At 53.9% G+C, this 57,465-nt stretch carries 52 protein-coding genes (2 of these 52 running past the window's edge); 34 read left to right on the top strand and 18 right to left on the bottom strand.

Annotation, left to right across the window (positions count from 1 at the left end; all coding sequences use genetic code 11):
• The 12 genes from atpD to DN387_RS10490 all read left to right on the top strand — a co-directional run.
• Positions 1–885 carry the 3' portion of a F0F1 ATP synthase subunit beta gene (gene atpD, locus DN387_RS10545; RefSeq protein WP_043860663.1) on the top strand. It extends 492 nt beyond the left edge of the window, so only the last 885 of its 1,377 coding nucleotides appear in the window; the start codon falls outside the window, past its left edge; it ends in the stop codon at positions 883–885.
• A gap of 44 nt (positions 886–929) precedes the next feature.
• The gene (locus DN387_RS10540; protein ID WP_043860662.1) at positions 930–1,349 is read left to right on the top strand and encodes a F0F1 ATP synthase subunit epsilon; all 420 of its coding nucleotides are present in this window, start codon (positions 930–932) and stop codon (positions 1,347–1,349) included.
• Between the two features lie 127 nt (positions 1,350–1,476).
• Positions 1,477–2,844 carry a bifunctional UDP-N-acetylglucosamine diphosphorylase/glucosamine-1-phosphate N-acetyltransferase GlmU gene (gene glmU, locus DN387_RS10535; RefSeq protein WP_054916062.1) on the top strand — a complete coding sequence of 456 codons (1,368 nt, stop codon included), beginning with the start codon at positions 1,477–1,479 and terminating at the stop codon, positions 2,842–2,844.
• Positions 2,845–3,036: 192 nt separating this feature from the next.
• Complete coding sequence (locus DN387_RS10530) at positions 3,037–3,804, top strand: DeoR family transcriptional regulator (protein ID WP_054916063.1); 768 nt, start codon at positions 3,037–3,039, stop codon at positions 3,802–3,804.
• Between the two features lie 11 nt (positions 3,805–3,815).
• Positions 3,816–5,651 (top strand): glutamine--fructose-6-phosphate transaminase (isomerizing), encoded by a 1,836-nt coding sequence (gene glmS, locus DN387_RS10525; protein ID WP_043860659.1) that lies wholly within the window; start codon positions 3,816–3,818, stop codon positions 5,649–5,651.
• 281 nt (positions 5,652–5,932) lie between these two features.
• Positions 5,933–6,787, top strand: coding sequence for a TnsA endonuclease N-terminal domain-containing protein (locus tag DN387_RS10520; protein WP_254506057.1), 855 nt, complete (start codon positions 5,933–5,935; stop codon positions 6,785–6,787).
• Entirely contained in the window at positions 6,784–8,952 is a 2,169-nt protein-coding gene (locus DN387_RS10515) for a Mu transposase C-terminal domain-containing protein (protein ID WP_043860658.1), read from the top strand. Before DN387_RS10520 ends, DN387_RS10515 begins: the two co-directional genes overlap by 4 nt.
• The gene (locus DN387_RS10510) at positions 8,949–10,418 is read left to right on the top strand and encodes an ATP-binding protein (RefSeq protein WP_009405347.1); all 1,470 of its coding nucleotides are present in this window, start codon (positions 8,949–8,951) and stop codon (positions 10,416–10,418) included. Before DN387_RS10515 ends, DN387_RS10510 begins: the two co-directional genes overlap by 4 nt.
• A 15-nt stretch (positions 10,419–10,433) precedes the next feature.
• A complete protein-coding gene (locus DN387_RS10505; RefSeq protein ID WP_075804325.1) occupies positions 10,434–12,125 on the top strand; it encodes a TnsD family Tn7-like transposition protein in 1,692 nt (563 codons plus the stop codon).
• Positions 12,126–12,227: 102 nt separating this feature from the next.
• Entirely contained in the window at positions 12,228–12,596 is a 369-nt protein-coding gene (locus DN387_RS10500) for a histone-like nucleoid-structuring protein, MvaT/MvaU family (protein ID WP_009405343.1), read from the top strand.
• A 324-nt stretch (positions 12,597–12,920) separates the two neighbouring features.
• The gene (locus DN387_RS10495; protein ID WP_009405342.1) at positions 12,921–13,739 is read left to right on the top strand and encodes a hypothetical protein; all 819 of its coding nucleotides are present in this window, start codon (positions 12,921–12,923) and stop codon (positions 13,737–13,739) included.
• A gap of 298 nt (positions 13,740–14,037) precedes the next feature.
• Positions 14,038–15,729 carry a TnsD family Tn7-like transposition protein gene (locus tag DN387_RS10490; protein ID WP_075804296.1) on the top strand — a complete coding sequence of 564 codons (1,692 nt, stop codon included), beginning with the start codon at positions 14,038–14,040 and terminating at the stop codon, positions 15,727–15,729.
• Positions 15,730–15,780: 51 nt separating this feature from the next.
• Here the strand turns inward: DN387_RS10490 and DN387_RS10485 are convergent, their stop codons facing one another.
• A complete protein-coding gene (locus DN387_RS10485) occupies positions 15,781–15,918 on the bottom strand; it encodes a hypothetical protein (protein ID WP_009405341.1) in 138 nt (45 codons plus the stop codon).
• Between DN387_RS10485 and DN387_RS10480 the strand changes: the two genes are divergently transcribed.
• On the top strand, positions 15,917–16,513 hold the full coding sequence (locus DN387_RS10480) for a TraX family protein (protein ID WP_009405340.1): 597 nt from the start codon (positions 15,917–15,919) through the stop codon (positions 16,511–16,513). The genes DN387_RS10485 and DN387_RS10480 overlap by 2 nt on opposite strands.
• A 72-nt stretch (positions 16,514–16,585) precedes the next feature.
• Here the strand turns inward: DN387_RS10480 and DN387_RS10475 are convergent, their stop codons facing one another.
• Positions 16,586–16,717, bottom strand: coding sequence for a YHYH domain-containing protein (locus DN387_RS10475; protein ID WP_095158879.1), 132 nt, complete (start codon positions 16,715–16,717; stop codon positions 16,586–16,588).
• A 202-nt stretch (positions 16,718–16,919) separates the two neighbouring features.
• Here DN387_RS10475 and DN387_RS10470 point away from each other — a divergent pair, with 202 nt between their 5' ends.
• Together DN387_RS10470 and DN387_RS10465 are read left to right on the top strand one after the other, a co-directional pair.
• The gene (locus tag DN387_RS10470; RefSeq protein ID WP_037061891.1) at positions 16,920–17,132 is read left to right on the top strand and encodes a hypothetical protein; all 213 of its coding nucleotides are present in this window, start codon (positions 16,920–16,922) and stop codon (positions 17,130–17,132) included.
• 54 nt (positions 17,133–17,186) lie between these two features.
• Positions 17,187–18,272, top strand: a complete 1,086-nt coding sequence (locus tag DN387_RS10465) for an IS630 family transposase (RefSeq protein ID WP_043859632.1) — start codon at positions 17,187–17,189, stop codon at positions 18,270–18,272.
• 258 nt (positions 18,273–18,530) lie between these two features.
• On the opposite strand, the gene DN387_RS10460 is transcribed toward DN387_RS10465, so the two are convergent.
• On the bottom strand, positions 18,531–19,394 hold the full coding sequence (locus DN387_RS10460) for a DUF5677 domain-containing protein (protein WP_236171621.1): 864 nt from the start codon (positions 19,392–19,394) through the stop codon (positions 18,531–18,533).
• A gap of 298 nt (positions 19,395–19,692) precedes the next feature.
• On the opposite strand from DN387_RS10460, the gene DN387_RS10455 reads away from it, so the two are divergent.
• On the top strand, positions 19,693–20,127 hold the full coding sequence (locus tag DN387_RS10455) for a hypothetical protein (protein WP_037058650.1): 435 nt from the start codon (positions 19,693–19,695) through the stop codon (positions 20,125–20,127).
• A gap of 399 nt (positions 20,128–20,526) precedes the next feature.
• Here the strand turns inward: DN387_RS10455 and DN387_RS10450 are convergent, their stop codons facing one another.
• Both DN387_RS10450 and DN387_RS10445 read right to left on the bottom strand, forming a co-directional pair.
• Positions 20,527–21,201: a heavy metal response regulator transcription factor gene (locus DN387_RS10450; RefSeq protein ID WP_009395004.1), complete on the bottom strand. Its 675-nt coding sequence runs from the start codon at positions 21,199–21,201 to the stop codon at positions 20,527–20,529.
• Positions 21,202–21,687: 486 nt separating this feature from the next.
• Positions 21,688–23,031 (bottom strand): OprD family porin, encoded by a 1,344-nt coding sequence (locus tag DN387_RS10445; RefSeq protein WP_009395002.1) that lies wholly within the window; start codon positions 23,029–23,031, stop codon positions 21,688–21,690.
• Between the two features lie 405 nt (positions 23,032–23,436).
• On the opposite strand from DN387_RS10445, the gene DN387_RS10440 reads away from it, so the two are divergent.
• The 5 genes from DN387_RS10440 to DN387_RS10420 all read left to right on the top strand — a co-directional run bounded on the left by DN387_RS10440 (position 23,437) and on the right by DN387_RS10420 (position 31,887).
• Positions 23,437–24,708 carry a TolC family protein gene (locus DN387_RS10440; RefSeq protein ID WP_143502135.1) on the top strand — a complete coding sequence of 424 codons (1,272 nt, stop codon included), beginning with the start codon at positions 23,437–23,439 and terminating at the stop codon, positions 24,706–24,708.
• Between the two features lie 66 nt (positions 24,709–24,774).
• Positions 24,775–26,025 carry an efflux RND transporter periplasmic adaptor subunit gene (locus DN387_RS10435; protein ID WP_009394999.1) on the top strand — a complete coding sequence of 417 codons (1,251 nt, stop codon included), beginning with the start codon at positions 24,775–24,777 and terminating at the stop codon, positions 26,023–26,025.
• A 24-nt stretch (positions 26,026–26,049) separates the two neighbouring features.
• A complete protein-coding gene (locus DN387_RS10430) occupies positions 26,050–29,211 on the top strand; it encodes a CusA/CzcA family heavy metal efflux RND transporter (protein ID WP_009394998.1) in 3,162 nt (1,053 codons plus the stop codon).
• A 155-nt stretch (positions 29,212–29,366) separates the two neighbouring features.
• On the top strand, positions 29,367–29,690 hold the full coding sequence (locus tag DN387_RS10425; RefSeq protein ID WP_009394997.1) for a DUF2790 domain-containing protein: 324 nt from the start codon (positions 29,367–29,369) through the stop codon (positions 29,688–29,690).
• 199 nt (positions 29,691–29,889) lie between these two features.
• Positions 29,890–31,887: a heavy metal translocating P-type ATPase gene (locus DN387_RS10420; protein WP_037058648.1), complete on the top strand. Its 1,998-nt coding sequence runs from the start codon at positions 29,890–29,892 to the stop codon at positions 31,885–31,887.
• Between the two features lie 65 nt (positions 31,888–31,952).
• On the opposite strand, the gene DN387_RS10415 is transcribed toward DN387_RS10420, so the two are convergent.
• Positions 31,953–33,260 carry an OprO/OprP family phosphate-selective porin gene (locus DN387_RS10415; protein WP_009394993.1) on the bottom strand — a complete coding sequence of 436 codons (1,308 nt, stop codon included), beginning with the start codon at positions 33,258–33,260 and terminating at the stop codon, positions 31,953–31,955.
• A 210-nt stretch (positions 33,261–33,470) separates the two neighbouring features.
• On the bottom strand, positions 33,471–34,439 hold the full coding sequence (locus tag DN387_RS10410) for a LysR family transcriptional regulator (protein ID WP_037058644.1): 969 nt from the start codon (positions 34,437–34,439) through the stop codon (positions 33,471–33,473).
• Between the two features lie 259 nt (positions 34,440–34,698).
• Here DN387_RS10410 and DN387_RS10405 point away from each other — a divergent pair, with 259 nt between their 5' ends.
• Genes DN387_RS10405 through DN387_RS10395 form a run of 3 tightly spaced genes read left to right on the top strand, consistent with a single transcriptional unit; the run spans position 34,699 to position 37,515 of the window.
• Entirely contained in the window at positions 34,699–35,118 is a 420-nt protein-coding gene (locus DN387_RS10405) for a GtrA family protein (protein ID WP_009394988.1), read from the top strand.
• On the top strand, positions 35,084–36,067 hold the full coding sequence (locus tag DN387_RS10400) for a glycosyltransferase family 2 protein (RefSeq protein WP_009394987.1): 984 nt from the start codon (positions 35,084–35,086) through the stop codon (positions 36,065–36,067). Before DN387_RS10405 ends, DN387_RS10400 begins: the two co-directional genes overlap by 35 nt.
• Positions 36,061–37,515: a glycosyltransferase family 39 protein gene (locus DN387_RS10395; RefSeq protein ID WP_009394985.1), complete on the top strand. Its 1,455-nt coding sequence runs from the start codon at positions 36,061–36,063 to the stop codon at positions 37,513–37,515. The genes DN387_RS10400 and DN387_RS10395 overlap by 7 nt, the downstream gene beginning before the upstream one ends.
• A gap of 82 nt (positions 37,516–37,597) precedes the next feature.
• Here DN387_RS10395 and DN387_RS10390 read toward each other — a convergent pair whose 3' ends face one another.
• On the bottom strand, positions 37,598–37,819 hold the full coding sequence (locus DN387_RS10390) for a hypothetical protein (protein ID WP_009394983.1): 222 nt from the start codon (positions 37,817–37,819) through the stop codon (positions 37,598–37,600).
• Positions 37,820–38,086: 267 nt separating this feature from the next.
• Here DN387_RS10390 and DN387_RS10385 point away from each other — a divergent pair, with 267 nt between their 5' ends.
• Positions 38,087–38,674 carry a hypothetical protein gene (locus tag DN387_RS10385; RefSeq protein ID WP_009394982.1) on the top strand — a complete coding sequence of 196 codons (588 nt, stop codon included), beginning with the start codon at positions 38,087–38,089 and terminating at the stop codon, positions 38,672–38,674.
• A gap of 47 nt (positions 38,675–38,721) precedes the next feature.
• On the opposite strand, the gene DN387_RS10380 is transcribed toward DN387_RS10385, so the two are convergent.
• Positions 38,722–40,149: a heavy metal sensor histidine kinase gene (locus DN387_RS10380; protein WP_009394978.1), complete on the bottom strand. Its 1,428-nt coding sequence runs from the start codon at positions 40,147–40,149 to the stop codon at positions 38,722–38,724.
• The gene (locus DN387_RS10375) at positions 40,146–40,820 is read right to left on the bottom strand and encodes a heavy metal response regulator transcription factor (RefSeq protein ID WP_009394976.1); all 675 of its coding nucleotides are present in this window, start codon (positions 40,818–40,820) and stop codon (positions 40,146–40,148) included. Before DN387_RS10375 ends, DN387_RS10380 begins: the two co-directional genes overlap by 4 nt.
• Positions 40,821–41,481: 661 nt before the next feature.
• On the opposite strand from DN387_RS10375, the gene DN387_RS10370 reads away from it, so the two are divergent.
• Positions 41,482–41,808: a DUF2790 domain-containing protein gene (locus tag DN387_RS10370; RefSeq protein ID WP_009394973.1), complete on the top strand. Its 327-nt coding sequence runs from the start codon at positions 41,482–41,484 to the stop codon at positions 41,806–41,808.
• 116 nt (positions 41,809–41,924) lie between these two features.
• Here DN387_RS10370 and DN387_RS10365 read toward each other — a convergent pair whose 3' ends face one another.
• Entirely contained in the window at positions 41,925–42,830 is a 906-nt protein-coding gene (locus tag DN387_RS10365) for a cation diffusion facilitator family transporter (protein WP_037058636.1), read from the bottom strand.
• A 54-nt stretch (positions 42,831–42,884) separates the two neighbouring features.
• Entirely contained in the window at positions 42,885–43,223 is a 339-nt protein-coding gene (locus DN387_RS26135) for a zinc ribbon domain-containing protein (RefSeq protein WP_075805335.1), read from the bottom strand.
• A 484-nt stretch (positions 43,224–43,707) separates the two neighbouring features.
• Between DN387_RS26135 and DN387_RS10360 the strand changes: the two genes are divergently transcribed.
• From DN387_RS10360 to DN387_RS10340, 5 genes are all read left to right on the top strand, one after another.
• Positions 43,708–45,420, top strand: coding sequence for a phosphoethanolamine transferase (locus tag DN387_RS10360; RefSeq protein WP_043860449.1), 1,713 nt, complete (start codon positions 43,708–43,710; stop codon positions 45,418–45,420).
• A 596-nt stretch (positions 45,421–46,016) separates the two neighbouring features.
• Positions 46,017–46,868, top strand: coding sequence for a TnsA endonuclease N-terminal domain-containing protein (locus DN387_RS10355; protein WP_084710213.1), 852 nt, complete (start codon positions 46,017–46,019; stop codon positions 46,866–46,868).
• Positions 46,861–49,029, top strand: coding sequence for a Mu transposase C-terminal domain-containing protein (locus tag DN387_RS10350; RefSeq protein WP_254506055.1), 2,169 nt, complete (start codon positions 46,861–46,863; stop codon positions 49,027–49,029). Before DN387_RS10355 ends, DN387_RS10350 begins: the two co-directional genes overlap by 8 nt.
• Positions 49,026–50,474, top strand: a complete 1,449-nt coding sequence (locus tag DN387_RS10345; RefSeq protein WP_023048574.1) for an ATP-binding protein — start codon at positions 49,026–49,028, stop codon at positions 50,472–50,474. The genes DN387_RS10350 and DN387_RS10345 overlap by 4 nt, the downstream gene beginning before the upstream one ends.
• A 24-nt stretch (positions 50,475–50,498) precedes the next feature.
• Positions 50,499–51,977, top strand: a complete 1,479-nt coding sequence (locus DN387_RS10340) for a TniQ family protein (RefSeq protein ID WP_031312166.1) — start codon at positions 50,499–50,501, stop codon at positions 51,975–51,977.
• Here the strand turns inward: DN387_RS10340 and DN387_RS10335 are convergent.
• Complete coding sequence (locus tag DN387_RS10335) at positions 51,949–52,872, bottom strand: TniQ family protein (protein WP_125924300.1); 924 nt, start codon at positions 52,870–52,872, stop codon at positions 51,949–51,951. The two genes, DN387_RS10340 and DN387_RS10335, sit on opposite strands and share 29 nt — an antisense overlap.
• A gap of 137 nt (positions 52,873–53,009) precedes the next feature.
• Here DN387_RS10335 and DN387_RS10330 point away from each other — a divergent pair, with 137 nt between their 5' ends.
• From DN387_RS10330 to DN387_RS10320, 3 genes are all read left to right on the top strand, one after another.
• Entirely contained in the window at positions 53,010–53,522 is a 513-nt protein-coding gene (locus tag DN387_RS10330) for an antitoxin Xre/MbcA/ParS toxin-binding domain-containing protein (RefSeq protein WP_023048572.1), read from the top strand.
• A 145-nt stretch (positions 53,523–53,667) separates the two neighbouring features.
• Entirely contained in the window at positions 53,668–54,000 is a 333-nt protein-coding gene (locus tag DN387_RS10325) for a DUF2790 domain-containing protein (protein ID WP_012316932.1), read from the top strand.
• A 137-nt stretch (positions 54,001–54,137) separates the two neighbouring features.
• A complete protein-coding gene (locus tag DN387_RS10320; RefSeq protein ID WP_016489899.1) occupies positions 54,138–54,326 on the top strand; it encodes an AbrB/MazE/SpoVT family DNA-binding domain-containing protein in 189 nt (62 codons plus the stop codon).
• 105 nt (positions 54,327–54,431) lie between these two features.
• Here the strand turns inward: DN387_RS10320 and DN387_RS10315 are convergent, their stop codons facing one another.
• The 5 genes in view from DN387_RS10315 to DN387_RS10295 are tightly spaced (at most 14 nt apart) and all read right to left on the bottom strand, a layout consistent with a single transcriptional unit that may run on beyond the window.
• Positions 54,432–54,887 (bottom strand): DUF411 domain-containing protein, encoded by a 456-nt coding sequence (locus tag DN387_RS10315; RefSeq protein WP_023048571.1) that lies wholly within the window; start codon positions 54,885–54,887, stop codon positions 54,432–54,434.
• Positions 54,877–55,659 (bottom strand): cytochrome c, encoded by a 783-nt coding sequence (locus tag DN387_RS10310; RefSeq protein WP_012316930.1) that lies wholly within the window; start codon positions 55,657–55,659, stop codon positions 54,877–54,879. The genes DN387_RS10315 and DN387_RS10310 overlap by 11 nt, the downstream gene beginning before the upstream one ends.
• Before the next feature lie 10 nt (positions 55,660–55,669).
• Positions 55,670–56,785, bottom strand: coding sequence for a copper resistance protein B (locus DN387_RS10305; protein WP_276574336.1), 1,116 nt, complete (start codon positions 56,783–56,785; stop codon positions 55,670–55,672).
• The gene (locus tag DN387_RS10300) at positions 56,775–57,098 is read right to left on the bottom strand and encodes a hypothetical protein (protein ID WP_012316928.1); all 324 of its coding nucleotides are present in this window, start codon (positions 57,096–57,098) and stop codon (positions 56,775–56,777) included. The genes DN387_RS10305 and DN387_RS10300 overlap by 11 nt, the downstream gene beginning before the upstream one ends.
• Before the next feature lie 14 nt (positions 57,099–57,112).
• Positions 57,113–57,465, bottom strand: partial view of a copper resistance system multicopper oxidase gene (locus DN387_RS10295; RefSeq protein ID WP_012316927.1) — the end only. It continues 1,465 nt past the right edge of the window; only the last 353 of its 1,818 coding nucleotides appear in the window; its start codon lies off the right edge, out of view; it ends in the stop codon at positions 57,113–57,115.

Here is a 57,465-nt window from a genome sequence, read left to right as displayed (position 1 = left end):
ATCGCCATCGAGCACAGCGGTTATTCCGTGTTCGCCGGTGTGGGTGAGCGTACTCGTGAGGGTAACGACTTCTACCACGAGATGAAGGACTCCAACGTTCTCGACAAGGTAGCGCTGGTCTACGGTCAGATGAACGAGCCACCAGGAAACCGTCTGCGCGTAGCGCTGACCGGCCTGACCATGGCCGAGAAGTTCCGTGACGAAGGTAACGACGTTCTGCTGTTCGTCGACAACATCTATCGTTACACCCTGGCCGGTACCGAAGTATCCGCACTGCTGGGCCGTATGCCTTCGGCGGTAGGTTACCAGCCGACCCTGGCTGAAGAGATGGGCGTTCTGCAAGAACGTATCACTTCGACCAAGGAAGGTTCGATCACCTCGATCCAGGCCGTATACGTACCTGCGGACGACCTGACCGACCCGTCGCCAGCCACCACCTTCGCCCACTTGGACGCCACCGTCGTACTGTCCCGTGACATCGCCTCCCTGGGTATCTACCCAGCGGTCGATCCACTGGACTCGACTTCGCGCCAGCTGGACCCGAACGTGATCGGCAACGAGCACTACGAAACCGCTCGCGGCGTTCAGTACGTGCTGCAGCGCTACAAAGAGCTGAAGGACATCATTGCGATCCTGGGCATGGACGAGCTGTCCGAGACCGACAAGCAACTGGTTTCCCGTGCTCGTAAGATCCAGCGCTTCCTGTCCCAGCCGTTCTTCGTGGCTGAAGTCTTCACCGGTTCTCCAGGCAAATACGTTTCCCTGAAAGACACCATTGCTGGCTTCAAAGGCATCCTCAACGGTGACTACGACCACCTGCCAGAACAAGCGTTCTACATGGTCGGCGGCATCGAAGAAGCAGTCGAGAAAGCCAAGAAACTGTAATCCCGGCGCCCCGCGAGGGGCGCTAATCAGGTTGAGGCAAGCAGATGGCTATGACAGTCCATTGCGATATCGTCAGCGCGGAAGGAGAGATCTTCTCCGGCCTGGTCGAGATGGTGATTGCGCACGGCAACCTGGGTGATCTTGGTATCGCTCCAGGCCACGCCCCGCTGATCACTAATCTGAAGCCTGGTCCGATCACGCTGACCAAGCAGGGTGGCGCCCAAGAGGTGTTCTACATCTCTGGTGGTTTCCTCGAGGTCCAGCCGAACATGGTCAAGGTGCTTGCCGATACCGTGCAACGTGCTGCCGACCTGGACGAAGCTCAGGCCCAGGAAGCCCTCAAGGCTGCCGAGAACGCCCTGAACGCCAAAGGCGCGGAGTTCGACTACGGCGCCGCTGCCGCACGTCTGGCCGAAGCCGCAGCTCAGCTGCGCACCGTCCAGCAGTTGCGCAAGGGAAGGTAATTCGGCCTACAGGCTGATTGCTTTCGCCGCGATTGAGTTAAAGGGTAGCCTCGGCTACCCTTTTTCTTTTTCTGCATATCTCATTTCGGTCATTCATCGACCTCTCCCCGGATTTGGTAGCCAGTCAATGTCTCTCGATATCGTTATTCTCGCGGCAGGCCAGGGCACACGCATGCGCTCGGCCGTGCCCAAGGTACTGCACCCGGTCGCCGGCAACTCGATGCTTGGCCATGTTATCCACAGCGCCCGCCAGCTCGAGCCCCAGGGTATTCACGTGGTGATCGGACATGGTGCCGAGCTGGTTCGCGAGCGACTGGCTGCCGATGACCTGAATTTCGTGTTGCAGGACAAACAGCTGGGCACAGGCCACGCCGTGGCCCAGGCCTTGCCGGCGCTCAGTGCCGACACCGTGCTGATCCTCTACGGCGATGTACCGCTGATCGAGGTGGACACCCTGCAGCGTTTGCTGGCCAGGGTAAACCCGCAGCAACTGGGCCTGCTCACTGTGACCCTGGCCGACCCGACCGGCTACGGCCGTATCGTGCGCGACGACCAGGGCCAGGTGGCTGCCATTGTCGAGCACAAGGATGCCAGCGACGCACAGAAGGCGATCAATGAAGGCAACACCGGCATCCTTGCCGTACCGGGGGCTCGGTTGGCCGAGTGGCTGGGTCGCCTGTCGAATCACAACGCACAGGGTGAGTACTACCTGACCGACGTGATCGCCATGGCAGTGGCCGACGGCCTGGTGGTGGCCACCGAGCAGCCGCTGGACCCGATGGAAGTGCAGGGCGCCAACGACCGTCGTCAGTTGGCCGAACTGGAGCGTCATTATCAATTGCGCGAAGGTCGTCGCCTGATGGCCCAGGGCGTGACCCTGCGTGACCCGGCGCGTTTCGACGTGCGCGGCGAAGTCATCGTGGGGCGTGACGTGCTCATCGACGTCAACGTTATCCTCGAAGGCCGCGTGGTGATCGAGGATGACGTGGTCATCGGCCCGAACTGCGTGATCAAGAACAGTACCCTGCGCAAGGGCGCAGTGGTCAAGGCCAACAGCCACCTCGAAGGTGCCGTGCTGGGCGAGGGCAGCGATGCCGGTCCGTTCGCGCGGCTGCGCCCGGGCAGCGTGCTGGATGCCCGTGCGCATGTGGGTAACTTTGTCGAACTGAAGAATGCCCACCTGGGTGAAGGTGCCAAAGCAGGCCACCTGACCTACCTGGGTGATGCCGAGGTGGGGGCGCGCACCAATATCGGTGCTGGCACCATCACCTGCAACTACGACGGTGCCAACAAGTTCCGTACCGTACTGGGCGAGGATGTCTTCATCGGTTCCAACAACTCGCTGGTGGCGCCTGTGGATATCCTCGATGGGGCCACCACCGCTGCGGGGTCCACCATCACCCAGACGGTCGAGGCTGGCCAGTTGGGCGTGGCCCGCGGTCGTCAGCGCAACATCGATGGCTGGAAACGGCCAGAGAAGATCAAGAAGAGCTGAGTTGTCCACAGCTCTGAAAAAGCCGACCGCATTGTGCATAAGTCGGCTTTTTTTTTGCCTGGCATTCGAGTGTGGATAACCTGACCCCAGCAACGCCTTATCCACAGAAATAGTTTCATTGCCTGCTTGACCAAATGAAAGCTTTAGGTTTTGATTGACGTCATTATCTTTCGAATCGAAACTTAACTTCTCATGTCGAAACGAAACACACCTCAACGCCGCCACAACATCCTGGCCTTGCTGCATGAGCAGGGCGAGGTGAGTGTGGATGCACTGGCCAAGCGTTTCGAAACCTCCGAAGTCACCATTCGCAAGGACCTCGCCGCGTTGGAGGCCAACGGCCTGCTGCTGCGCCGCTACGGTGGCGCGGTGACCCTGCCTCAGGAACTGTTCGCCGACCAGGGCCAGCCCATCTCTCTCTACAAACAGGCCATCGCTCGTGCCGCCGTGGCGCGGATTCGCGAGCATGCGCGCATCATCATCGACAGCGGCAGCACCACGGCTTCGATGATCCCCGAACTGGGTCAGCAACCGGGGCTGGTGGTGATGACCAACTCGCTGAACGTGGCCCGTGCCCTGAGCGAACTGGAACACGAACCGGTACTGCTGATGACCGGCGGCACCTGGGACCCGCATTCCGAATCGTTCCAGGGCCAGGTTGCCGAGCAGGTACTACGCTCCTACGATTTCGACCAACTGTTCATTGGTGCCGATGGCATCGACCTGGTGCGCGGCACCACCACCTTCAACGAATTGCTGGGGTTGAGCCGGGTGATGGCCGAGGTGGCCCGCGAAGTGATCGTGATGGTCGAGTCGGACAAGGTCGGGCGCAAGATTCCCAACCTGGAGCTGCCCTGGGCCAGCGTGAATACCCTGATTACCGACGAACGCCTGCCCCAGGAGGCACGCGATCAAATTCAAGCCCGCGGCATCAACCTCATCTGTGCCGCTATCAGCTAGGAGCAACATCTATGTGTGGAATCGTGGGCGCCGTCGCCGAACGCAACATCACCACCATCCTGATCGAAGGCCTCAAGCGCCTGGAATACCGCGGCTATGACAGTGCCGGCCTGGCTGTCTTCACCCAGCAGGGCCACCTTGAACGCCGTCGTCGCATCGGCAAGGTCAGCGAGCTGGAAGCGGCCGTTGCCGCCGAGCCGCTGGTCGGCAACCTGGGTATCGCCCACACCCGCTGGGCGACCCATGGCGCGCCAACCGAAGGCAATGCACACCCGCATTTCTCCGGCCACGACCTGGCGGTGGTGCACAACGGCATCATCGAGAACCACGATGTGCTGCGTGAACAGCTCAAGGGCCTGGGCTACGTATTCACCTCGCAGACCGACACCGAAGTGATCGTGCACCTGCTGCACCACACCCTCAAAAGCCTGCCGGACCTGGCCGACGCCCTCAAGGCGACCGTCAAGCAACTGCATGGCGCCTATGGCCTGGCGGTGATCAGCGCCAGCCAGCCAGACCGCCTGCTGGCCGCCCGCAGCGGCAGCCCGCTGGTGATCGGCCTGGGCCACGGCGAGAACTTCCTGGCCTCCGACCAGTTGGCCCTGCGCCAGGTCACCGACCGCTTCATGTACCTGGAGGAGGGCGACATCGCCGAGATTCGCCGCGACCAGATCACCATCTGGGCCGTCGATGGCCAGCCGGTGCAGCGCGAGGCGGTGCAGTACCACGAAGGTGCGGAGGCGGCCGACAAGGGCCATTACCGCCACTTCATGCTCAAGGAAATCCACGAGCAGCCCACCGTGGTGCAGCGCACCCTGGAAGACCGCCTGGGTTCGGATCACGTGTTGGTGCAGGCTTTCGGCCCCAAGGCGGCCGAGCTGTTCCCCAAGGTGCGCAATGTACAGATCGTGGCCTGTGGCACCAGCTACCACGCGGGCATGGTTGCGCGTTACTGGCTCGAAGAGCTGGCCGGCATTCCGTGCCAGGTCGAAGTGGCCAGTGAATTCCGCTACCGCAAGGTGGTGGTGCAGCCCGACACCCTGTTCGTGTCGATTTCCCAGTCGGGCGAAACTGCCGACACCCTGGCGGCGCTGCGCAATGCCAAGGAGCTGGGCTTCCTTGCCAGCCTGGCCATCTGCAACGTCGGCATCAGCTCGCTGGTGCGTGAATCGGACCTGACACTGCTGACCCGTGCCGGCCCGGAAATCGGCGTGGCCTCGACCAAGGCGTTCACCACCCAGCTGGTGTCGCTGATGTTGCTGACCCTGTCGCTGGGACGCGTGCGTGGCACCTTGCCGGCTGGCGTCGAGGCCGAACTGGTGGAGCAACTGCGTCGTCTGCCGGTACGCCTGGGCGAAGCGCTGGCGATGGACGCCACCATCGAGAAGACGTCCGAGCTGTTCGCCGACAAGCATCACACCCTGTTCCTGGGCCGTGGCGCGCAGTTCCCGGTGGCGATGGAAGGGGCGCTCAAGCTCAAGGAAATCTCCTACATCCACGCCGAAGCCTACCCGGCTGGCGAGCTCAAGCACGGCCCGCTGGCGCTGGTGGATGCCGACATGCCGGTCGTTACCGTGGCACCGAACAACGAGCTGCTGGAGAAGCTCAAGTCCAACCTGCAGGAAGTGCGCGCCCGTGGCGGCGAGCTGATCGTGTTCGCCGACGAGAAGGCAGGCATGAGCAATGGCGAGGGCACCCATGTGATTGCCATGCCGCACATCATCGATGCGCTGGCACCGATCCTGTACACCATTCCGCTGCAATTGCTGTCGTACTACGTGGCCGTGCTCAAGGGCACCGACGTCGACCAGCCCCGCAACCTGGCCAAGTCGGTGACGGTGGAGTAAGGGGCCGGTCAGGCCCAGGCACTTGGCTTTGAATAATAAAGATTGACACAAAATAATAAAGTTTGACACAAGCTATTAAAGTTTGACACAACGCGCAAACCCCCGTATTTACGGGGGTTTCCCGTTTCTGGACCACGCCATTGGTCCGGATTAGCTGCTTCGCTTTTCAGCCGGAGTAGTCTAGGTACGACCCTCTGAGCAGCTCCTCGTGGGCGGTGTTTTCCTAGAACTATTTTTTTGAATGTGAGGTACAGCGCTTCGTTTGGTCTGAGGAGGCAGTGTTGCGCGGTCGTAGGTTTGCTTCGAAGCAGGATATTGAACGGCACATTGCCAACGGATTTGGTGCCGGAGCCGGAGCCAGTTACGTGCCCTGGTTGCGTGTACAGGACGTCCCGTCGCGGGGGCGGTCTCACAAAATCCAAGGCGTGAAAATCGATCGTATACATCACTTTTTGTCCGATCTCGAACGCGCCTTTTTCCTGGTTTGCGAATTCTCTGAAGACGTCGTGGACATCCGTGAGCAGTATCCGCTGCTCCAGGTGGAAAGCACCCAAGCAATTGCCCGGGCAATTGGTGTCCGATATCCGAGATACAAAGGAACCACCCTCCCGCTAGTCATGACGACAGACTTCCTTTTGACCGTGAAGCAGCCGAATGGGGATTTCAGGTCCGTCGCAAGGACAATCAAGTATCAGCAAGATCTCGTCGGGGAGGACTCTGTCCGGACATTGGAGAAATTGGAGATTGAGAGACGATTCTGGATGAGCCAGGACGTGGACTGGAGCATTGTCACCGAGGAGTTGTTCACACCTAATCTGATTAAGAATCTCGGGCTGTTGAGACAATATGCACGGCTACCCCGGCCTCTGATGAGTTCATCTCTGCACTCCGATTTTCTCGAAATCCTTGAGGCTAGTAAGGCTTACCCTTGGTTGACATCTGAGTCTTTGCGAAAAATCGCAACCCGTTTGTCTATACCGTATACCGAGGCGCGGGACATGTTCTTCCATCTTATCTGGAGCAAGATGATTCAGGTCGATTTGAGCAGCGCTCCGCTTCACCTCAAATCGCCGTTACCAGATCTCAAGGTAGTTTATCCCGCCGAGATGACCTCATTCATTGAGAAATTATCATGAATATTTCAGTGAATGAGGTGTTTGAACCTGTAACGGAACACTCTGTGATCTCGTCCATGGTTAGAGTTCTTCACCTCATTGAGGCTCAGGACGCCGTAATGGTGATAGCTCTGACCGAGCCGCCAGGTAAACCTTATCCTTTGGGCCTTGAGGAGCTCAGGCTGTCGTTAGAGTCTGGCGACACCAAGCCGGTAGTGACTGCCGTGCCTGAGTTTCTGCTCGTTCTGGAGGATGACCTCGATGACAGCACTAAGCGTGATCGAGATGAGAAGTGGGCAATTATCGAGCCTCTCCTAGACCCGGCTTATCCAGGACAGATTTTCGTGCAGGGCGAGATGGGCCGGCTGGTTGGGAACAGGGCCGCTGAGCTGGGTATCCAGCGAAAGACCATTTACCGCTTACTGTATCGATACTGGTTTTATGGTCAGGTAAGAAATGCGTTTCTTAAGAACTATTCGGCTGTAGGAGTGGCGAACAGAAACTACTCGCCTGGCGTACGACCAGGACGGAAACCAAAATTTCAGGGGGTACTTGTATCCCCTTGTAAATTGCTCAGTGCTATTGATAAGCGATGCATAAAAGTAGGTTATGCGCTTTATGCAAAAAATAAAACATCATCTCTTCGTATTGCTTACGACAAGATGCTTAAGAAATTTTATTCTGTAAAGGATCTTTCGAAAAACTCGGAAAATCGGGTACGACTTCTTCCGGAATCGGAAATTCCAACATTCACTCAGTTCGACTACTGGGGAAAGCAGTTTTTTGATGAAATTGAAACTGATCGTGGGCGTAAAGGGTTGACGAAGTGGCTTAAGGATTGCCGCCCAATCGCAGGCACTGTTCGCGATTGGCTTCGTGGCCCGTGCCACCAGTTTGAGATCGACGCGACGATTGCGGACATCTACCTGGTTAACAGCTACTCGCGGCGGATGACTATCGGTCGTCCGGTGGTATACGTCGTTGTGGACAGCTTCTCGGGAATGATTGTTGGTCTCTATGTCGGCCTGGAGGGGCCTAGCTGGAACGGCGCTCGGCAGGCATTGTTCAACGCCTTTACCTCCAAGGTGGAGTTCTGTGCGAAGAACGGTGTCGAGATCGCCCCCGGTGATTGGGACTGTCATCATTTGCCACATCAGATCTACGCCGACCGGGGCGAGATGCTGTCCCTTGCAGCAGAAGGGCTGGCAAGCGGCTTGGGCATCGAGATGGGTACGGCACCTCCGTACAGACCAGATTGGAAGCCCATGGTCGAAAGTCGATTCGGTATCCTCAATGATCTAACCGATATCAGGTGGCTTCCAGGCGGCGTTGCCGCACGAGATAAAGAGCGGGGCGAGCGGGACTGTCGACTCGATGCCACGCTGAACCTGAAGGAATTTACCCAGATCGTCATTGAGTCCGTTCTTCATTACAACCGTTTTCATCGGCAGCCGGATCGCCTCACACAGGCGATGATGAACGATGGCGTCGAGCCTACTCCGACGGGCATATGGACCTGGGCTTTGGAGAATGACCTGATTCACGCCAATAACCGGCCTGACGAATTGATCTATCTCCACCTGCTGCCTCGCGAACGAGCCACCGTGCAAAAGGGCGGCATGCTCTTTCGCGGAATGCACTATGTTTGCGAGCTCGCCATCAAAGAGAACTGGTTTGCCAAGGCTCGACGTAATGGTGTCTGGTCGATTGACTGTCGGTTTGATCCGAATTCCGCGGCGCATATCTGGATTCAGGGTGAGAACAAGCAGTTCGTCCGCTGTGACCTTCGAGGCTCGGACTTCAAGTACGCCGACTACCGTTCGGATGAAATCTACGATCTTTTGGAAGCGTATCGACAGTTGCCCCCATCTCATAAACGCGCGGAGCTGGAGAGCCGTGTGAGCTTGGTCGACACGGTCGAACAAATCATCAGCAATGCGCGGGCCGAGCGAAAGGATGAACCAGCTGCCAGCACCAAGGCTGAGGCGGTGGGTAATATCCGCCAAAACCGGTCCGAGGAACGGGAGCGTGAGCGCGAGAATGCGTTTGTTCCTGATGGCGTCCGTGCCGAGCCTGCAAAACCCGCTGCCGACACACCTTTAATTACGCATGATTCGTATGCGGGACCTCGCCGCGCGCAGGTGATCGATCTCCTTAAAAGAACGCGGCCGGGGAAAACTCAATGAAAGGCGCACAAATTTTTGCGAGCTATACCAAACAAGCGATCGCTGAGTACGCGGGAAACCCCTTGATCGAAGCTCTGCCGCCGATTCTTGTTGATACGGATGCTATCGATTTGATATCGAATTTCCCCGAGCCAGTTACACCCGCAGAGCTTGATCTCGACGGTGCAACACGGGTTCACTGCATCGAGCGCTTGAGGACAGTCGTTCAACCTTTCCTGCTGCATTTGGAGCTGGAGTCCATGATTTCCCTGCTGATCCGCCGGGGATACGTTGGACGCAACCCAACCTCACCTACCACGGTAAGGCATCTACATTCCCTGTCAGGGGCCCAGCGTTACCATGACTCATTCAAGTCGACCGCTGACTCGTTCAGTGTTGTAGGCTTGAGTGGAATTGGGAAGTCCACTGCTCTGCACGCCATTTTGAGCCTTTATCCACAGACGATTCGGCATGAGCGTTTTGAGGGCAAGCAGTTCGTCCAAACACAAATCACGTGGCTCAAGCTGGATTGTCCGCGAGATGGCTCGCTTGCTGGATTTTGCCGACAGTTTTTCCATGCCGTTGGTAAGGCACTGGGAGATGCGGATTATCACAAGCGACATCGGTACAGGAACATCGACGATGCGCTGCAGCAGATGGAGCAGGTCGCCAGCACGTTCTACATTGGTGCTTTGCTTATTGATGAGCTTCAGAACCTTCACTTGGCGAAGACGGGTGGGAAGGACAGCATGCTCAACTTCTTCCTCCACCTCGTAAACAATATCGGAATTCCTGTCGTGTTCATCGGTACGAATTCGATGATCAGCCTGTTCTCTGACGTTATGCGTGTTGCACGGCGCAGTTGCGGTGGCGGTATGGTCGAATTCAAGCGATTCGAGAAAGATGATGAAGAGTGGCAGTTTCTGGTTCAGAACCTCTGGAGTTATCAATGGTGCAAGCAGCAGGCTGAACTCACTCCCAAAATTTTCGACGCGCTGTACGAGCACACCCAAGGCGTAACGGACTTTTTGGTTAAGATTTTGGTACTTAGCCAGCGATATGCTATTCAGAGCGGTGTTGAGTGTCTGACTGCCGAGATAATTACCCAGGTCAGTAATGCCAAGATGCAGATTCTCAAACCGGCTATCTCGGCTTTACGCAGCCGCAACCCTGCACGTATGCGGCAGTTCGACGACTTGCTTCCTATCGAGGAGCAGCTGATAGCCATGATGGCGTTTGACGGACTCCCTCGCTCAGAGCGTATTGCATTGCTGCGTGGTGTGACGCCGCACTCTAAGCCGGAGACCCAGGCTCCCACAGCTGTAGAGAGTAAGCCTACAGCTCCTACCGCGCCCGCAGCTGTTGCTGTGGAATCATCGGAGGCAAAGGCCTTGAGTCAACAGCCTGACACCCTGGCAGCGCTGAAGTCAGCTGGTTGGATCTCTACGGACCTCTTTGAGTTTTCACCAAGCTACCGTAAATCATGATTCGAGGGTATGGAGATGGGGCTCAAATTCCATTTCTTCCCAGCAGCTTTTCTCGACGAGACACTTCACAGTGTCCTCTCTCGATACGCCCGGCTTTGTGGAGGTAGCCGTAAAGCTGCCTTCGCTGGCGAGCTCGCCGCGGCCTCGTTTACGCAGAACGTGGCGTTTCCGAGTCGGTTGGCTGATTTGGCCGAGTTACTTCCCCACGGCACTGATCTCTCCGTTGCTCGAATCATCGAGCTGCATACCGTGTTGCCTTACTACGCACCCTTCCTCACCCATGACCAAATGCAGCACGCTCAGGGCGTGATGGCGGTAGATGGTAAAGGACTGATGCTGAAATTGGGCATCAATGCCAGTCGGATCGAGGGCGCTTCGAGAGTGCGGTTTTGTCCCCTGTGTATCGACGAAGATATCGCTCGGGATGGGGCGGCCTACTGGCATCGAACCCACCAACTACCCGGTGTTTTGGTATGTCCCGACCATTGCCAGTTGCTAAAGGTAGTGGATCACGGCTGGCATAGCCGAAACTCACGACAGCTCAATCTTCCAGACGATGACGAAGTACAAGGCCATTCAGTCCAACTGGAGGTTGCCCAAGAGTACGTCCCCAGGTTGCACCAGGTCGCATTGAACTCACAGCAATTGCTCCGTTCACGTCTAGGTCCGCTAGCCGCTACTGTAGTGCAATCCTTTCTCCTGCAAGGCGCTGCAGCTCTTGATCTGGCTTGCGGTGAAGCGCATCGGTTGGATCTGTGCCGTTTGGCTGCGCATATGAACAGTTTTTTCAACGAACTCCCGGTCGCAGGGGAGTATTCGATTCTTCGTGAGGCCTCTCCAGGACTGCCTGCGACTTGGGTTACCAAGCTGCTTCGAAGGCCCAGAGGCACCCACCATCCTCTCAAGTACATCTTGCTGGCCAGCGCTTTGAAAGTTGAACTGGCAAGCATCCCACACACTGGGGAGCTGCTATTGCCCAGGGAGGGGAGAGCACTGCCAATTGAGGTCCGCTCATCACACCTGAGGGTGGCGAGTCCCAGAGTTGAAGAGCTGGATGGTCTGCCAGCGGCAGTTTGGAAGCTAGCGCTTTCCGGACACGATGCATTGAGGATCGCCGACTCGCTGAATGTGTCCGTGGTTTACGTTTATCGGGCCATCCGCGCCGTGGAAGGTGGTCCGAGCGCCTGGCGAGAAGCGAGATTTTTAAACGAGCGCCGGCAGCGGCGAACAGCCTTTGAGGAGGCTCATCGTCGGCTCCAGGCTCGCGAATGTCGTGATTATGCGTGGCTCTATCGATGCGATCGCGCATGGCTTACGGACTGCATCGCGGAGCATCGCAATGCCCACGGAGGCCGGGCGCATAGTGCCGGCGTATTCGTTGTCCTCGACGCGGAACTTGCTGAGCAGATCAGAAGTTGTGCTCAGAGGCTTCGAGCAGTATCTGGAAAACCCGTTCGAGTATCGCGTACCAGGATTGGTAGGGAGCTCAACGCACTGTCGCGGTTCGAGAAGCAACTCGCCAAACTCCCACTCTGTGCGGGAGCATTGGAGCAGGAATGCGAGTCTGCTGAGCAGTTTCATCGTCGGCGTCTGCAATGGGCTCAGGAGAAACTGTTGTCGGAGCAACGAAGCGTGACTCAATCGTCGTTGTACCGCACTGCCTGCATAAGGCCGAGGGTGTCGTCCAAGAAGGGTAAAGGCTTTTAGCCGGCAGGTACCGCGCGAGCTTCAAGCTGACGGGCTCGGCCCACCTGTCCACCTGATCCATAGTGTTACGATGTCAGCCAATCCCAAAAATGGAGTCATCAAATGTCGCGCTTGGCGGAGTTTCGTCAACTTGAACAACAGCTTGCAGCTCAGCTGGCTGAACTAGAAGCATTGAAAAACGATGAGGGCCTTAAACGCGAGATCGAGTTTGAGACAAAGCTTCGAGCCCTTCTGGCCGAACATGGCTTTGGCCTGCCGCAGGTGATTGAGTTGCTGGATCCGAAAGCCACGATCGTACGCCCTGTCAGGGAGCCCAAGATTAGAGCGGAGCGTAAGCAGCGCGCGCTGAAGGTCTACCTCAATCCTCACAGTGGTGAGGTCATCGAGACAAAAGGGGGTAACCACAAGCGCCTCCAGTACTGGAAGTCAGAACACGGCGCTGACACGGTCGAGTCGTGGCTTCAGCGATGAATGAAAGGAGACTGATCCTTGATTGGTCTCCTCCCCCCCGATTTGGGCTCTGAATCTGAACTCAAATGAACTATAAATTTTTCCTGAAAGCCACGTATTACATGGGCTAGAGAAGGAAAATCGGTATGCCTCCATCTAGATAAGGCGGCGCGAGATCTTCACAGTTGAGCCTTGATCAGTTTTCGGAGCTGCAACAGTGAAAAACCTACTTAGTTTTTTTGAGAAAGCGCTTTCCTCCAATCCAGTTAATCTTGCGTTATTTTGCTTAATGATCAGCCTTGCGCTGATGTTCTATGTTGTCTGGCTTGCATGGGGGAAGGCGTGATGGCGGCCAAGAGTGAGTGGGCGAAGCTGCCGATCAGATGGATCCACGAGGGAGCTCTTGTAGACTTCCGCGGCCGATCAACCAGGCCAAGCAGCCGATTGTTTTTGCACCTTGTGCAGCCAGAGGTCGATGCTCCTGCACTGCGCAACGAGAGCCTGGCAGCGCTCAAGCTCTTTCTGGTGCTGTGCTGCCGCGCGGACTTCTCCACAGGAATGGCCAAGGTCACCTATACGGAGTTGTGCAAGCTTGGTGTGATGTCTAGAGCGGTGGTAGCGCGGTCCCTTCTCAGACTCGAAAATGCCGGATTGATCGCTCGCGAGACGCGCGCCCTCAAGAGTGGGTCCTTGATCAAAATCGAGAAATGGAATGATGACTACGGTTGGGGGAAAATCCCGAAGCTGTGGCTATACGACGGCAACCTCGGACGTATGCTGCGTTTGAGCGAATTCAACTTTACGCAGCTGTCATTTCACGCCATGAAGATCTATCTGGCGATCTTGGCATTCCGAGATCGCCGCGGAATAGCGACCATCAGCTACGACCGTCTGGCGAGCTACACAGGGGTTCCCAGACATCACATCGCCGATACGATCACGCAGCTGTATGCCATGGAGCTGGTCTCGTTCCGCCCTGGTGAGTTTCACAACGAGCATCAATTTGACCGGACGAACCGATATTTAGTGCGAGGTTTCGATACGCGGTGGCCGGCGCTCGAAGAGGAGGACAAGCCGCCTGTCCGAAGCGCCGCTGCGCCTCAGCGCCCTTCCCAGGAGAATGTTGCCTCTGCCTTGGAATTCGTAAAGCCGAGCGAAAACTGAGTTTGTGGGTGGTGGTCAGCTCGCCATGTGATGCACACATTTTTTCAAGAAAGTGTTAAAGAATTTGAGAGTGGCACTGCCCTCAACCCCCCGAAAATCATGGCGCGCACTTGATATTTGCCGAGCAGATGCACACAGCCATATTGGCAAAAAAGTGTTGAAAGTATACTGGCTATGCGCCATCACACTTTTGTAAATTTCTAAAAGTCCTGACCCTGATACAGGGTTTGGTGTGATACAAGTGTACCGATCACGGAATGAGTGTTCTTCCCGAACCTAATTTGTAAGTCGGTAACCGATGTCTGATCTTCTATTTTTTCCCATGACTATGCCGGGCGAGATGCTGCACTCTCGTATAACTCGCTATCACTTCCTTTCAGGTAACAAAACCGTTGGGGAAACTTTTCGTGACCTTTTTGGCTCGGACGTTTTCTCCATAGGTACGCTACCCAAGCGGCTAGAGGTGCTCGCTGCCAGGCTACCTGGCGATGCAGAGGCCAACCTCGAGGAGCTGATTTCCACGAACACCACTTTCCCTTTGTACAGACCTTTTCTAGGCATCGCTCAAGAGGGGAATGATGGGGCGACAGGGCTCAGTTTTTGCCGGGTTGCGCGTGTTCCCCGTCGCGAAGGATCCGTCCACGGCAAGGCTAAACTGTGCCCCAGCTGTGTGCAGCAGGATCTACTTGAACTGGGTTATGCCTATTGGCACCGGTCCCACCATATACCGGGTGTCTCCGTCTGTTGGCGTCACGGTGACTTACTGATGCATGTTTGTCCCGAATGCACCCATCCGTTCTTCCGAAAGCTTCGGTTGCTTCCGAGTCTTACCGAGCCTTGCGCATGCGGTTGGAGTGCTCTCTCTCCAGCGGCGGCAAAGAAGGGAAGTCATCTTCAACAGAAGTTCGCGGAGTTCGCACACGAACTGCTTCAGCGAAATATACAGACGATGAGTAGTGAGGCCTTGTGTTCTTGCTATCTGCGCCAATGCAGAAAGCGCGGGTTTATACACGGTAGATTTACAGGCACTTCAAAGCTATTCGACAGTATCCAATCTAAATATGGTGATGAATCTCTATCGGAAATGGACAAAGCCTATGGAGCAGGTAAGCGTTCGCAGTGGCTTAGGTTTACTTCTCATCGAGGTCAGATGGATATGCCGCTCGCGCGTCATCTAATTATTGCGCTACATCTTTTTGGAACAGTAGATGAATTTGAGAGCGCATTGAGGCAAGAACTAATTCTTCAAAGTATTTCAGGTGCAAGATCTCGTTCGAACTTGGAAAAGCCAAAAGTCGGTAAAAAAGAACAGTGTCGGCAAAAAATCGAGACGATTCTAGCAGCACGAACAGATGTCAGTCTGGAGTATCTTTGGAGAAAGGCTTACCAAGCCACACGGTGGCTTAACGAAAACGATAACACCTGGCTGATGGCGAAGCTTAGTGGATCGAAGCCCGAATCGCTTAAGGTCGAGGACGTCAGCGATAAGCGAGACAGCGCGTTCGCCGCCATTCTGAAAGCGAAGGTTGAGGATCTTTACCTGATTTCTAAAGAACAGAAACGGGTGAACCTCGCCAATCTGCAAAAACTACTTCCTGTTCGCCTGCCTCCGAGTCCATCAGTACGTAAGAGCAGATTCCCGCTCACCGTGCAGCAGATTGAACTTCATTTGGAGTCTGTTTGGCATTTTCGACTGAGAAGGTTGATTTGTGCGATTGCGGATATGACAAGACTAAAGCTGCCACTTAACACCGGCGGTCTAAATTTGGTATCCACGGTACCTAATCCGGTCTTCTCTGTTCTTGTCAGTTTTTTTGAGTGGGATTTAGACAGCTTTTCCAGGAACGGTGTTGACCCCGAAGCACTTCTCAAATCAACCGGTGTTCTTAGGGATTGGCAGGGGCCCCCAGGATTCGACTTTTTGCTTGGGGGGAACGCGTACTATCGCAGAAAGTCATCAAGCGGGCCCTCAAGCAACGTGCTGAGCTAACAGTGGAGCAGAGTAATCGCTGCCGTCACCGCGATCATCGCGGAAGGCCAATCAAATGCCCCCACTGAAGCTCTGTGGCCAAAGCACGTGAGAGCCGAAGAACATGGCGAGGATGATGGCGTCCACCAGCACGATCAGCGGGAACGGCACGTTGAGGGCGAAGATCACCACGAACGAGGCGCCGGCCATGGCCCACAGCCAGCCATTCTTCAGGGCTCGCGAGCCGAGATTGTCTTTTCCCCAGTTCTGTCTGGCAGTCGTGATCAACGTTTTACGCAATCAGCCAGGTGAGTTATTCACTCAGAGCAATGGTCGGTACCTCGCATTTTTGGTGCTGTTCGCTGCTCTTTCTGAAGTCCCTTACCGGATGGTCAGCACCTCGGGCACCTTCAATGTCCTGGTCACGTTGGCGCTAGGGCTTCTGGTCGCTTGGAGAGTTCAGCACCGGACGCTCGAAAGCCTAGTAATGGCTGGCGGTGCAATTCTGGTGGGTTATCTGCTGAGCGAGCCGCTGATGTACTGCTTCTACGGGGTGTTCGTGCCGGCGGCTCTGGTGCTTGCCATCAAACGCCCCGAACTAATCGTCAACTCTCGTACTGGCCTATTCGAACAGGCGGCGCAGCTTGAGCCGTTCGCTGTTCTGGCGCTGCTGATCGCGGCTTTGGCTCCTTTGCTCGGTTTGGTTCTGTTCTGGGCCCGGCTGCCATTCAAGATCTTGCCAGTCACACAGTGGAGCTATTGGTTCTACCCGTCAGGGCTTCTGGGAATTCACAACCTGCTTTAGCTGCGGGCTTTGCTTTAACGCTGGCATCCCCTGGGTCAAGAACGCCAGCGCTGAAAGAGCCCACGCACTGCCTTAATGGCAGTGGCGCTCGCCCGTTTTGTGATTGGTGTGGCAACCCTTGGAGTCAGTACCACCGCTGTGTGCGAAGGCGGCTATCGAGGAGAACGAAAGGACGGCAGCAATCACGAGGGAAACGATTTTCATCAGGCTACTCCATGCTCAGCGTTGTAGTGGCAAATTGCCTTGGCGAGCATATGGCCAAGTGCCTCCCGTTAACAATCCTAATTGCCGCGAAGCCGATGAAAGGAATGACTGGTATGGGTCGTTAGCTGTCGTTCATGACGGGTATCTAACGGAGTGATCTGCTATGCGTCCTATACTCCCGTTGGCAAAACCGGAGGACGGCATGGACGATTTACGGAAAAAGATAGAGGCGGGTGAGCCACTGATGCAGCAGGCCATTGAGGCATTGCGAAGGTACCACGAAGCCAAAGCTGCGGGGCGCCCATCCGATGAGACCGAGCACCTGAGAATTCTGGCGGAGTCGTTACTTGAGGCCGTTTCGGAGTACCAACTTCAAGTATTTGGAGGCCCAACTAGTGTGGTGTTTCACAAGTAACACTCATATTTTGGTCTAGGCTTTTCAGCATCAGAAATGCCTCGGAGCAACGATATGAAAACCGGCCGACCTGCTGCCCTGATTGAGTTGAGCGACGAAGAACACCTCGAACTGCTTCGCCGCTCCCGGCAACGTAAAGGCCCCGCCGAATCCCGAATTCGGGCCGAAATCATCTTGGCGTGTGCAGGTGGAGAGTCAGGCACCTCGATCGCCCACAGGCTCGGTATTGGCGTGCACACGGTTTCACGTTGGAGGGTGCGATTCAGTCGGTTGCGGCTTGATGGTTTGAATGACGAACATCGCTCAGGTCGGCCTCGCAGCATTACCGATGAACAAGTACAGGACGTGGTTAATCAGGTACTGCAATCCAAACCCGAAGATGCCAGCCACTGGAGTACTCGCTCGATGAGTCAGGCAACCGGTATTTCTCCAGCCAGCGTCATGCGGATATGGCATGCCTTCGGACTCAAGCCTCACCTTGAGAAGACGTTCAAGCTTTCGACCGATCCTCTGTTCGTCGACAAGGTCCACGACATTGTTGGGCTCTATCTCAACCCGCCCGACAAGGCTCTGGTGCTCTGTATCGACGAGAAAAGCCAGATTCAGGCGCTGAACCGTACCCAGCCAAGCTTACCTCTTGCCCCCGGCAATCCCGTCACTCGCACACACGACTACAAACGCCATGGAACCACATCGTTGTTCGCGGCGCTGGACATTGCTACGGGTGAAGTCATCGGAAGATTGAAGCGTCGACATAGAAGCACGGAATTTCTTGCCTTCCTCAAAGAGGTGGACGCCAACGTACCAGAGGACATGCCTGTTCATCTGGTGATGGACAACTACGCGACACACAAGACCGACAAAGTGAAAGCATGGTTGGCAGCGCATCCGCGCTACCAAGTGCATTTCACACCGACATCGGCATCCTGGTTGAATCTGGTGGAGCGCTTTTTCTCGACGCTGAGCGAGAAGTGGATCAAGCGCCAGGCACACACCAGCGTGAAGGATCTGGAGGAGTCGATTGAGTACTACTTGTCCACTTACAACGCCAACCCTCGACCGTTTCGCTGGTATCGAAAGGCCGAGGACATTTTGGCGAGCGTCGGCCGGGCGGCCGAGGTATTAGGCCGAAAAATATGAATGTTACTTGTGAAACACCACACTAGGCCTCTTCATTAAAGGTTTATGTCTACAGCTTCTCTTGCCCCTCTGGACCCAAAGCTGCCTTTTATGGAGGGCTGCTGGGGTCATTAGCAGCCTTCCGCCAAGAGCAGCTTTGGGTCGTTAGCTCTCAATCGTCGATGGATACTTTCGCCGCTCAGCTATGCAAGCGACTGGTCAGATCGAACGCCAATCGATGGTCACATCGAATGCAAACAGGTGGTCACGTGGGTGCAATTACACATGGCTGTCTGGCTTGTAAACGTAATCCATATCCTCTGCGCGGATATTCCATTTTTCAGCAGTTTCCCGGGCACCTTCAGCATTGAGCAGTACCTCACGAGCGGGAGGAAACAGGCTTGAGTAGTGATGGGAAAAATGCCCGATCAGCATCAGAATTACCTGCAAGTTGGCCGACCCTAGCATGTATTGATCTGCGAGGTTTCTCGCTTGGCTACTTTGGAGGGTACCGATGAAATCGCTGTGTGCGTGGCCACTTAGAAACGGGTAGTAGGAGGTGAAATAAGTCTTGTGTAGCCCCGCATCCACCGCTAGGTCGTTCCAATGCCACCCTACGTCCCAGCTGCCTTTGCGAAGGCGGTCTTGCTGGGGAGCAGCATATTTTTGGAAGTGCGGTGAGCTTTGAATAGAGGGCCATAGTGCTGCTGCATCGGTCTCTGCCTTGTTTCGGGCTACTCTGGCGTCATCGATGGTTGCTGCTATTTTGCTTCGTTTCTTCCAGCCGCAGTATTCCCAAACGTTATGCCTAAACTCTCGCAGCGAATCATCCCCGCCGCTAAGGAGCCACGTCATTACCAGGTAATTTTCAAGCGCCGAACGGGTCAGAACTGCCATCGAAGAGTGATCAATGAAGCTGCCCGCAGGGATTGTCTCGTTCCTGAATGGAGACGGTTCGAGCAGTGTCCTCACTGAGCACATGTGCCGAAAGAGTTTCTTGGCCAAATCATGTTGAATGAACATCCACGCTGGGGTGTCGGCTGCCGGGTCGGATTGTTCTGCCTGGGCTGTGATCATTTCAGCCATCAACCCGATGAGGACCTCGAACTCTTTTTCCAGCCCGGTCTCTCGCTTGTACTGCATACACATCCTCCTTATCGCAACGTTCCAGTACGCTGAGTCTAGGCTGAGCGTGAACGCTCAGGGAGCCGTCAACGACTGCACAGGCCAACCCTGGATCTGCGAGACGGTGCAAGCCCGGAATAGCGCCTTTGCTCGCTTCGCGGAAGCATGTCGAAACCACCTATCGGATAGCGGTCGTATCTGCTCGTGGATTGGTAAATTTTGAATCAGTCTGAAGACGGGCATGAGCTGCGAGCTCATTGCGCGTACGGATTTGGTGTGGATCTGATTGCGGGGTCTGGCGAGGGGGGAGGCGATGATGGACAACGATGAGATTCGACGTAAGACGCGTCTGAGAGAGGCTCAATCCCTTGAAAGAGCTGTATCCAGGATCCTTGGCAGCGGCGATCTTCTTTGCTTTGAAGATTTAGCTAGTCGCATCCATTTTCAACCCAACCTATCCCGATCAATCCTCAGTACCTGGGAAGCCGAGAACCGTGTGTTCTCGATCATTGTGGATCATGAGGCCCTGTATCCACTCTACGCATTTTCACCCGAAGGTGAGTTGCTGCAATGCATGAACGATATCATCCTGACGTTATCCCCCCGGAAAACTGGCTTAGGAATGGCGCTCTGGTTCGGTAGTTCCAATAGCTATCTCGCGGGTAAGAAGCCACTCGAGCTCTTGCTTCTCGATCCTGCGCTCGTCTCCTCAGCGGCTCGTGCCGAGGTCTGTAGCTTCCTCCAAGGTTAGTTCAGGTCTACATTGGAGGCGCTTTTGGATAGTAGGCGCTCCCTAAACCCAACCTGATCCGAAATAGGTAGTTCGAGAAGCGATGCGATTGTCGGATGCAGTTCCAAGACAGGAGTGCTTAGCGCCGCCTGCAGCCGGCGTTCCAGCGCGCGCCTGGGGGCTCCGCCAAGCGGCTACCCTCGTGGCTAAAACTCGCAAAAAATTATTTATCGAGAAATAGGAAAGAATCCTTTTGGGATAAGCCGGGGCTAAAAACCGATCGCCAAGTCCACGGGAAAATAATATCGGCGTCGTAGTATTACCCCCGAGAAAAAGCAAACCCAACCAAGCAGGAGGTTGGTATTCGCAAGTGACAAAAGTTTACGTGAGATCTACTTAAATATGCTGGTTGCTGGAGCTTTAGCGCTTCTCCAGTACATACCCAACCCCTCTAAGTGTATGGATTAACTTGCTTTCAAAGGGGTCGTCTATTTTCGCCCTGAGCCTACGGATAGAAACCTCAACTACATTGGTGTCGCAGTCAAAGTTCATATCCCAAACTTGAGATATTATCTGCGTACGGCTAAGCACCAGTCCGGTGTTGCGCATCAAATAATGCAGAAGCGCGAACTCTTTAGTCGTCAGGTCAATTCGTTGCCCGTCCCGGAATGCTCTGTGGCGGCTCTGGTCGAGTTCCAGATCAGCTACTCGAATTGTTTCTGTAGACGATGGGTGATCGGACCTACGCATCAAGGCGCGGACGCGAGCAAGCAGCTCAGGGAACTCAAATGGCTTGATCAGGTAGTCATCTGCGCCGTTCTCAAGACCTCTGACCTTGTCGACCAAGCGGCTCCTCGCGGTGAGCATCATGATGCGCGAAGGGCAATTTTTTCGCCTTAGTAGCTCGAGAACCTGCCAACCATCCATATCTGGAAGGTTTATATCGAGAATGATCACCTCGTATTCGTGTTGTTTGGCCAGGAATAGACCATCTGGACCGGTATGTACGCAATCAACGACATAACCACACTCTGTTAGGCCTTGGCGCACATATTCCGCAGTTTTAACCTCATCCTCAATTACCAGAATTCGCATTTGATTTTGTCTCGATATCACTGAGCCATTAACCGTGCGCTTGCGCCGGTGTTACTGAACGGATGATAAATCATAACTAACGTATTAGGGCTCAAATTACATATTTGTAATTTGTAAGCAATGCGCCTGATAACCTTTCGGTATACTGTGTCGCAGTTTTCGTCACCATGATCCCTTTGACTAGAAGGTGATTTAGCCTTATGAAATATTTGGTTGTTTTCTTCTTTGTTTTGATCTCGTTTCGTTCAGATGACGGAGAGGTTCCTCACATTGAAGAGACCGAGCACTGGTGCAGTCATGAGCTACATCGACATGCGATGCATGTACTCGAACGAATATTTAAATTTTAGGTGAAAAAAAGGCGCCCAAAGGACGCCAAATATCCACCTTTTACCAAAGGAGCAATTAAGCTACTCAAGGTGAATTCTTGATGTTAAGTCTTTGGTTGATTCGGATATTTATTAATATCCGAATCAACCGGTGCGATTACAGAATCGAGAGTGGGTACTCCACGATCACACGAGTTTCATCCAGATCCGATTCAAACGCAGTGGCGCGAGTAGTGGCCTGGCGCAACCGGAAGGACAGGTCTTTGGCTGGACCTGTTTGTACGACGTATTTGACCTCGACATCACGCTCCCAACGCTTCTGATTGGTGAGTGGATCGCCGTTATTGTCAGTGCGCATGTAGAACTGGTTGGCGTTCGAGTAGTCTGCGCCTGAGCCTCTGGCGTAGCGGGTCATGAACGAAAGTCCAGGAATGCCGTAGCTAGACATGTTCAGGTCATAGCGCAGCATCCAGGAGCGTTCCTTCGGAGAGTTGAAGTCGCTGTATTGGATCGAGTTGTCGACGAAAATGGAATCCGACTGACGCAGATAATCGAAGTCGTCATCGCCGTTGTTGCGCTGGTGCGACAGTGCGAGGGTATGAGCACCATAACGTACTCCGACCTTAGCACTCCAGATGTTGTTATCGAACTCACCCAGGCGTCGCTTGCCCTCATCTACAGCCTTGTAATAATTGAAGCCACCGAGCAGCGCGAGGTTGTCGCTCAGTGGGTAAACGACGCTGGTGCCAGCGTAGTATTGATTCCAGACATCTTTCAGTTGACTGGCGTATACGCTCACGGTGACATTGTCGTTGACCTGATAGTCGCCACCACCGTAACCGATCCAAGGCGAGTTTACCGGGCCGCCATAGAAGGTAACGAAGTTATCGTTCAGGTTGCTGGAAACCGGCTGGCTCATCGCATGCAGTCGACCCCCCTGCAGGGTGAGGCCCTGGATGCTGGTGTTTTCAACCGTCACACCACGGAAACTCTCTGGCAGCAGGCGAGAGTCGCCCGATGCAACCACGGGCGTCGATGGAAAAACATCACCCACCTTCACCACGGTATCGAACAAGCGGACTTTTGCTGCGCCACCAACCTTGGTGTACTCATCGCGAGCTTCGCCCTTGTTATCAACGGGAAGCACGTCGAAGGAGCTTCGGCCGCCGTTGCGTCCGTCGCCGGTATCAAGCTTGAGGCCGATCATAGCGAAGGCATCAACACCAAATCCGACTGTACCTTGGGTAAACCCGGAGTTGAATTTGGAAATGATCGCGTGTGCCCAGGCTTCGGAATAGCCATTGGTATTGCCCTTGCCGCTATTATAGGTAGGGGCAGAACCATCGCGATTATCACGATTGAAGTAGAAGTTTCTGTTCAGGACAGTGAGGCTACTGCCTTCAATAAAGCCTTCCGGCTTTTCTTCAGCTTGTGCCGAGATAGCATAGCTTCCAGAGAGCGCAGAAACTGCGGCCAGATAAAGTGGTACCTTAATTCTCATTCGATGCTCCTTTGATTTATGGCAGCTTTTATTATGTTTTACTTGCGCGGGCGTCTTTATATGTTCTAACCCGGCAGCGCGCCTAGCGTAGCGCCGAGCTAATATTTGCAGGGCAAAGATAACGAGAGGGTGATAGATCAATTACAATTTCGTCATCTGTTCGTTATCTTTCTCGGTTTTACGCGTGCTACTCATTTGCCTGGTCTGTAATAAAATCCGTCACATGGGCCGATTTCTTCAGTGTTTACAGGTGATACCGGCATTTCTTACGAAATTGTAATTTTCTAGCCACCCCTCTGATAGCTGCCGCTGATTAGAGTGCCATCACCTAATCCAGTGGGGCTTGGCAGCTGATTCCGCGTTCTCGCCAAGCTTTATCAAAGTTTGTGCACGAGGACTATCAAAGTGCCCCGGTATAACCGCAATATTTTAACCAAGACCTCTGTCTCGCCCTGGAAGATCGCTGCGCTCTGTGTGGCTATCTCCGGATTGATGGCACCTGGTGCATTTGCTCAAAGCATCAGCTTGCCGCAAGCACTCTCCACAGCAATGGATGCCAACCCAGATCTCGCTGCAGCTAGACAGGAGATTGGGATAGCGGACGGCGCCCGCAAGCAGGCTGGGCTTATCCCCAACCCCGAAATTTCGTACGACGTTGAGGACACTCGTCGGAGCAACAGCCAAACGACCGTTACGCTTAGCCAGACGCTCGAGCTTGGTGGTAAGCGGGGTGCCCGCGTTGAAGTCGCCACCTACGGCCAAACTGTCGCGCAGTTGGAGTTAGATCGTCGTGTAAACGGACTGCGGGCTGACGTCGTTCAGGCTTTTTACGCAGCCCTGCGGGCCCAGACTGGGTTGGATTTGGCTAAACAATCTCTGGAGTTGACTGAGCGTGGCCTTCGGGTTGTCGATGGACGCGTCCGCGCAGGTAAGTCTTCCCCTGTGGAGTCCACGCGTGCCCAGGTGCAACTGGCCGAAGCCAAGCTGCAGGTTCGCCGCGCTGAAACGGAGAAAGCGAACGCCTACCAGCAGCTCAGCCAAATTACTGGTAGCTCGGTGACCGTATTTGATCGTCTGGACTCTCCGACCCTGTCTCCGGGGGTGCCTCCTCAGACGGAAGAACTGCTTTCGAAACTCGATCAGACTGCCGAGATGCGTCAGGCAGTAGTGCAGATCGACAAGAGCGACGCCTCGCTTGGTGCAGAAAGAGCACAACGTATTCCGAACCTAACGGTGAGTGTGGGTAGCCAATACGACCGCTCCGTGCGTGAGCGTATCAATTTGGTTGGACTGTCCATGCCACTACCTCTGTTTGATCGTAATCAGGGCAACATTCTTTCCGCTTCTCGACGTGCAGATCAGGCCCGAGACCAGCGTAACGCTGTGGAACTGCGACTTCGTTCGGAAACCCAGACCGCACTGAACCAGTGGACCACCGCCATGCAAGAGGTTGAGTCCTACGACAAGACCATTCTGCCGTCTGCCCAGCAGGCTGTGGAAACCGCAACCCGCGGATTCGAGATGGGCAAATTCGGCTTCATCGAGGTGCTGGATGCCCAGCGCACTTTGATCCTCGCGCGTGGCCAGTACCTCGACTCGCTGGCAGCTGCGACCAATGCGCGTGCGCAGGTGGAAAGGGTTTATGGCGACGTTGGTACGAGTGCCGGCGTTCGCTGAACAGGACACACAATTCTTGAGCACTGGTTTTGAAAAACGCGGTGCCTACGATCAGCAGGAGTAGCAATGGATAACAAACGCAAGATCGCCCTCGCGGTTGCCGCTGTGGCAGCCCTCGGATTTGGCAGCCTTGCCTGGGATAGCAGTTCCGAGTTGCAGGCAGCCGGCGCTGCCGAGCACGGCGCTAACGATGGCCATGGCGACGAAAAAAAGACCACTTCATCCGCCCAAAAGGCTGGTGATGAGGGGCATGGTGAAGAAGGCCATAGCGAAGAGGGTGGAGAGGAAGAGGGCAAGCTGACGCTCAGTGCCGAGCAGATCAAAGCAGCCGGTGTCGTCTTGGAGTCTGCAGCTCCTCGTGACCTGGGCACAATTGTGAGTTTCCCAGGCGAGATTCGCTTCGATGAAGACCGCACTGCACACGTTGTTCCTCGTGTACCGGGTGTTGTGGAAACTGTTCAGGCCAACTTGGGCGAGACGGTCAAGAAGGGCCAAGTCCTCGCTGTGATCGCTAGCCAACAGATCTCTGATCTGCGCAGTGAGCAACAAGCCGCACAGCGTCGCCTAGAACTGGCCCGCGTGACCTTCGACCGTGAGAAACAGCTGTGGCAGGACAAGATCTCTGCCGAGCAGGATTACCTCCAGGCACGCCAGGCGCTGCAGGAGGCCGAGATCTCGCTGGCCAACGCCAAGCAGAAGGTCGGCGCGATCGGTGCCTCGGTCAATTCCGTTGGCGGTAATCGCTACGAGCTTCGCGCCCCCTTTGACGCTGTGGTGGTGGAGAAGCATCTGACCATGGGTGAAGTCGTCAGCGAGGCGACCAACGCCTTCATTCTCTCCGACCTCAACCAAGTCTGGGCCACCTTCGCAGTTCCTCCTACCGACTTGGGCAAGGTCGTGACTGGCCGCGCCGTGAAGGTTTCTTCGCCTGACATGAACGTCTCGGTCGACGGCAAGGTGGGTTATGTCGGCAGCCTGTTGGGCGAGCAAAACCGTGCAGCGACCGTCCGCGTGACCCTGACCAACCCTAGCGGCGCTTGGAGACCAGGTCTGTTCGTGAACATCGCGGTCACCTCTCAGACTGATCGAGTCGCCGTTGCAGTTCCTGAAAGCGCCGTACAGACCGTGGAAGACAAACCTTCGGTATTCGTGCGTACCCCAGAGGGCTTTGACACTCGCCCGGTAAAAACCGGCCGCCGCGACAATGGGTATGTGGAAATCACCGACGGCATCGAAGCCGGCGCCCAGGTTGCAGCCAGTGGCAGCTTCACACTCAAGTCCGAGCTTGGCAAAGCATCTGCCGAGCACGGGCACTGATGCGAACTGACAGGATGATTTCTCATGTTTGAACGTATCATCAGATTTGCCATTGAGCAGCGCATCGTCGTAATGATCGCTGTTCTGATCATGGCCGGCATCGGCATTTACAGCTATCAGAAGCTGCCGATCGATGCGGTACCCGACATTACCAACGTCCAGGTGCAGATCAACGCTTCAGCGCCTGGCTATTCGCCTTTGGAAACCGAACAGCGGATCACGTTTCCTGTTGAAACGGCCATGGCCGGTCTCCCGGGCCTTCAGCAGACCCGTTCCCTGTCTCGCTCTGGCCTGTCTCAGGTCACCGTGATCTTCAAGGACGGCACGGACATCTTCTTTGCTCGCCAGTTGATCAACGAGCGATTGCAGGTTGCGAAGGAACAGCTGCCAGAGGGTGTAGAGGCCGTAATGGGTCCGGTATCCACCGGTCTTGGCGAGATCTTCCTGTGGACCGTCGAAGCCGAAGATGGCGCAGTCAAAGAGGACGGTACACCGTACACGCCCACCGACCTGCGGGTAATCCAGGACTGGATCATCAAGCCTCAACTGCGCAACGTCCCAGGTGTGGCCGAGATCAATACCATTGGTGGCTACGCCAAGCAGTTCCTGGTCGCGCCGGATCCGAAGCGCCTTGCTACCTACAAGCTAACCCTCAACGACCTGGTCGCAGCGCTGGAGAGCAACAACGCCAACGTTGGCGCCGGTTACATCGAGCGTAATGGTGAGCAGTTGCTCATCCGTGCGCCGGGTCAGCTAGGCAACATCGAAGACATCGCCAACATCGTGATCTCCAGTGTGGATGGCGCTCCTATTCGCATCAGCAACGTCGCTGATGTCAGCATCGGCAAAGAACTCCGTACAGGTGCTGCCACTGAGAACGGCCGCGAGGTCGTGCTCGGTACCGTATTTATGCTGATCGGTGAAAACAGCCGTACCGTGTCCCAAGCTGTCGCTGCCAAGCTGGCTGACATCAATCGCACCCTGCCAAAGGGCGTGGTCGCCGTAACTGTTTACGACCGTACCAACCTGGTTGAAAAAGCTATTGCGACGGTGAAGAAGAACCTGGTGGAAGGTGCGATCCTGGTAATCGCCATTCTGTTCCTGTTCCTCGGTAACATCCGTGCAGCACTGATCACCGCGATGGTGATCCCGCTGTCCATGCTGTTCACCTTCACGGGTATGTTCAACAACAAGGTCAGTGCCAACCTAATGAGTTTAGGGGCGCTCGACTTCGGCATCATCGTAGACGGTGCCGTGGTTATCGTGGAAAACGCGATCCGTCGCCTGGCTCATGCACAGCACAAGCATGGCCGCATGCTAACCAAAGCCGAGCGCTTCCATGAGGTCTTCGCTGCCGCGGGTGAAGCTCGCCGGCCACTGATCTTCGGCCAGTTGATCATCATGGTGGTTTACCTGCCGATCTTCGCCCTCACCGGCGTCGAAGGCAAAATGTTCCACCCCATGGCCTTCACCGTCGTGATGGCGCTTCTGGGTGCAATGATTCTTTCCGTCACCTTCGTACCTGCGGCCATCGCCATGTTTGTCACTGGCAAGGTCAAGGAAGAGGAAGGTGTGGTGATGCGCACTGCGCGGCGCCGTTATGAGCCGGTTCTGCAATGGGTACTTGGGCATCGGAATATTGCTTTCTCGGCCGCAGTAGTCTTGGTCGTGCTGAGCGGTGTGCTTGCAAGTCGTATGGGTAGCGAATTCATCCCTAGTCTGAGTGAGGGGGACTTTGCTATGCAGGCCTTGCGTGTGCCTGGGACGAGCTTGAGCCAGTCTGTTGAAATGCAACAGCGCCTTGAGAAGGCCGTGATTGAACAGGTGCCGGAAGTAGAGAGGATGTTTGCGCGTTCGGGCACGGCAGAAATTGCATCTGACCCGATGCCGCCCAATATCTCCGACGCCTACATCATGCTCAAACCTAAGGACCAGTGGCCCGACCCCAAGAAGCCTCGCGATGAGCTGATTGCTGAAGTGCAGAAAGCTGCTGCCAACGTTCCAGGCAGCAACTATGAGTTGTCCCAGCCCATCCAACTGCGTTTCAACGAGTTGATTTCCGGCGTTCGAAGCGACGTCGCTGTGAAAGTTTTTGGCGACGACATGGGTGTGCTCAACAGCACGGCTAACAAGATTGCCTCAGCGCTCAAGGCGGTACCGGGCTCTTCGGAGGTCAAGGTTGAACAGACCACCGGCCTGCCGGTGCTGACTATCAACATTGATCGTGAGAAAGCCGCACGCTACGGTCTGAACATTGCGGATGTTCAGAACTCGATCGCCATCGCTGTCGGTGGCCGTACGGCCGGCACGTTGTATGAAGGTGACCGTCGCTTCGACATGGTGGTGCGCCTGCCTGAGGCCGTGCGTACCGATGTAGCAGGTATGTCCAGCCTTCTGATCCCTGTGCCGGCCAATGCCTCTCAAGGCGCCAATCAGATTGGATTCATCCCGTTGTCGCAGGTCGCCAACCTGGACCTGCAACTGGGTCCGAACCAGATCAGCCGCGAGAACGGCAAGCGTCTGGTGATCGTCAGTGCCAACGTCCGGGGCCGCGACCTTGGGTCGTTCGTTGAAGAGGCCAGCGCGTCCCTGGCAACGAATGTGGAGATCCCCGCCGGCTACTGGACCAATTGGGGTGGTCAGTTCGAGCAGTTGCAGTCGGCTGCCAAACGTCTGCAGATTGTCGTTCCGGTCGCTTTGCTGCTGGTCATGACCTTGCTGTTCCTGATGTTCAATAACCTCAAAGACGGCATGCTGGTCTTTACCGGCATTCCATTCGCTCTCACTGGTGGGGTCATGGCGTTGTGGCTGCGGGACATCCCATTGTCGATCTCCGCAGGTGTTGGCTTCATTGCGCTCTCAGGTGTGGCGGTGCTTAACGGCCTGGTGATGATTGCTTTCATCCGAGGCCTGCGAGAGGAAGGACGCACGCTCAGACAAGCCGTCGATGAGGGCGCTCTGACTCGACTTCGCCCCGTTCTGATGACTGCCTTGGTTGCATCACTGGGCTTCATCCCGATGGCCTTGGCCACTGGTACCGGGGCAGAAGTTCAGCGGCCACTGGCGACGGTGGTGATCGGTGGGATCTTGTCTTCCACGGCGCTGACCTTGCTGGTACTTCCCGCCCTGTATCATTGGGCGCACCGCAAGGATGAAGACGGCGATGAGGTCGAAGTCGTCAACTGATACTCGTTAAGAAAAAGCCCACAATATGCATTGTGGGCTTTTTTCTATCTGAACTAGTTTAGCCAACCTTACAAAATTGTAAGTCTCTCGTCATGCCGGTGATGTCTGTAGGTTGCTAGAGTTACATCCGAGAAAGTCTTACATTGAGAGGATGTATGAAGAAAATTATTGTTGCTGCTGCACTTGTTATTTTTTCAATAGCTTCGCAAGCCAGCACTTTTTCGGAGAAAAGACAGCTGCAATATATCCAGGAGCATCAGACTGCTGTTGCAAAGTACGCGGAGAAAAATGGCAAACCTATGCCGGAGATACAGGACTATAAATACGGTATGAAAATTGATGTAGCAAAATTTGTTCGTCAATCTCAAGACCCCCGTACCTGCAAGGTTTACTCGCGGTTGATGACCTTCGAAGACTCCCAGGGTACGCTAAAGACAGTCCGTTATTCTCTGTATTCGCAGTGCGTAAATGATAAGTAGTGTTCGTTTTTCTTCGAAAAATAATCGATTTTATAAATGCCAAGCAATGCTTGGCATTTTTTATTTTCTCTGCAGCTATTTGGTAACGGCTGGTCTTGTTTTTCGGCGCCTGCGAGTACGTAGTGGAATAAATATCAGGTCACCAGACACGATGCCCAATAACTGCCCCCAAAGGTAGTAGCCTCAGAAAGGACGAGTTATGAAAGTTTTGCTTGAACACCCAGACGAAAAAGTAGGGTCTGGAAGCCATAGTCATGAGCATGGTGGCATATTTGGTATGAACACCGAACTGGTCTTCGCGCTAATCTGTGGCACTCTCCTGGGAGCCGGAGCTCTCGCAGGGAAACTCGGCCTGATTGATAGACTGCCGCTGATACTCTACGTATCTGCTTATGTCTTCGGTGGTTGGTTCACAACCAAGGAAGCTATCACCAACCTTCGCCAAAAACGTTTCGAGATCGATACGCTAATGCTTTTTGCGGCCGTAGGGGCTGCAAGCATGGGGGCTTGGGCAGAGGGGGCTCTGCTACTGTTCCTCTTCAGTCTGGGGCATTCCCTTGAAAGCTATGCGATGGGCCGGGCGAAAAAAGCTATTGAGGCGCTGGCCAAACTCGCACCTGCAACCGCCATCGTACGACGCTCCGATGGTACGCAGGAAATGCCAGTGGATCTTGTGGTGCCCGGTGACGTTGTCATCGTACGCCCAAATGATCGCCTGCCAGCCGATGGTTTTGTGGTCGTAGGGTTCTCGAGCATCAACCAGGCTCCTGTGACCGGTGAGAGCGTCCCAGTGGACAAAAAACCAGTCGCTAGCGCAGCTCTCGCGCGCAGTAAGCCGGATGCTGTAGATGCTGCATCCAAGGTTTTCGCGGGCACCATCAACGGCGAAAATCTGATCGAGATCGAGGTGACACGGCGCTCCACGGAAAGCACCCTGGCGCGAGTCATCAAAATGGTCAGTGAAGCAGAGGTCCGGAAGTCGCCGACCCAGCGATTCACGGATCGCTTCCAGCGGATTTTCGTCCCTTTGATCCTGCTCTTGGTGGCAGGCCTGGTATTTGCCGGCATTTTTCTCGACGAGCCTTTCCGAGATTCGTTCTATCGCGCCATGGCCGTTCTGGTAGCCGCAAGTCCCTGTGCGCTTGCGATAGCAACACCCAGCGCCATTCTTTCAGGTATCGCCAGAGCTGCTCGGGGTGGGGTGTTGATCAAGGGTGGTGCACCGCTTGAAGAGCTTGGCTCATTGAGCGCCATGGCATTCGACAAGACTGGTACCTTAACCGAAGGACGCCCTCGTATTACCGATGTAGTACCCGTGGGCGGTACCAAGATCGAAGACCTTCTGACTGTTGCAATCTCCGTAGAGTCGATGAGCGACCACCCGCTCGCTGTAGCCATTGTGCGCGACGGTGAAGAGATGATTGGAACCAGAAGTAAACCCCAAGCAACGAATGTGAGGAACCTGGTTGGTCGGGGTGTCCAGGCTGAGCTAGATGGTCAGCAAGTTTGGATCGGCAAAGTTGAGATGTTTGGTGCTGATGGTATTCCCTCCCTCACCGAACCTGCTCTGGAAGCTGTGGAGCGACTGCGTCAATCAGGTCGCACAACGATGATTGTGCGCCGTGGTGATCGTGATCTGGGAGCGATTGGATTGTTGGATACGCCCAGGGAAGGAGTGAAGGAGGCGCTTCAGGAGCTCAAGCAAATGGGCATTGAACGCATGATCATGATCTCAGGCGATCACCGTCGCGTTGCAGAAGCTGTCGCCAAACAGGTGGGCTTGGATGAGGCGTGGGGGGATCTAATGCCGGATGACAAGGTTCAGGCTATCAAGAACCTGCGCATCACCTCCAAAGTAGCGATGGTAGGGGATGGTGTGAATGACGCCCCGGCCATGGCCAATTCTAGCGTGGGGATTGCAATGGGTGCGGCAGGCTCCGATGTTGCCCTGGAAACGGCTGATATTGCGCTTATGGGCGACGATATTCGACAACTTCCATTTGCGGTCGGGCTAAGCCGCCATACGAAATCCATCATCCGCCAGAACCTATTCGTCAGCTTAGGGATCGTCGCGATACTGGTCCCCTCCACAATGATGGGGTTAAGCATCGGTGCTGCCGTCGCTATTCATGAGGGGTCCACGCTTCTGGTCGTGTTCAACGCCTTACGCCTGCTGGGTTACCGCAGGAGCACTTGATCTCTGAACATAAACAAAGGGGGCGCATTGAGCGCCCCCTTTGTACACGACAGTCTGAAAGTGGATCAGAAGACGTATTGCAGGCGGGTTACGAGAGCGTTGCCACTGTCGTCTCCGGCCGCGTTCTCGGCATTGTCAGTGCGCACGTTGATGTAGTCGGCACTCACCTTCACGGCCTCGTTGACATACCAGTTCACACCGATTGTGTGGCTCTTTGCTTTGCGCTCATCTGACTGAGCCGCAGTGGTGACCAGGTTACCGTCCTCGACCTTGATGTCGTCAAAGCGATAGAAAACTTCCCAGGCCCCCAGATCTTTGTTCTGTGGTTTGATGGTGTCAAACTTGGCACCGTCGAGTTTGTAGATGCGGGGCTCGCCAGTCAGCGTATACGCCATTTGTGCGTAGTAGCCCGATGCTTTCAGGTCATTGGTTGCCTGGTCAGCTTGCAATTTGCGGCGAAGGTATTCAGCTTGCACAGAGAACGGGCCGGTAGCCCAAGCACCTTCAACACCCCAGACCGAATCGTCGCTCCACAGGCCTTCTTGCGCCGTGGCGCCGCCAAACAGCATGCGATTGCCGTTGGTACCCGCATCACCACCGCCATTGGTATCCACACCACGAACGCCGAGACGTGAGCGGATCCGGGTGTCTACTGAACTGTCTTTGAGGTCGCGATAGGCATACTGGGCACCGATGTGCAGGACGTTGCCATCAGAATGCAGCGGTGCGAAGACACCGCGCACGTTATAGCGTTTCGTGCTGTCGCCATCGTTATCATTGTTGGTTTCGCTAAAGACGCTACCCGACAGGTAGGCCATGTTCGCGATGGTGCTGGTGGCTTGAACGCCCATGCCAGCGTTGTCGTTGATCCAGTCTGCTACATCGTAGGAAAGGTTTCGCTCCATCCCGGTTGTCCACTTCGAGCTGGTCGCCTTCTCAAGACCGAAATCGGTGTAGAAGCGGCCGAATCGCAGTTGGACTGGAGCGAAGCCCGTGTAGGTCAGGCTCGCTTCGTCAAAGTAGCCATCGGCGTCGTTACCGGTGTTGCGGGACAGGTCGTAGCTAACCTGGTACTTCCAGTCACGGTACAAGGTACCGCCGAACTCGATGTAGGCGCGACGGAAGTAGGCTGCGTCAGCAGTATCGCCATTCTTGGTGAAGACACCGTCGAACCGTCCGTAGTCGGCCTGAACCCTGCCGCCCAGTTTGAAACTGAACTCCTTATCGGTAGTAGAAAGTTCAAGACCGCCCTTGGTTTTGAGAACGATATCAGCTCCGTCGCTAGTGACTACTCCGGAGAATGCTTGCGAGGAAAATGTGCCTATTATTGCGGCAGCCAAAAGCTTCACTCGCATGTTCGAAGAACGGATCATTGCTTGCCTCTCGTGTGTTAAGTGCTAAGGCGTCGACGGGATGTTTGCCCTCCGTCGGGCCTAATAGATCTGGCAGATGTGAGCAGGTCACGTTCGTCACCTGCTGCAACAAGATGCCTTTGTTCTAAGCACTATGGCTAGATCGCAAGCAAAAATGACAGAAGTGTTTCTGTAATGTTAAAGAAAGACTTCTGAAAAATAACGAGCTTGTCATTTATCAAGCCAGTCACTTTTGTCCAAGAAGCTTTTTTTAATCAGTCGACGGATATCCAAGGCCTGAGGGTTGCGTGTGAGCGTTGACTTTATAACAAGATAGACATCTTTATCTTCCAAGTCTTCGAGAAATCCTGGCACGAGCGTGATGTTTCTGTCCATTTTACGGCTGTAATCTGGCAACACACCAATGCAGGCCCCCCCAACCACCAGGCCGCGGGAGAAATTGTAGTTCTTGGCTCTGGTCGTCCCTCCTCGGTGGCCGGAAATTATAGAGGCCCAATTTTTGGAACCCGAGAGAATGTCATCGTCCCAAGGAAGAACGAGCATAAAATTCTGTAGGTCATCACTCGCCACTGGGACCGTGACACTTCTTGAGTAGCGGCTTGAGATAAATAACGCGTGTCCGATCCGGCCAAGCCGTTCGAACCTGTACTCGGGGTAGCGATCGAAGGCATCGTCATCAGATGGTGTCACGAGAACAATACCCACATCGACGTCACATCCATTGAGCATTTTCGGGGTGCACTCAGAGTGGATCTCCAGTTGCATTTCAGCATGATCCCGAACGTAGGCGACGAGATCTCGATTGACGATATCGCTGAGTACCGGTTCTGTGATCGCAAGCGTGAGCCCCGGGATGCCCGTGTCGCCGGCTTTTCCAAGGCCCTCAGGGCCAAAAAGTTGCGAAAGGTAATGGCTGACCTTGTCGCCTATTCGAGTCAGAGCAAGCTTGTTGTTTTTATAGACGAATACAGGAGAACCGATGTGCTCCTCTAGCTTTTCCAGGCGCCTCCGAAGGCCTACTACAGGTAGGTTGAGCGCCCTGGCTGCCTGTTTAAAATTTGCACAACGTACGGTTGAGAAAAATTCTAGCGCTAACTGTTTATCAATTGGCAGATCATCCAATATGTCAGGAATGCAAGAAACAGTAATGCCAGTAGATGTTTCATTTTGTGTAGCCATTTATTCCCCCTTGTGCGGGGAGAATTTATCTCAATGTGGATCTGCAGTTCCCGATACTATCAATATTGTAATTTCCGCGTAATCTAATTGTTATTTGGCGAGGTTGATTTCAATAAAGTAATTATGAGGAAATCTTTTTGATATTTTGGCGTGCTAGGTTTTCCGTAAAGTTTTAACCCTATAATCGGCATCTGCTCCCCAGTTTTCTACCGACATTTGATTCACTTTTTTTTCACCTTTGCTTCCATAGTCTCAGCACATGGAAACCAAATGCCCGCCTCTTGTATTTTTGCTGTTCCGATATTTAGGCGTCGGATCAATAGCGACAGCGATACATTATGCAATCTTCTTGGCGCTTATCGAAGCGGAGCTTGCTGATCCCGTGTCGGCCAGTATATGTGGCAGCATGGTAGGTGCTATTGCAAGCTTCATCGGTAATCGAGCGCACTGTTTTAAGGCAGATGGTTCTCGAGTGCTCCAGCCTATTAGGTTCACACTTGTCGCTCTGGCAGCAAACCTAGGTAACGGAGTGGGTATTTGGGTACTCATTAAATTAAGTTTCTCACCGCTTATCGCCCAGGCCTTAGTGACTATAGCCCTTACGGCACTTGGATTCATTGCACATCGTTTCTGGACATTCAGCCATGCAGACATTAAATCGGTTTCCCGAGCGCCCTGATCCCTTGTTGACCATTGTGGTTCCCTGCTTTCAAGAAGAAGACACCATTCCAGAGTTCCACCAACGCGTTACCAAAGTTGTTAAGCGGCTACCTGTTTCTTGCGAGATTCTCTACATCGACGATGGCAGCAATGATGGTACTGCAGAGCTGCTGCGTGAGTATCAGGATGGCTCGGCTGTTCGATGCCTTTTCCTGAGTCGAAACTTTGGAAAGGAGGCCGCGTTGAGGGCTGGGATAGATCATGCTCGCGGCAGCGCGCTCATCTTCATTGACGTCGACTTGCAAGATCCGCCTGAGCTCATTCCCGGCATGGTGGAGTTCTGGCAAAAGGGTTATGACGTGGTGAACATGCAGCGCAATCTGAGAACCGGCGATTCGCTTTTCAAGCGCATGAGCGCTCGAGCCTACTATTGGGTCATGCAGCGTCTGGTGGATAAAGTGGATTTGCCCGCCGATGTCAGCGATTTTCGCTTGATTGGACCCGCTCCGCTTGCAGCTATTCGAGCATTGGATGAGCGTTCCAGCATCCTTAAGGGCATGATCGGCTGGGTAGGCTTTCGCACCTTTGAACTACCCTATAATCGCGCTGTTCGTCATGCAGGGAGCAGCAAGTGGAACGTGGCTGGACTAATCAATCTTGCCATCGAGAGCATTCTCAGTTTTTCTCGCAAGCCGCTGCGTATCTTCAGTCTCGCTAGCTTTGCACTCTTCGTTTCCAGCTTCTGCTACATGCTCGCAGCCCTCGTGGCTGGTAGTTTCGATGTCCATCATCTGCTCGTCGGAATGGCCTCATTTATGTGCGTCGGTGTCGCCATGGTGGGGGAGTACCTTGGCCTGACACTCGCAGAGGTTAAGCGCCGCCCCCAGTATTTCTTGAAAAACAGTCCCAAAGCGGAGTGCGCGTCTATCCACCCTTCGGTCTCATCGTTCGAGGGTAAGAAATGCTGAGTTTGAAGAGGGAGCAGACGTTATGGCGGATATTGGGCGCTATTTTGGTCCTACGTTTATCAGGATTGGGTGTCTACCCCCTGATGGACACATCGGAGGCCCGTTATGCCGAAATGGCGCGAAAAATGGTCGAGCTGAATGACTGGATCACGCCCATGTTCGATTACGGGGTACCGTTTTGGGGCAAACCACCACTGTCTTTCTGGACGCAAGCCGCGAGCATGACGATCTTCGGGGTCAATGAGTTCGCTGCTCGATTCCCTGCATGGCTGCTGCACCTGGCTAGCTGTTTCATCATCATCAAGCTCGGTACGCAGCATTTCTCGCGTAACGCGGGCATTTGGGCGGCAATAATCTTTTCCAGCACAACGCTTGGCTTGGTCTCCAGCGGAGTCGTACTGACCGACCCCGTTCTATCGTTCTCAATTTTGCTGGCCAGTTATGGGTTCTGGCGTTGGATGCAATGCGCCGACAAAGCGTACGCCTATCTGATGTTCGCAGGTTTGGGGCTAGGTCTGCTTGCTAAAGGCCCGCTGACCCTGGTGCTAGTAGGGGCGCCGGCATTCCTCTGGATCGTGATTTACAAGGAATGGAAACGGGTGCTAAGGCTACCTTGGGCTGGCGGCCTGGGTCTTATGCTCGGCATCTCTGTGCCTTGGTACGTCTTGGCTGAGATGAAGACACCAGGCTTTATGGAGTACTTTTTCGTTGGTGAGCACTGGAGCCGTTACGTCGTTAGCAACTGGGCTGGTGATCTTTACGGCAGCGCCCACGCCAAGCCATACGGGACCATCTGGCTACAGCTCGGGTTAGCGCTTCTTCCGTGGGTATTCTTCCTTCCATTGCTGATCCGTAGGCGTGCGTCGCTGCAGCGGTTTGAGGCCTACCTCTGGCTCTGGGCGCTGGCTACTCCGGTCTTCTTCACGTTCGCCGGCAACATTCTGTGGACCTACCTGCTTCCTGCGCTCCCAGCCTGGGCTTTGCTGCTGTCGGGCCGGGTCAGCGATACCGGCCCGAAGACTACATGGGCTGCTGCTATGAGTGCTTTGATATTGCCAATGATAGGAGCGGGCATAATTTACGCTGGCGCAATGGAAACGCGGCCTCAGAATCAGCGGGATGTGATCCAGGCTTGGCTCAATGCTCAGTCTACTCAGCCGGGCCCCCTGATCTATCCGGGACGCCGGTCGTACTCATCCGAATTCTACAGCACTGGCAAATCCGAGCACATCAAGGATCCTGCCAAATGGCCAAGCAGTGGCTTGTTTTATCTATCGAGGCGCTTGCGCGACAGCAATGCTGAGCTGCCTACCGGCCTGGAGTGCACCAAGATCACAGAAGCCAACGCCAGCCAACTACTGCTATGCCGTTGGAACGCCGACGAGAAAAATGCCCAAAGCCTCGCCATAGAAAGCAGCACGAAAACTTATCAGAAGAACGAGGGCTAAATTTAGGATGAAAAAAAGCCAGGTATTAACCTGGCTTTTTTGTTGACTGCTACCCTCATCAGAGTTCCTAGTTTATCGTCGATCAGTTATCGGACTTTTCCTTGGCATCTTTGCGCTCTTTTTGTTTCTCTTGAGCGACCTGCTGCTTTTTCTGATCCGATGAATCATCGCTCCATATGCGTGCCTGCTCAGCCCGGAAATTTTCGTTGAATTTTTTCGCTCGATCAAATCCGTCTTCAGCATGGGCGGTAGTCATCAGACCGAACAGCAAGCTTCCAAGAGCGATAGATTTTACAAATTTCATGTTGAACCTCGGTATTTACTAGACCTCCCTGACTAGGGGTCTTTGTTGTTTTGTAGTTTAGGGAAGCGAAGCTAACGACAAGGTGAGGTATTAATTACAATTCCGTAATTTTAGCGTGCGGCAGGATGCGTTCTAAGTCTGGATCTGGAAGGATCAGACCTATCGCCGGAATTGCTGAAAGAAAATTTCAGTTATCCAGTAAATTACAATTTTGATATCTACCACCGTAGTTTCGTGCGGCATTGCAGTCCGCACCAGGAGATAGCTATGAATGAAATTGAGCCTTGGGCAGTTGCCATGAATGATTTTCGCCGCTGCGCTGAAAATCTTTCTGCCCAGGTCGATGAGCTGACATCTCAGACACGGCTTTCTAGCGCTGTCTTGGAGAGGTCGAACGAGATGGTGGAGCAGGTAGAGGCTATAGGTCGGCAGATTCACGGGGAGGTTCGGAAGGCTGAGAAGGCTTGGTCCGATGGTGAAGAGGTCGCCTTACGCGCCGCGACAAAAGCGTACTCTGCCGCTTACCGTGGAGTCGACAGTGCCATCCAGCCTCTCATTTCAGAGCTTTCGATCGCTACCAGTGCCGCGAATGCTTCGCTCGCAGAACTCAAGCGTGCACCGGCACTGGCCAAGCGTTACGTAATGGTGGTGGCGACAGCATTTTTCATCCTGGCATTGATCTGTTCGTACTCGACCATGCGTCTGATTGATGCAGCCGGCCGTGTGAGCGCTCAAGAAAAGGTCAACGCTCAATATTTCTCACAGCTTTGGAAAAACGCCAACCCAGAAGAGCAACAGATCATAAAGTCAGTGATTTTAAGGGCCCCGATGGATCCTGTGGTCCTTAGGGACTGATGCTCTGGAATAAAGCAAAAGGCCCGTCTATTGACGGGCCTTTTTGATCACGCGATCGAGGCGGCGCTCATCGTAGAGTGGTTGAGCTGGGGTTGAGGAAAGTTAAGGTGAAACCAGGTGAAGTTTTCATCAGTCACTTCCACACCCGCCGAACCTTGGTGCAGGCTCATAATCGATTGAACGATGGCCAAGCCAAGCCCTGTACCACCTTCACTCCGTGCTCGGCTCTTGTCCACGCGGTAGAACCGTTCAAACAAATGGGCATGGTGTTCTTTAGCAATCCCGCGCCCCGGGTTGCCCACGCTTAAAGTAGTACCGTTTGCACTGCGGTGTACCTTCACGTAGACCGTGCGACCTCGGGGGCAGTATCGGATAGCATTTGATAGCAGATTCGAGACGGCACGCTGAATCATCAGACGATTACCGCGCACGGCGTCGTCGCTGCCCGAAATCTGGAGTTGGATCTCGCCGTCTTCAGCCGAAATACTGAAGAGATCGCAAACACGCTGAATCTCATCGACCAAGGATACGGTTTCGAACTCAACCATGGATGCAGGATGACTGACCTGCGCTAGGAACAACATGTCGGAAACCATACGGCTCATCCGATCCAGTTCTTCTGTGCAGGACTCGAGAACCTCGCGGTACTCGGACAGCGACCGCTCTCGGGTCAGGGCAACCTGGGCTTTCCCCATCAGATTGGACAATGGTGCTCTGAGCTCATGGGCAAGGTCATCAGAGAACTGCGAAAGCTGCTGAACCCCATCGTCCAGTCGAGCCAGCATGATATTGATTCCGTCTGCGAGCTCTTTGAGCTCTGCCGGCATTCCATCTGCCGGCAGGCGATGCTCGAGGCTCTCGGTCGAAATTTTGGAGGCAACCTTCAGGAACTTTGTTAAGGGCAGCAGGCCACGTCGCACAGTCCACCAGCCAATAGCTAGGATGAGCAAGAGAATAACGGGGGACATCATCAGAGCCCAGGTAAGCAGTGCGTCGAGCAGAGCCTCATTGGATGACTGGTCCATAGTCATGTAGACGCTTACTTCGGTGCCATCATCCAAGCGCATTACGCGGGACGTGCTGAGTAGTGGGCGGCCCTGGGTGTCGCGCCACTCATGTTCTTGCGCCGTCGCTCCAGCGTTGAATTTGCGTACCTCTAGATTCACCTGCTTCGAGCCGATCGAGAGCAGCGGCTGTCTGCTCGTTGTTGAATCGAAGATGCTCACATACAGATTATTGTGGCCCATGACCAGATCAACGAGCTGGTGCGCGTCTGCATTGACCCCGGAGATATCCGAGATGGTAGAAAGGTTGTGAGCCATTCCTTCCATTTTCACTTCGAGGTCAGTTCTGGCGTTTCTTTCAAGAGCTTGACCCACCATCAGGTACCCGAAGGTGGCGAACAGAAGCAGCAACCCTGCGCTCATCAATCCAACTTTTAATCCTAGCTTCGCAGCCAGGCTGAAAGGCCTCATGCGCGCTCCTCAAAAACGTACCCAACGCCTCGAAGCGTATGAATTAGCTTGGTTTCAAATGGATCATCAATCTTCGAGCGTAAGCGCCGAATAGCGACATCGATGACATTGGTGTCGCAGTCAAAATTCATGTCCCATACCAACGAGATGATCTGTGAACGGGTCAGCGCTTCGCCCGCTCTGCTCATGAGCAGATGCAGGAGGGCAAACTCCTTGGTGGTGAGGTCGATGCGTGTGCTGCCGCGAAAGACTCTATGCCGTACGGAGTCAAGCTCCAGGTCGGCAATTTTAAGTAGGGTCTTCTCGACCAACTCATCACCGCGCCTCTGCAATGAGCGAATACGGGCTAACAACTCTGGAAACTCGAACGGCTTCACGAGATAGTCATCAGCCCCGCCGTCCAAGCCTTTGAGCTTGTCATTTATGCGCCCGCGGGCAGTCAGCATGATGATGCGCACTCTACTGGTTTTCCGGATGGTCTCCAACAAGTCCCAGCCATCAATACCTGGGAGGTTAACATCCAGTAGAACGAGCGAGTAGTCGTTGGTATAGAACTGGTGCAAGGCGTCAACGCCATTATGCACGATGTCTACGATGTATCCGCTTTCGGATAGGCCCTGCTGAAGATATTCAGCAGTTTTAATTTCGTCTTCCACTATTAAAATGCGCATAACCTATCTCAAAGTATGGGAAGGAGTTGGCCTAATCCACAAAAAGCTTTCATTTTTTGAAAGTTTAGCCGAGGGCATATAGTGTGGTATTCGCTACTTCTGTGCGTACGCCTTGGTCACCTGATTGCACTCGAATCTTAACGCGAAGAAGGTAGCTGCGGCGAAATCCTACAAATTTGTAATGTAGTAGCAAGACTGCTGACAGTCACGCTGACTTACCTTCCTCAGCATAGCGGATCCTGCGGCTTCCAGCGGCTTTCTGCGCTGGTGGTTGAGGAGGATTCGGCCGTTCACGGACAGCATTTCTGCCAGAACAGTTGGGGCCTGCGCGCGGCACCCAATGACACCTTGGCAGGCGTCGCTAATTTGACTCAGCGATCAGGGCCTCTCTGCATTAGACGTGCTTGTCTTTTCATCCCAAGTAGGCAGGGAATCTACTCTGCAATTACAATCTGTTACATGTCCAAATTGTAATTGCACCATCATCTTGTCGTCAGCCGCCTTTGTTATTTTGACCGCAGCACGCAGGCAGCGCTGCTTTGGGGCGTTATGCTCCGAAAATCTGCTCACGCCGATGCATTCGCCTTAGAACCATCTGCTCCTTTGGTAAGGTGAATTTTAGCGCCCTGTTTAGGGCGCTTTTTTTATTAATGGACTTATCATGAAAACAACTAGATCTGCTATCGCCGTGTTCATGCTTTTTTCCGCGCTGTCGACAAATGCCCACAGTAGTATGCAGGCCAATGAGGAACTTGAGCGGTCTGCCAAAGACGCTACCGCGCGCTACGCACAGAGCACGAAGAAGCCTATGCCTGAAGTTGAAGACTACGCTTACGGTATAAAGTTGGACGTTAGTAAGCTAGTGTACGTATCGCCTAACGTTCGTCAATGTGGCAGCGTCAATAGCATGATGAGCTATGAGGATTCTAAAGGTGAACTACACATGGTTCGCTACTTGGTGAATGGTGAGTGCATAAATAGTCGGTGAGCAACCACAACTGGGTGCTCCCAAGCATTGGCTCACAGGTGTTCGCAAATTACTCCCGCTCATTGACACTTTCGACTTGGAAGGTGTCAATGGCGGTCAGAAGTTACCGACTGATGTCAGTGGGTCGGCGATGGAGTACTTTCGTGGAACGATTCGCGCTCGATCTGAATGGTGCAGTGGTGTATTTCAAATGCACTGCTGACAGCGTCGACGACAGCCGCCAGTACAGTGTCTGCATCTGCTGAGTCCCGCACTACAACGTGCGATGTCAGTACGTTACTGCCACTACTCACCGCCCAAACGTGCAGATCATGGACGCCAGTCACCCCCTCGACACTGAGGATAGTGGACTCGATTGCCTCAACTTCCAGGCCTCTGGGAACCCCTTCCATAAGAATGCCCAAGCTCTCGCGAAGCAATTGCCATGTGCGCGGCAATACCCATAAGCCAATTGCAACGGCGACAATCGTGTCTACCCAGCCCCACCCCGTGAACCGGATAATGAGAGCTGCGATGATCACGCCCACCGAGCCGAGCATATCGCTCCAGACTTCGAGGTAGGCCCCCTTGACGTTGAGGCTCTCATTGCTGGCAGATGCGAGTAGTCGCATCGAAATGAGATTCACGATCAATCCAGCGATCGCGATCCACATCATCGCCCCGGTGGCGATCTCCGCGGGCATGAAGAAACGCTGGTAGGCCTCATACAAGATGTACATTGCCACCAAGAAAAGCAGCACGGCGTTAAATGTGGACGCGAGAATCTCCAGGCGCGCATAGCCAAAGGTTCTTTTCTGGTCCGCGGGACGCTTGGCAATCTGAAGTGCAATCAATGAGATCGCCAAAGCGGCGGTGTCCGTAAACATGTGAGAAGCGTCCGACAAAAGCGCTAGGCTGCCGGTTATCCACGCGCCAATTACCTCTGCGATCATGAAGCTGCCAGTCAAGGCTAGCGCCATGACCAGCTTTTTCTGATGCCCTTCACGCACCGCAGCACTACCATGATCATGATTTGACCCCACGTATTTCTCCTTGTGTAGAGCTCTAGTCGCGTTGTCTTTTCTGGCTAGCTTGCCTTAGAGAGCTGCTTGACCACACTGGCTGCAGAATCTTGCTCCGGCACTCATTGGAGAGCCGCAGGCGGAGCAACCATTTGTTAGTGGTACTCCGCAGTTTAGACAAAAACGCGCTGACGGTTCGTTTGTGGTCCTGCACTGCCTACAGTTCTGTGGAGCTTTGATTGAGGATTGGGCTGCCGGGGGTGTGCCGTCGATTGAATGATTGCGACTTTCGCAGTTTTGAGGATCATCACGCCGCTCGTGTCGAGCGCTTCCATGCCCCCTGTCGTGGTGTTTGCCGCCGCTGTGGCTCCCTCGACCGTGATTGCTACCCAAGAGATCTTTGAAAAACTTCATGACGTTCGCCCTCATTAATGGGTGATCTACGAGCGGTGTCGGATAAATGATCATCCGCTCAAGAACATGGACTTCTAATTAGTGATCTAAGTTCAAATGTAACGCGCGATAGATCTAGCTAGACTTGCTGTTGACATATGATTAATTTGCGCATGCAGTATGAAGTATTTGACGGCTTAGTATTGGCTACTTTTTAGCATAACGTTAGCGATAGCAAACGGGAAGTCGTTGCGCTGATTCTGTCAACATTGTAATCAGGAGGTCATCGTGTAGTTATCAGATGAAAGAAATAATGACTCTAGAAAAATCCATTCCTCCTCTAATCCTTCTGCCTTACGAATCCTAAGCGCTCTCAAGTCCCGAAGCTCATGGTCTCCGGTGCCCCGACACCGCATGCCCGTCCAGTGTTGGTCGATGGCTTGCGTGTTACCTCCGTAAATTCCATAGCAAGCGCTATGGGTGAGCAGCATCTCAGAGCTTGATAATGACACCTCCAGAATTCGACGTTAAAACCCTGCCTGGAAAATTGGCACTTTTTATTCGTAATGCTCGGAAGGAGGGAGTCAGTACTAATCTGTTAGTCGGTTTCGTAACTGCTTGGTTACTGACTTTCGCAAACTCTGAGCTTTGGGCGCTGATTTGGAAGCTGGTGTTCAAGAAAAATGATATTAACTGGTTGCTTGCCGGCAGCCTGCCGGTGCTTGTGTTCGCTTGGGTTTTTACAGTGCTCAGCTTGTTGTCGTGGTGGCGGCTCGCCAAACCACTGCTGTGCCTAGTCCTGATTAGTGCGGCTTTTGCAAGCTACTTTATGAGTACTTACGGTATCGTTATTGACTACACAATGTTCACCAACGTTGTGGAGACCGACATCGGTGAAGTGTTCGAGTTATTGAATTGGAAGCTTTTCCTTTGGGTTGCCATTGTAGGAGGCTTGCCCGTTTACATAATTAGCCAGGTTCCCATCCGGCGAAAGCCTTGGGCGAAGGCCCTGGCCAGTAGACTTGTTGTCCTTTCACTAGCGCTGGTCGCCCTTTCCGGCATCCTGCTGAGTCAGTATCAGTCGTATGCCTCCTTGCTGAGAAATAACCGAGAGATTCGACTTATTCTGGTACCTACCAATCTGTTTGCAGCCGGTCATGGGTACCTGAAACGCCAACTGGCCACGCCTAAAACACTGACGGTCATAGGTTCCGATGCAGTGGTAAATCGTCAAGGTGCAGTTCGAAAGCCCAAGCTATTAGTACTGGCTCTGGGAGAGACCGCGCGCGCTGCCAACTTCTCTCTCAACGGCTACTCACGTGAGACCAATCCAGAGCTTCAAAAGCGCAATGTAATCAGTTTCTCGAACGTCAGTTCTTGCGGCACAGCTACTGCAGTTTCGCTGCCGTGTATGTTTCTCGATGTCGGAAAGGATGGATACAAAGATGGCTTAGCCAAGAGTCGTGAAGGGTTGCTTGACGTGCTTCAGCGGGCTGGCATCAACGTCATGTGGACTGATAACAATTCGGGATGCAAAGGGGTCTGTGACCGCGTCCCCAACCGCAAGGTTGCCCTCAGTACAGACTCCCAGCTATGCACCAGTGACGAGTGCAAGGACGGGGTACTACTCGCTGAGATGGAGGACTTCATCAAGAGCTTGGAGGGTGATGCTGTTCTAGTGCTCCACTACAAAGGAAGCCATGGCCCTGCCTACTACAAGCGCTACCCCTCGCAATTCAGGAAATTCGAGCCTGTCTGCGAGACGAATGAACTCGACAAATGTAAGCAGCAAGAGGTGGTCAACGCCTACGATAACTCGATTTTGTACACCGACTACGTGACATCTGCGCTGATCGATATTCTCGCTGCGAACACTAGATTCGACACTGCACTCATGTACGTCTCTGACCACGGGGAGTCGCTGGGTGAGGGCGGTCTCTACCTACATGGGTTGCCCTATGCGATGGCTCCTAGTGAGCAAACCAAGGTTCCATTGGTGCTCTGGATGTCTGACCCGATGGCGAAGAACGAAGGACTCGATGTCGGTTGTCTAAGAGCCCAGGCAAGCTCACCGTTGAGCCATGACAATCTGTTCCACACAGTTCTCGGGATGATGAGCGTTCAGACATCCTCTTATCGTTCAATGCTGGACTTCACTGCACCTTGTAGGCCTCTGGACGTCAGCTCTAAGAGCGTTAGCTATCGCTCAATCCCTTGAACAGGGCTCGGCTAGAGCTTCGAGTCGTTGATGTTACGGCAGATCCCTAGGTACGGAGGTCCATCGAGAGCGCTTGAGCATGCATAGCTGGCTTGAGCTGAAGGCCTACAGGGTTGATGAGTCCGCCTAAAGTGAGCTCGTCCCTGGTTGTGTCAAACTATATTATTCGCCGCAGAGTGCCTTTTTCGATGAAGCATCTGCTTGTGTCAAACTATAATTCGTTTGCTGCGGTAGGCCGCATCGCTGGAGGCCACGGAATCCGGGGGGCTTTGTGTCAAACTATATTATGAGCCTCCAGCACTCCTGTTTTTGATTAATAAAGGTTGTCACAAAACAATAAAGGTTGTCACAACGTAATAAAGGTTGTCACAAGGCTGGCCCCGACCGCACATCAGGCCGGAGCCAGGCCTTGGAGATTTGGGTGACAATCCTCTACGCACCGCTGTGACTGTTGTCCTGGCTGAGCCCGCTCGCTGGCGTGTCCTCTTTACACGACACACCAGCCTCGTTCCGTTCGAGTGGGTCGCCCAATCATGAGCGACTTGAACATGGCATCTGCGCCCGTAGCTCCGGTCAAGGCTGCCCACCGCCAGCTGATGACCCAATCAAAAATAGATAAAAAAATTAAATCAGGCCGTGGAAGTGGAGTGAGAGATTCCTATAAACCATGGATCAAGGTGTGGGAAATCAAATCAAAGGGTGTCTCCCATATGATTGCGGGAGTTAAGATTTTCCGCACTCATCACCTGCTGTCCAATGCGGAGCGAGATTACCTCACTGTACTTGAGCACGACGCCTCGATCATTGATATCCGAGAGCAGTACCCCCTGCTTACACAGGCTGAGACTCAAGCAATTGCCTCAAGCATAAATTGTCGTCACCCTGTATATCCTGGTACGCAGATACCTGTCGTTATGACGACGGACTTTCTCATCACCTTCTTGGATCCCTCTGGTGAAACGAGGTTAGCTGCTCGCTCAGTAAAATATAGAAAGGAATTTGAGCAGGCTGATCTTCATGTGCGGAATCGAATAGCTGAAAAGCTCGCTATTGAGGAAAAATACTGGTCAATGAGGGGCGTGGACTGGAAGCTGGTCCTGCACGAAAACCTCTCGAAGATTAGATTAGCGAACCTCAGAGTTCTCAGGACTTATGCCAATATCCATCCCTCGTTGCCGACTGAGAAAAATATAGGGAACTTACTTGAATACATCGCGGGGTCAAAGACGGATCAAATACCCTTAAAAGCTCTTTTGGAAAAGGCGTCACGTGATATCTATATTGACTATATGAGCGTGAAGCGGCTCTTCCATCACCTGCTATGGATCGGCCGTTTAGAGTCTGATCTTACCTCGAAAATAATAAGCTTGTCGCAGCCGTTGCACGTATGGCCGAGCCATCGGTCAGCGGCTTTGTCTCCGCCAACCGAGGTTTCTCATCATGCTTGATTTTCAAATTAACAGCATTGTTTCTCCCGGCGAAGAACCGAGCTTACTAAAAAAGGCAGTTAGGGTCTTAGGCATAAATAATGATACTGTTATCGTGATTGAGCTGAATATGAATCCAGGCAAGCCTTGGCAGATTGATAAGTCAGTTTTAATTGACGAAATTGATTCAGGGCGCGCGGTCTTAAGTCCAGAAATGGTTCCTTTACATCTGCTCAGAAGCGACGATGAAATTAGTGAAAATGAAAAGGCGAGCCGAAATCGAAATTGGAGTCTTATAAGAAGTTTAGTAGAAGATCGCTCTGCCTTGGATATTCTTGGTCCTGATTTTGGGAAGCTTGTTGCGACGCATGCCATAGAGACAGGGGTAGAGCGTAAGCAGATATACCGGCTTCTATACCGCTATTGGAGTATGGGTCAGATACCTAACGCGTTTCTTTGGAACACAAGCGCTTGCGGCGGACGTGGGAAGAAAAAGGATCGGTCCTCAGGTATTATCCCCGGTCGGCCGCGTAAGTATCTTGGTGTCGTTGTCAATGATGGTGGTGCCATCCCGCTCGAACAGCGCCATCTCTCTCATATCCGTTTGGCTTACGGGCGAGTCGCTAGCGGCAAGTGTGGCACCCTGAAAGATGCACATAAGTGGATGTTAAACAAATTTTATAGAGCGACTCTCCCTGACGGATCGAAAGGAAATATTGTACGCGGCAGTTACCCGACTACTGCACAGCTTAGATATCACGGTAAATTATTTTTCGATGACCTGTATAAGCTCAAGGTGCGTGGCGGTTCTATCAGGTACAACAAAGACCATCGGGCTATCGTTGGCTCAGCATCCCAAGGCCTGATAGGCGCAACGCAGCGATATGAGATAGATTCCACCATCGCTGATGTCTATTTAGTGCATCGCGTTAATAGGCTGTGGCTCATTGGGCGTCCGATACTTTATGTAGTCGTCGATACCTACACCAGAATGATTGTAGGAATTCACGTGGGCCTTGAGGGGCCCAGCTGGAATGGGGCTAGACACGCGATATACAACGCTTGCACCTCAAAGGTTGAGTTTTGCAAACGATACAACGTAGACATTGAGGAAGCTGACTGGCCATGCTCGCATTTGCCAGTCGAAATTGTGGCTGACCGGGCTGAACTTCTAAGCGAGGCGGGGGCAACGCTCTCCCAAAGCTTGGGGCTTGGGGTGCAAATTTTGCCTCCTTTCAGGCCTGATTGGAAAGGGATCATCGAAAGCCGTTTCCGTCTGATTAATGAACACCTCGACTTGAAGTTCGTTCCAGGCGGAGTGGATGCTCGTAAAATGGAGCGCGGCGATAGGGACTACCAACTCGATGCCATTTTGGATATCGACGAGTTCACCGAAATGGTTATTGTAGGAGTCTTGGCTCACAATAAGAGCCTGCGGATACCACACCTTTTAAATCGCGAGATGATTGCCGGCGGAGTGGAAGCAACGCCTATAGCGATTTGGAATTGGTCGAAGGATAATAGCCCTATAAATTCAAAAGTAGTATCGCCGGCTGAGTTGAAAATCGCTCTATTGCCCTCTCAGCAGTGTCGTATAAGTCGAGGCGGTATTGTTTTCCAAGGCGTACAGTATACATGTCAAACAGCGATACGCGAGGAGTGGTTGGAGCGCTCGCACAACCTGCGGACGAAATATGTTCGAGTATTCTATGATCCTAACTCTATTGAAAATTGTTGGATCAAGTCAGAAGCAGGTTTTGAGGCTTTAACTATTGTACCGCAGCAACGGCAGAAATATGGTGGACTCCGTATGGAGGAGGTTCTTGATATGATCCATGTCCTGAACCAAGTTTCGCCGGATGCCCGTTATGACAGTGATAATACTGCGGCGCTGGTAAGGGGGCGGCAAGAGGAAATCTTTGACCGGGCCAAATCCAAACGTGTCGCTCAGGGTGACCCGAAATCGAATGCAGATTTCAAGCGGGACAAACGTGCCAAGCGTGCTACCGAAGCTCAGACCGAGCGCGATTCCCATACCGCTGATCTGAATCAGCTACGCGTTGTGGATAACATACCTCCTGTGGCAGAAAATTCTAAGCTAGTCACCGGCAGGCCCAGTTCCGCGAGAAGCGCGGCGTTTCTGAAACTAGTCGTCAGCGAGGGAAGCGAGGCTGAGACATGAACGATTTGACGTTCTCCCCCGCAGAATACATTCCTACAGGCATGCCTCAGTACGATGGCAACCCGCTGATCGAATGCTTGCCTAGAATTCTGTCGGATGTAGATGTGGTCAGGCGCGTTGGGAACCTTCCGCCGAAGCCCGACGAGGCCGAACGAGCGTTGCCACCGAAGCTTCGCGGTCATGGGATCAACCGGCTGAAAGATGTTGTTGTTCCATTCGAAATTCACCTGCGCCTTGAAGACCTTTTCAGCCAGCTGATTCGCTACGGATATATGGGACGCAATCCGCTGTTGGCCTCATCTGTTAGGCATCGGCTGCCTTCCTCAGCGGAGGCCAAGGGCCACGGATTCATGTCCACCGCTGAGACGATGACGCTCATCGGCTTGAGTGGTATGGGTAAGACCACAGCGCTCAATTCCATCGCAAGGCTTTATCCGCAGGTGATCAGCCACAGCAGATATAAAGACGCCATTCTCATCGAAACCCAGGTCGTGTGGCTAAAGATTGAGTGCCCTCATGACGGCTCGTTGCGCGGTTTCTGTGCAGCATTCTTCTCAGCGTTGGATGCTGCGTTAGGAGTCGACAAATACTCGCGCAGGGGCGGTTCTGGCAACAGCATCAGCGTAATGCTCCAGCACATCAGTCAGCTGTGCAAAACCTTTTTCATTGGTGCTTTGATCATTGATGAAATGCAGCATCTTTGCTCCTCGCGGGGGGGACAGGATCGGGAAAAGTTGCTGAATTTCTTCGTAACTTTATCCAACGATGCAGGCGTTCCGCTGGTGTATGTAGGGACCAACGCAATGCTCCCGCTGTTTTCTGGTGTGCTGCGCAACGCCCGAAGAGCGGCGGGGATGGGACCCATCGCTTTTGACCGATTCAGCGAAGACGATCCGTTTTGGGAGCACTTGGTGTCCCAACTCTGGGCCTATGACTGGACGGCATCATGCGCCCCCCTGACGAAGGAGCTCTTGTCCAAGATCTATGATCTCGCCCAAGGCAATACTGATTTCCTAGCGAAACTGCTTATGCTTGCGCAGCGTCATGTAATTTGGGAGGGCCTCGACGCTATTACGCCAGCGGTGCTTCAGCAGGTGTATGACAATCAAATGAGGCTTCTACACAAGCCCATCGAGGCTCTACGAAGCGGTGATCCTCTTCAGATTGCTGACTTCGAGGACATGATGCCTACAAAAGACCAGATCGCCCAGATGATGAACTACGACTTGGCTCGCCGGGCCGACAGAGCTCATCTTTCGCTACTTACCCAGGCCGCGATCACTCCTCCACCTCAAGCCAAGGATAAATCGGCATCGAAGGCTACGGGTCGTACCGTGGTCCCGGTTGCTGACGGAGCATTAGCTAACGTGCATTTTTCGAAGGACGAAGACCTTCAGGCTCAGCTCGAACAGCGCGGCTGGGTGGATAGGGATTCCTCCTGGTGACATGAGGATCGGGAGCTCAAGGCAGTGGCTAACCTTCTGTTCTTCCCCCAGCCGTTCCCGGATGAGTCGCTCTACAGCCTGGCCGTGCGCTATCACAAGCTAGCGGCCAATCCAGGATACCGCGTGTCAAGCCACGAGCTCTTCGGTAGCTACTCGCGTACCTGTGGTTCCATTTTGCCATGCTGCTTAGGGGCTCTGTCTGAGCGTCTGGGAGGCGCCATTCCCGTAGGAGAGTTGATCAATCGCTTCACACTTTTACCGCTTTATTTGCCGTTTTTGAATGAACAGAAGGGCCGCGATGCCGTTGTTCTAATGGGAGGTAATCGGGGTACAGGACTCAAGATGGCCTTGGGCATAACAGCGTCGCGTTTCCTCCAACACGCCTCGTTTAGATATTGCGAGAGCTGCGTCGGACAGGACATGCTGGAGTGCGGCTTAGCCTACTGGCATCGTATTCATCAAGCTTCGGGCATTTGCGTCTGTCCGCGCCACAGCGAAGTGCTACAGGCGATGAGATTTCCCAAAGGGGCAGATTGGCGTTGCATGTTGCTACCGGGCGAATCAGGTGGAACGCCGGTTATGGACTGTGGAGAACACAGCGCGGCCATTGCGATTGCCCGTATGCAGCTATGGGGGCTCGACCACCCCGATGAGATCAAAGCGATCCAGGCTGGAAATTTTTTCAGGACCCGTTTGGACGAGATGAGTTTTATTAGGTCTGGTCGAATTAGAGAGGGAATGCTGAGAGAGTTCTTAACCAGGCGACTTCGGTGCAGTCCTAGCGCTGCCGAGTTTGAAGAAATGGTTCGGTCCTGTGACTGGGTTTTGCAGATCATACGGCGACGAGAGCGAATCGTGCAGCCCTTCAAGTTCTATTTCCTCTGCTGGCTCCTCGATCTGGAGCTGGAACACCTCAAGACCTACTGTCCAGAGGCCGATATATCCGCTGGTGTTATGGTCTGTCGTGATAGGCCGAATAACCTTACTGATGACAATGACCTCCAAGCCCGCCGGTTAGCCTTTGCAAACAGTGCTAACCCCAAATGTCATGACAAGCCGGGCTATCAGTGGTTGTACCGCCACGACAGGGAATGGTTGGTCAACTATGTTGCTGCAAACCCCTACCTCAGAGATCGAAAGATTCGAATCGACTGGCAATCCAGGGACTTCACCCTTGCGTCAGAGCTCGCTAAAGCTAGGGCGATCTTACTTTCTGTACACGGAAAGCCTCAGCAGGTCACCCGCGCTGCTCTATGCAGGCTTGTGGTAAACGCCCACGCTTTCCTTAAAATGCCGGAACATTTTCCGAGGAGCATAAGGTTGATGGCGGATTTGCTTGAGTCTACTCATGACCACCAGCTGCGTAAAATCCGGTGGGCAATCCGAGAATACTCTCTGACTGAACACTGTGCCATGAGTGTTCTCTACCGTTATGCCGGAATACGGATATCTCGCGTATCCGAAGATGAAATCCTCATGCAGATACGTGACGATATGGACTAGTTCTATTGGCTTCGTGCAAGAGTTTATTGAATATGGATTTTTTCTTCTCTCGCAGGAGGTCTTGCTCATCTTGGTTCGCTAGCAAATTTAAATAATTCTCAGCGGTGTGACATCCTAAAAATACATACATAGGAAATTTGTCACTGGTGGAGATACTGCTCGTGGTAAGTCTCGACGTAATCCCCATTTCTTTGTAAATCAGTTTGGAAATATCCAGCTCGGTGCGTTCGAATTCTCTAGTGCGATTAATCATGAGGCTTGCATATGCGATAAAGTCTGCCGTTCCATCATGTATCATCGGGCCGCGGTAGCCCAGAAGATCTGCGACAAATTTGGCGTACATATGACGGGTTGATCCGAATTCTCGCTTTTGACGTCTTGACCATTTGCCCTGCTTGCTGCACTTGGCTAGGTGACCAATCTCGTGCTTTTTCAGTGGCATTGAGCAGGCCGGACATGTTTCGATTAGAGTGCAAGCATGAGTACTGCAAACCTGTACGGAACCCAACACGTGCCTGCAATGAATATAGGGGCTTCCGCAGTTATTCAAGTCTTCGAGAACGCAATCTGGACAAACTTTCTGCCAAGTCTTTGGTGTGACGATTGCGGTCGCTCGATGACGACCAAGCGCAGCTATCATAGGATACAAAGTGTGGTCGTTTAGGACTAGTTCGGAAATTTTGTGGTCGTCTAGCAGTTTTGGGTAATAAAATTCTTGATGCGGCCGCCACTCTGCTTGCACGGTGCTTAAGGTTTTACTAATCCCGAAGCCAACACGAGGTATCGGTTTTATATAGAAATCTTCAGTTTTTAGAGATTTAATACCTAGAAGCTCATTGCCTCGCTTAAGCGCTGATGCGACATATTCTCCAGGTAATGGTGCGAAAATTCTCATTAATTGAAGTGCTTGTACACGTTGCTAGACGGGCGGTATGCCATTTTAGTTAGAAGTCACCGGTATCGCATCCACATTGGTGACCGTATTGGGCTATTGTGACGGTGGAAGGGCGCCGGACGTGCTTGGGAATCAAAATGGCTAGTCTGGCAGCCAACGCACAAGAGGAGGTCGATGCAGTGAATCCTACAAGCACTCGCCCACCTGTTGAATCGCAGGCCTTTCCACCAACGTTCCACCTGGTTCATACCCACCCCGACGGGTTGAGCCAGCTGGAGCTCCTGAGTCTAGTCCAAACAGGATTCTTTTTCAGCGACGTGAAGTGCATGGTCGAGTCATCGAGCCTGTTCAAGGCTCGTAACCTCGTCGGGCGAATCACAGGAAGATCGACCAGAAGCATTCACCGTCTGAGCCATCCCGCTCAGGCCCATCGTCTGGATGCCCAGCAGAGCGCGGTGGCGTTCCAGTATGCGAAAGGACTGGAGCTTGCATCGAAGGTATTTGGCTCTCAGATGCTCGCGGAGCAGTGGCTTTGTCGGCCGTGCGGCCGTTTGTTGGGGTTTGTACCCTTCGAGATGCTCGACACGTCGCTCGGGTTCAGCGTCGTAGCGGACTATCTTGAGCGTATACGCTTGGGTGTCTACCAGTAGCTTGCCTGAGGGCGAGGTTGGTATGCGGCGAGGAGGCAACGCTACCTCTTTTTACATGCGGGACTTACAACCTTGTAATTCCCGTATCACTCAATTGACAGCGATCAACCCCTAATCTTCAGTCACGTTTATTGGAGTGATTGAAATGAAAGTCATCAAAAGTATCACCGCTATCCTGGCCCTAGTGGCTTCGTCAGCCGTACTCGCCGAAGGAGGATCCGACCGTCTGCATGGAAAGATGATTCAGGCCAATGAGCAAGCTATGCGAGCTTATGCCGCTGCCAAGGGAAAGAACCCACCGGAGGTGATCCACTATCGCTACGGGATGCGGCTCGACGTGGCGAAGGTGATCAGCATGACGTCGACCAAGGCGAGCTGTGACGTGATGCCGGCACAGATGAATTACGAGGATTCCAACGGAGACGTGAAAATCCTTGAATACCGGACCGCTGGAGTCGGTTGCCGGGGCCAGAACTGAGCACTGAGCGAGTGGACAGGACTTACTCTGATAAAACGCCGGGTTGAAGCGTCAATTCCGGCAATAGATCGCCTGGTTACCGGCTTTCATGACTGGTGGAGTACGATGAGGACTGGTAGCTCAGGCAGGAGAGTCCAATGACTCAATCAGCGCGCACCACGGTAAAGTGCCTAGATCCCGGCGACGGCTCCGGCGATGTGATTGTGGAATTACCCGATGACATTTTGCGCGAGCTCGGGGTCACGACGGGCGACAGACTCTCCATCGAGCTCATCAACGGCGATATCGTACTCAAGCCAGTCCGCGAGCGCCGTGAATCTGACTAGCTACCCTTTGTAGCCCCTCTCTGTCGTCCTGTTGAGCTGATGAAGCTTTCTAGCGGGGGAATAAGGGACGGCAGTCAGCCTACCGCCGTCCTCCTGGTAGGTGCGTTATTTGGCTGGATAGTTGGCGACTACTTGGTCCTCGCCGCTTTTGATTAAACCAATGACTTGGTAGGCATGGCTTACGCCATCAACCTCCATGCCTGGGGACCCAGCTGGCATTCCTGGTACGGCGATCCCGACTAGATCGTTCCGCCCCCTGAGTTCTCGAATCTGCTCAGCTGGCACGTGACCTTCAACAAACTTTCCGTCGATCACAGCTGTGTGGCAGGACGCTAACCGTGGCGCTACGCCCAGCTTCTGTTTCACTGCGCTCATGTCCGTCTCAACATGGTCGGTCACTTTGAAACCATTGGCTTCCAGGTGCGCGATCCACTTCTTGCAGCAACCGCAGTTCGCGTCTCGGTGAACGTCGATGGACAATGGCTCGGCAGCATAGGCCGCCGAGGTCACCAGAAGCCCAGCGATAGCGGCTAGCCGAACGAATATCCGGTTAGTTGGCATGAGTGTGCTCCTTACCGTCTTTGTGAACATGCGTCTTTGGCGACGATGTCGGGTGGGCATCCGAATGGGCCTCGGCCGCATTGTGGTCACCGTGATGATCTGCCGCTTGAGCGGAGCCTGCGGGTGCAGCTCCATGGTCGTGAGCTGCCTGGGCATGATCGTCGTCTGCCGCTTCATCGTGATCACCATGCTCGGCACGACCGCTCCCGCCGTGCTGGCCCTCATGGTTGTGCATATCGCTTTCACCGCCGCCGTGCTGGTGGCCGCCGCTCGTGGCCACCAAGGCCTTGTACTGCTCGGCATTCATCTGGGGCAGTTGATCCAGGAACGCGACGATTCCCCAGATGTACTCATCGCCCATGCTCTTGCCCCAGGCGGGCATGCCCGTGGCTTTGATACCGTGCTTGATTGTCCAGAATGCGGCGGCTGGATCGCCTCCGACACCCACCTTGGTGAGGTCGGGTGGCGACGGGTATAGCGCTTGGCTTAGCTCAGTCTTCCCAACGCCAGGGGCAAGGTGACAGCCTATACACATGGCGTTGTAGTTGCCCGCCCCCGCTTTGATCAACGCGGCTTCCTTCAGATCAGGGACTTCGATGTCTCGCGCTCGAACCTCAATAGACCGATCACGAGCCATGGCGAGAAAGGAATGGACTGCCGGGAAGTGAGGATCATCAGCGCCGACATTCACCAGACCGAAATAGGCTGTGCCCAATACCGCAGCACTTCCGACAGCACCGGCCCCAAGCAGCGTTGTAATTGTTTTTTTCATGTTGGAATTCTCAGAACCACATCCGGATACCGGCAACGAAGCGTGCCTCATCAACATCTCCACCCTCGTCTCGGATGAAGTCAGCGGTGTTGCCGTAGGAGCGGCTCCAGGTAACGCCTATGTATGGAGCAAACTGGCGGACAATTTCATACCGTAGGCGCAGCCCGACTTCGGTATTGGCAAGGCCCGAGCCAACGCCGCGCTCAGGATCGTTCTTGCCATAGAAATTGACCTCGGCCGTGGGCTGCAAAATCAAGCGATTGGTCAGCAGGATGTCGTATTCGCCCTCAAGACGCGCAGCAGTCTGACCGTTCTCGCCTATAAACGCCGTGGCTTCGGCCTCGAAGTCATACAGAGCCATGCCCTGAATACCAAAGGCTGCCCAGGTCTGTGGGGATTCCGGTTTGAAATCCTGGCGGACCCCGGCGACCACATCCCACCAAGGGCTGACCGAGCGCCCGTACAGGAGTTGCAGCTCAGCATCTTCGGTTACCCCATTGGTGCGCTCGCCTTCCGAACGAACCCAGAGGCGATTAATGTCGCCGCCTATCCAGCCTGATGCGTCCCAGGCCAGGGTGCTGCCCTCATCGGCGTCCTGGTATTCGAGCTGGTCCAACAGGAAGAAGCTGTTGATTCCGCTGTCGTGCACTTGGTGGCCACCCAGGGGCGGAAAGGCCGACTCGCGATCCGCATCAGTGAGCACTGGAATCGGCGTGCGGCTCGTCGTGGTCGGAGAAGTCGCTGAGCTATGGTTCATCTGGGAATGGTCCATGCCCTTCATAGAGCCGTGATCCATGCCCTGCATGTTTCCATGGTTCATTTTGCTGTGGTCCATCTTGTTGTGGTCCACCGGGCTGGATTTACTCTTGCTTTGAGCATGCCCCATCTGGCTGTGATCAACAGGGGCAAGCTTTTTCTGCTGTTTGCCCATCCCCATCTTGCTGTGATCCATCGCCGGCATCGATTCGGATGGAGCAGCATCCATTTGCATGGAGCCGTGCCCCATTTTCGAATGATCCATGCCCGAGTGATCCATTTCTTCAGCAGCGAAGCTGGGCGTTACGCCCAGCATGCTGATCGAAACGGTCAGAGCCAGCAGCGAAGGCCGCCCGAGGCTATTGGCCATCTTTCCCTGCCTTAGCTTTGTCGCTGCCATGCGATTTCATCATTTTGTCGTGGTCCATGCCTTCCATCGAGCCATGGTCCATTCCCTTCATCGAGCCGTGGTCCATACCTTCCATGGAACCATGGTCCATGCCTTCATGGTTCATCCCCTGGCCCTGCTTGTCCTGCGAGCCTTTGGCTTTGCCGGCCTCTGTGGTTTTCTGGGAATGCTGATCATGATTGTCGCTGGACCACGACGACGGGGCATAAACAGCCAGAATGCCTACCATCGCAGCAGAAAGGAAAAAGGCGCTTCGTTTCATTGGTTTGCTCATCTCAAATCTCCAGTTCATTCGTCCACACGTACTTCTCGGAACATGCCCATTTCCATGTGGAACAGTAGGTGACAGTGATAGGCCCAACGTCCCAAGGCATCTGCGGTGACGCGATAGCTTCGTTTTGAGCCAGGTGGCATGTCGATGGTGTGCTTGCGAACCATGAAGTTGCCGTTCTCGTCCTCCAGATCACTCCACATACCGTGGAGGTGGATGGGGTGAGTCATCATGGTGTCGTTGACCAAGGTGATGCGAAGACGCTCGCCATATTTCAACCGCAGCGGTTCAGCGTCGGAGAATTTGATACCGTCGAACGACCACGCGAACTTCTCCATGTGGCCGGTAAGGTGCAGTTCGATTGTCCGTC

Origin of the sequence: Pseudomonas sp. FBF18, from assembly GCF_024261405.1 — a bacterium.
Taxonomy (GTDB): domain Bacteria; phylum Pseudomonadota; class Gammaproteobacteria; order Pseudomonadales; family Pseudomonadaceae; genus Aquipseudomonas; species Aquipseudomonas palmensis.
Note: the sequence above shows the minus strand (reverse complement) of the source record. Positions and strands in the feature narration are given on the sequence as shown.

What these genes read in the sequence shown, in the direction of transcription:
- DN387_RS10320 (WP_016489899.1), top strand. Translation starts at nt 54,138, where the DNA reads ATGACTCAATCAGCGCGCACCACGGTAAAGTGCCTAGATCCCGGCGAC.
- DN387_RS10415 (WP_009394993.1), bottom strand. Translation starts at nt 33,260, where the DNA reads ATGATCCGTTCTTCGAACATGCGAGTGAAGCTTTTGGCTGCCGCAATA.
- DN387_RS10500 (WP_009405343.1), top strand. Translation starts at nt 12,228, where the DNA reads ATGTCGCGCTTGGCGGAGTTTCGTCAACTTGAACAACAGCTTGCAGCT.
- DN387_RS10405 (WP_009394988.1), top strand. Translation starts at nt 34,699, where the DNA reads ATGGAAACCAAATGCCCGCCTCTTGTATTTTTGCTGTTCCGATATTTA.
- DN387_RS10370 (WP_009394973.1), top strand. Translation starts at nt 41,482, where the DNA reads ATGAAAACAACTAGATCTGCTATCGCCGTGTTCATGCTTTTTTCCGCG.
- DN387_RS10540 (WP_043860662.1), top strand. Translation starts at nt 930, where the DNA reads ATGGCTATGACAGTCCATTGCGATATCGTCAGCGCGGAAGGAGAGATC.
- DN387_RS10470 (WP_037061891.1), top strand. Translation starts at nt 16,920, where the DNA reads ATGGACGATTTACGGAAAAAGATAGAGGCGGGTGAGCCACTGATGCAG.
- DN387_RS10515 (WP_043860658.1), top strand. Translation starts at nt 6,784, where the DNA reads ATGAATATTTCAGTGAATGAGGTGTTTGAACCTGTAACGGAACACTCT.
- DN387_RS10490 (WP_075804296.1), top strand. Translation starts at nt 14,038, where the DNA reads ATGTCTGATCTTCTATTTTTTCCCATGACTATGCCGGGCGAGATGCTG.
- glmS (WP_043860659.1), top strand. Translation starts at nt 3,816, where the DNA reads ATGTGTGGAATCGTGGGCGCCGTCGCCGAACGCAACATCACCACCATC.
- DN387_RS10510 (WP_009405347.1), top strand. Translation starts at nt 8,949, where the DNA reads ATGAAAGGCGCACAAATTTTTGCGAGCTATACCAAACAAGCGATCGCT.
- DN387_RS10435 (WP_009394999.1), top strand. Translation starts at nt 24,775, where the DNA reads ATGGATAACAAACGCAAGATCGCCCTCGCGGTTGCCGCTGTGGCAGCC.
- DN387_RS10530 (WP_054916063.1), top strand. Translation starts at nt 3,037, where the DNA reads ATGTCGAAACGAAACACACCTCAACGCCGCCACAACATCCTGGCCTTG.
- DN387_RS10330 (WP_023048572.1), top strand. Translation starts at nt 53,010, where the DNA reads ATGGCTAGTCTGGCAGCCAACGCACAAGAGGAGGTCGATGCAGTGAAT.
- DN387_RS10305 (WP_276574336.1), bottom strand. Translation starts at nt 56,785, where the DNA reads ATGGCCAATAGCCTCGGGCGGCCTTCGCTGCTGGCTCTGACCGTTTCG.
- DN387_RS10335 (WP_125924300.1), bottom strand. Translation starts at nt 52,872, where the DNA reads ATGAGAATTTTCGCACCATTACCTGGAGAATATGTCGCATCAGCGCTT.
- DN387_RS10390 (WP_009394983.1), bottom strand. Translation starts at nt 37,819, where the DNA reads ATGAAATTTGTAAAATCTATCGCTCTTGGAAGCTTGCTGTTCGGTCTG.
- DN387_RS10380 (WP_009394978.1), bottom strand. Translation starts at nt 40,149, where the DNA reads ATGAGGCCTTTCAGCCTGGCTGCGAAGCTAGGATTAAAAGTTGGATTG.
- DN387_RS10355 (WP_084710213.1), top strand. Translation starts at nt 46,017, where the DNA reads ATGACCCAATCAAAAATAGATAAAAAAATTAAATCAGGCCGTGGAAGT.
- DN387_RS10485 (WP_009405341.1), bottom strand. Translation starts at nt 15,918, where the DNA reads ATGGCCGGCGCCTCGTTCGTGGTGATCTTCGCCCTCAACGTGCCGTTC.
- DN387_RS10455 (WP_037058650.1), top strand. Translation starts at nt 19,693, where the DNA reads ATGGACAACGATGAGATTCGACGTAAGACGCGTCTGAGAGAGGCTCAA.
- DN387_RS10375 (WP_009394976.1), bottom strand. Translation starts at nt 40,820, where the DNA reads ATGCGCATTTTAATAGTGGAAGACGAAATTAAAACTGCTGAATATCTT.
- DN387_RS10400 (WP_009394987.1), top strand. Translation starts at nt 35,084, where the DNA reads ATGCAGACATTAAATCGGTTTCCCGAGCGCCCTGATCCCTTGTTGACC.
- DN387_RS10450 (WP_009395004.1), bottom strand. Translation starts at nt 21,201, where the DNA reads ATGCGAATTCTGGTAATTGAGGATGAGGTTAAAACTGCGGAATATGTG.
- DN387_RS10475 (WP_095158879.1), bottom strand. Translation starts at nt 16,717, where the DNA reads ATGAAAATCGTTTCCCTCGTGATTGCTGCCGTCCTTTCGTTCTCCTCG.
- DN387_RS10495 (WP_009405342.1), top strand. Translation starts at nt 12,921, where the DNA reads ATGGCGGCCAAGAGTGAGTGGGCGAAGCTGCCGATCAGATGGATCCAC.
- DN387_RS10310 (WP_012316930.1), bottom strand. Translation starts at nt 55,659, where the DNA reads ATGAAAAAAACAATTACAACGCTGCTTGGGGCCGGTGCTGTCGGAAGT.
- DN387_RS10480 (WP_009405340.1), top strand. Translation starts at nt 15,917, where the DNA reads ATGGCCCACAGCCAGCCATTCTTCAGGGCTCGCGAGCCGAGATTGTCT.
- DN387_RS10395 (WP_009394985.1), top strand. Translation starts at nt 36,061, where the DNA reads ATGCTGAGTTTGAAGAGGGAGCAGACGTTATGGCGGATATTGGGCGCT.
- DN387_RS10505 (WP_075804325.1), top strand. Translation starts at nt 10,434, where the DNA reads ATGGGGCTCAAATTCCATTTCTTCCCAGCAGCTTTTCTCGACGAGACA.
- DN387_RS10300 (WP_012316928.1), bottom strand. Translation starts at nt 57,098, where the DNA reads ATGAGCAAACCAATGAAACGAAGCGCCTTTTTCCTTTCTGCTGCGATG.
- DN387_RS10350 (WP_254506055.1), top strand. Translation starts at nt 46,861, where the DNA reads ATGCTTGATTTTCAAATTAACAGCATTGTTTCTCCCGGCGAAGAACCG.
- DN387_RS10430 (WP_009394998.1), top strand. Translation starts at nt 26,050, where the DNA reads ATGTTTGAACGTATCATCAGATTTGCCATTGAGCAGCGCATCGTCGTA.
- DN387_RS26135 (WP_075805335.1), bottom strand. Translation starts at nt 43,223, where the DNA reads ATGAAGTTTTTCAAAGATCTCTTGGGTAGCAATCACGGTCGAGGGAGC.
- DN387_RS10460 (WP_236171621.1), bottom strand. Translation starts at nt 19,394, where the DNA reads ATGCAGTACAAGCGAGAGACCGGGCTGGAAAAAGAGTTCGAGGTCCTC.
- DN387_RS10385 (WP_009394982.1), top strand. Translation starts at nt 38,087, where the DNA reads ATGAATGAAATTGAGCCTTGGGCAGTTGCCATGAATGATTTTCGCCGC.
- DN387_RS10445 (WP_009395002.1), bottom strand. Translation starts at nt 23,031, where the DNA reads ATGAGAATTAAGGTACCACTTTATCTGGCCGCAGTTTCTGCGCTCTCT.
- glmU (WP_054916062.1), top strand. Translation starts at nt 1,477, where the DNA reads ATGTCTCTCGATATCGTTATTCTCGCGGCAGGCCAGGGCACACGCATG.
- DN387_RS10420 (WP_037058648.1), top strand. Translation starts at nt 29,890, where the DNA reads ATGAAAGTTTTGCTTGAACACCCAGACGAAAAAGTAGGGTCTGGAAGC.
- DN387_RS10410 (WP_037058644.1), bottom strand. Translation starts at nt 34,439, where the DNA reads ATGGCTACACAAAATGAAACATCTACTGGCATTACTGTTTCTTGCATT.
- DN387_RS10425 (WP_009394997.1), top strand. Translation starts at nt 29,367, where the DNA reads ATGAAGAAAATTATTGTTGCTGCTGCACTTGTTATTTTTTCAATAGCT.
- DN387_RS10325 (WP_012316932.1), top strand. Translation starts at nt 53,668, where the DNA reads ATGAAAGTCATCAAAAGTATCACCGCTATCCTGGCCCTAGTGGCTTCG.
- DN387_RS10360 (WP_043860449.1), top strand. Translation starts at nt 43,708, where the DNA reads ATGACACCTCCAGAATTCGACGTTAAAACCCTGCCTGGAAAATTGGCA.
- DN387_RS10465 (WP_043859632.1), top strand. Translation starts at nt 17,187, where the DNA reads ATGAAAACCGGCCGACCTGCTGCCCTGATTGAGTTGAGCGACGAAGAA.
- DN387_RS10345 (WP_023048574.1), top strand. Translation starts at nt 49,026, where the DNA reads ATGAACGATTTGACGTTCTCCCCCGCAGAATACATTCCTACAGGCATG.
- DN387_RS10315 (WP_023048571.1), bottom strand. Translation starts at nt 54,887, where the DNA reads ATGCCAACTAACCGGATATTCGTTCGGCTAGCCGCTATCGCTGGGCTT.